General features: G+C 64.7%; 43 protein-coding genes (2 of these 43 cut by a window edge). 19 read left to right on the top strand and 24 right to left on the bottom strand.

What is annotated here, in order from left to right; genetic code table 11:
- On the bottom strand, positions 1-25 hold the 5' portion of the coding sequence (locus ACYVNQ_RS22385; protein WP_460904856.1) for a LysR family transcriptional regulator. 914 nt of this gene lie to the left of the window's left edge; 25 of the gene's 939 nt are visible here — the first part of the coding sequence; it begins with the start codon at positions 23-25; its stop codon lies off the left edge, out of view.
- 313 nt (positions 26-338) lie between these two features.
- On the opposite strand from ACYVNQ_RS22385, the gene ACYVNQ_RS22380 reads away from it, so the two are divergent.
- The 8 genes from ACYVNQ_RS22380 to ACYVNQ_RS22345 all read left to right on the top strand — a co-directional run bounded on the left by ACYVNQ_RS22380 (position 339) and on the right by ACYVNQ_RS22345 (position 9278).
- Entirely contained in the window at positions 339-1025 is a 687-nt protein-coding gene (locus tag ACYVNQ_RS22380; RefSeq protein WP_460904854.1) for a response regulator transcription factor, read from the top strand.
- A 1041-nt stretch (positions 1026-2066) separates the two neighbouring features.
- Entirely contained in the window at positions 2067-2837 is a 771-nt protein-coding gene (locus ACYVNQ_RS22375; RefSeq protein ID WP_460904852.1) for a (2Fe-2S)-binding protein, read from the top strand.
- A 13-nt stretch (positions 2838-2850) separates the two neighbouring features.
- Complete coding sequence (locus tag ACYVNQ_RS22370) at positions 2851-3855, top strand: FAD binding domain-containing protein (RefSeq protein WP_460904850.1); 1005 nt, start codon at positions 2851-2853, stop codon at positions 3853-3855.
- Positions 3852-6083, top strand: coding sequence for a xanthine dehydrogenase family protein molybdopterin-binding subunit (locus tag ACYVNQ_RS22365; RefSeq protein ID WP_460904848.1), 2232 nt, complete (start codon positions 3852-3854; stop codon positions 6081-6083). The genes ACYVNQ_RS22370 and ACYVNQ_RS22365 overlap by 4 nt, the downstream gene beginning before the upstream one ends.
- Positions 6084-6291: 208 nt before the next feature.
- Entirely contained in the window at positions 6292-6879 is a 588-nt protein-coding gene (locus tag ACYVNQ_RS22360; protein ID WP_460904846.1) for a nucleotidyltransferase family protein, read from the top strand.
- A gap of 328 nt (positions 6880-7207) precedes the next feature.
- Complete coding sequence (locus ACYVNQ_RS22355; RefSeq protein WP_460904844.1) at positions 7208-7951, top strand: PIG-L family deacetylase; 744 nt, start codon at positions 7208-7210, stop codon at positions 7949-7951.
- Between the two features lie 256 nt (positions 7952-8207).
- Positions 8208-8360 carry a hypothetical protein gene (locus tag ACYVNQ_RS22350; protein WP_460904842.1) on the top strand — a complete coding sequence of 51 codons (153 nt, stop codon included), beginning with the start codon at positions 8208-8210 and terminating at the stop codon, positions 8358-8360.
- Positions 8361-8444: 84 nt separating this feature from the next.
- On the top strand, positions 8445-9278 hold the full coding sequence (locus tag ACYVNQ_RS22345; RefSeq protein ID WP_460904840.1) for a hypothetical protein: 834 nt from the start codon (positions 8445-8447) through the stop codon (positions 9276-9278).
- Positions 9279-9412: 134 nt separating this feature from the next.
- Here ACYVNQ_RS22345 and ACYVNQ_RS22340 read toward each other — a convergent pair whose 3' ends face one another.
- On the bottom strand, positions 9413-10258 hold the full coding sequence (locus ACYVNQ_RS22340; RefSeq protein WP_460904838.1) for a MipA/OmpV family protein: 846 nt from the start codon (positions 10256-10258) through the stop codon (positions 9413-9415).
- A gap of 541 nt (positions 10259-10799) precedes the next feature.
- On the opposite strand from ACYVNQ_RS22340, the gene ACYVNQ_RS22335 reads away from it, so the two are divergent.
- On the top strand, positions 10800-11279 hold the full coding sequence (locus tag ACYVNQ_RS22335) for an outer membrane lipoprotein (protein WP_460904836.1): 480 nt from the start codon (positions 10800-10802) through the stop codon (positions 11277-11279).
- A 492-nt stretch (positions 11280-11771) separates the two neighbouring features.
- Here the strand turns inward: ACYVNQ_RS22335 and ACYVNQ_RS22330 are convergent, their stop codons facing one another.
- The 3 genes from ACYVNQ_RS22330 to ACYVNQ_RS22320 form a co-directional block, all read right to left on the bottom strand.
- Positions 11772-13316: a methyl-accepting chemotaxis protein gene (locus ACYVNQ_RS22330; RefSeq protein ID WP_460904834.1), complete on the bottom strand. Its 1545-nt coding sequence runs from the start codon at positions 13314-13316 to the stop codon at positions 11772-11774.
- A 187-nt stretch (positions 13317-13503) separates the two neighbouring features.
- Positions 13504-14835: a dicarboxylate/amino acid:cation symporter gene (locus ACYVNQ_RS22325; protein WP_460904832.1), complete on the bottom strand. Its 1332-nt coding sequence runs from the start codon at positions 14833-14835 to the stop codon at positions 13504-13506.
- 198 nt (positions 14836-15033) lie between these two features.
- Positions 15034-16200: a mandelate racemase/muconate lactonizing enzyme family protein gene (locus ACYVNQ_RS22320; protein ID WP_460904830.1), complete on the bottom strand. Its 1167-nt coding sequence runs from the start codon at positions 16198-16200 to the stop codon at positions 15034-15036.
- Between the two features lie 135 nt (positions 16201-16335).
- Between ACYVNQ_RS22320 and ACYVNQ_RS22315 the strand changes: the two genes are divergently transcribed.
- From ACYVNQ_RS22315 to msrA, 3 genes are all read left to right on the top strand, one after another.
- Entirely contained in the window at positions 16336-17256 is a 921-nt protein-coding gene (locus ACYVNQ_RS22315; RefSeq protein WP_460904828.1) for a LysR family transcriptional regulator, read from the top strand.
- A gap of 293 nt (positions 17257-17549) precedes the next feature.
- Positions 17550-19370: a cytochrome c biogenesis protein DipZ gene (locus ACYVNQ_RS22310; RefSeq protein ID WP_460904988.1), complete on the top strand. Its 1821-nt coding sequence runs from the start codon at positions 17550-17552 to the stop codon at positions 19368-19370.
- A 25-nt stretch (positions 19371-19395) separates the two neighbouring features.
- A complete protein-coding gene (gene msrA / locus ACYVNQ_RS22305; protein ID WP_460904826.1) occupies positions 19396-20130 on the top strand; it encodes a peptide-methionine (S)-S-oxide reductase MsrA in 735 nt (244 codons plus the stop codon).
- A 28-nt stretch (positions 20131-20158) separates the two neighbouring features.
- Here msrA and ACYVNQ_RS22300 read toward each other — a convergent pair whose 3' ends face one another.
- The 6 genes from ACYVNQ_RS22300 to aepX form a co-directional block, all read right to left on the bottom strand.
- Positions 20159-25363, bottom strand: a complete 5205-nt coding sequence (locus ACYVNQ_RS22300; RefSeq protein WP_460904824.1) for a trifunctional serine/threonine-protein kinase/ATP-binding protein/sensor histidine kinase — start codon at positions 25361-25363, stop codon at positions 20159-20161.
- A 263-nt stretch (positions 25364-25626) separates the two neighbouring features.
- Entirely contained in the window at positions 25627-26988 is a 1362-nt protein-coding gene (locus tag ACYVNQ_RS22295) for a HipA domain-containing protein (protein ID WP_460904822.1), read from the bottom strand.
- Positions 26988-27317, bottom strand: a complete 330-nt coding sequence (locus ACYVNQ_RS22290; protein ID WP_460904820.1) for a helix-turn-helix domain-containing protein — start codon at positions 27315-27317, stop codon at positions 26988-26990. The genes ACYVNQ_RS22295 and ACYVNQ_RS22290 overlap by 1 nt, the downstream gene beginning before the upstream one ends.
- A 278-nt stretch (positions 27318-27595) precedes the next feature.
- Positions 27596-28663 carry a 2-aminoethylphosphonate aminotransferase gene (locus ACYVNQ_RS22285; RefSeq protein ID WP_460904818.1) on the bottom strand — a complete coding sequence of 356 codons (1068 nt, stop codon included), beginning with the start codon at positions 28661-28663 and terminating at the stop codon, positions 27596-27598.
- Positions 28664-28676: 13 nt separating this feature from the next.
- Entirely contained in the window at positions 28677-29843 is a 1167-nt protein-coding gene (gene aepY / locus ACYVNQ_RS22280; protein ID WP_460904816.1) for a phosphonopyruvate decarboxylase, read from the bottom strand.
- Complete coding sequence (gene aepX, locus ACYVNQ_RS22275) at positions 29840-31540, bottom strand: phosphoenolpyruvate mutase (protein ID WP_460904814.1); 1701 nt, start codon at positions 31538-31540, stop codon at positions 29840-29842. The genes aepY and aepX overlap by 4 nt, the downstream gene beginning before the upstream one ends.
- 544 nt (positions 31541-32084) lie before the next feature.
- Between aepX and ACYVNQ_RS22270 the strand changes: the two genes are divergently transcribed.
- From ACYVNQ_RS22270 to ACYVNQ_RS22260, 3 genes are all read left to right on the top strand, one after another.
- Positions 32085-33626: a methyl-accepting chemotaxis protein gene (locus tag ACYVNQ_RS22270; protein WP_460904987.1), complete on the top strand. Its 1542-nt coding sequence runs from the start codon at positions 32085-32087 to the stop codon at positions 33624-33626.
- Between the two features lie 348 nt (positions 33627-33974).
- Positions 33975-34721 (top strand): aquaporin Z, encoded by a 747-nt coding sequence (gene aqpZ, locus ACYVNQ_RS22265; protein WP_460904812.1) that lies wholly within the window; start codon positions 33975-33977, stop codon positions 34719-34721.
- A gap of 146 nt (positions 34722-34867) precedes the next feature.
- Complete coding sequence (locus ACYVNQ_RS22260) at positions 34868-36748, top strand: peptidoglycan D,D-transpeptidase FtsI family protein (protein ID WP_460904810.1); 1881 nt, start codon at positions 34868-34870, stop codon at positions 36746-36748.
- A 142-nt stretch (positions 36749-36890) separates the two neighbouring features.
- Here the strand turns inward: ACYVNQ_RS22260 and ACYVNQ_RS22255 are convergent, their stop codons facing one another.
- Positions 36891-39245 carry a cytotoxic necrotizing factor Rho-activating domain-containing protein gene (locus ACYVNQ_RS22255; RefSeq protein ID WP_460904808.1) on the bottom strand — a complete coding sequence of 785 codons (2355 nt, stop codon included), beginning with the start codon at positions 39243-39245 and terminating at the stop codon, positions 36891-36893.
- A gap of 340 nt (positions 39246-39585) precedes the next feature.
- Between ACYVNQ_RS22255 and ACYVNQ_RS22250 the strand changes: the two genes are divergently transcribed.
- Complete coding sequence (locus tag ACYVNQ_RS22250) at positions 39586-39834, top strand: DUF2866 domain-containing protein (RefSeq protein ID WP_460904806.1); 249 nt, start codon at positions 39586-39588, stop codon at positions 39832-39834.
- 90 nt (positions 39835-39924) lie between these two features.
- Here ACYVNQ_RS22250 and ACYVNQ_RS22245 read toward each other — a convergent pair whose 3' ends face one another.
- From ACYVNQ_RS22245 to ACYVNQ_RS22235, 3 genes are all read right to left on the bottom strand, one after another.
- A complete protein-coding gene (locus ACYVNQ_RS22245; RefSeq protein ID WP_460904804.1) occupies positions 39925-41646 on the bottom strand; it encodes a cytotoxic necrotizing factor Rho-activating domain-containing protein in 1722 nt (573 codons plus the stop codon).
- A gap of 157 nt (positions 41647-41803) precedes the next feature.
- Positions 41804-42037 (bottom strand): hypothetical protein, encoded by a 234-nt coding sequence (locus ACYVNQ_RS22240; protein WP_460904802.1) that lies wholly within the window; start codon positions 42035-42037, stop codon positions 41804-41806.
- Positions 42038-42081: 44 nt separating this feature from the next.
- Entirely contained in the window at positions 42082-42615 is a 534-nt protein-coding gene (locus ACYVNQ_RS22235; protein ID WP_460904800.1) for a lecithin retinol acyltransferase family protein, read from the bottom strand.
- A gap of 466 nt (positions 42616-43081) precedes the next feature.
- Here ACYVNQ_RS22235 and ACYVNQ_RS22230 point away from each other — a divergent pair, with 466 nt between their 5' ends.
- Positions 43082-43366, top strand: a complete 285-nt coding sequence (locus ACYVNQ_RS22230; protein ID WP_460904798.1) for a hypothetical protein — start codon at positions 43082-43084, stop codon at positions 43364-43366.
- Positions 43367-43374: 8 nt separating this feature from the next.
- The gene (locus ACYVNQ_RS22225; protein WP_460904986.1) at positions 43375-44163 is read left to right on the top strand and encodes a PP2C family protein-serine/threonine phosphatase; all 789 of its coding nucleotides are present in this window, start codon (positions 43375-43377) and stop codon (positions 44161-44163) included.
- On the opposite strand, the gene ACYVNQ_RS22220 is transcribed toward ACYVNQ_RS22225, so the two are convergent.
- From ACYVNQ_RS22220 to ACYVNQ_RS22180, 9 genes are all read right to left on the bottom strand, one after another.
- Positions 44160-45572 carry a sigma-54 interaction domain-containing protein gene (locus ACYVNQ_RS22220; protein ID WP_460904796.1) on the bottom strand — a complete coding sequence of 471 codons (1413 nt, stop codon included), beginning with the start codon at positions 45570-45572 and terminating at the stop codon, positions 44160-44162. The two genes, ACYVNQ_RS22225 and ACYVNQ_RS22220, sit on opposite strands and share 4 nt — an antisense overlap.
- Entirely contained in the window at positions 45572-48628 is a 3057-nt protein-coding gene (locus ACYVNQ_RS22215; protein WP_460904794.1) for an ABC transporter transmembrane domain-containing protein, read from the bottom strand. Before ACYVNQ_RS22215 ends, ACYVNQ_RS22220 begins: the two co-directional genes overlap by 1 nt.
- Positions 48629-48662: 34 nt before the next feature.
- The gene (locus ACYVNQ_RS22210) at positions 48663-49415 is read right to left on the bottom strand and encodes a peptidylprolyl isomerase (protein WP_460904792.1); all 753 of its coding nucleotides are present in this window, start codon (positions 49413-49415) and stop codon (positions 48663-48665) included.
- 122 nt (positions 49416-49537) lie between these two features.
- A complete protein-coding gene (locus tag ACYVNQ_RS22205; RefSeq protein WP_460904790.1) occupies positions 49538-50911 on the bottom strand; it encodes an HlyD family efflux transporter periplasmic adaptor subunit in 1374 nt (457 codons plus the stop codon).
- A complete protein-coding gene (locus tag ACYVNQ_RS22200; protein ID WP_460904788.1) occupies positions 50889-53417 on the bottom strand; it encodes an FHA domain-containing protein in 2529 nt (842 codons plus the stop codon). Before ACYVNQ_RS22200 ends, ACYVNQ_RS22205 begins: the two co-directional genes overlap by 23 nt.
- A gap of 221 nt (positions 53418-53638) precedes the next feature.
- Positions 53639-55006 carry an efflux transporter outer membrane subunit gene (locus ACYVNQ_RS22195; RefSeq protein WP_460904985.1) on the bottom strand — a complete coding sequence of 456 codons (1368 nt, stop codon included), beginning with the start codon at positions 55004-55006 and terminating at the stop codon, positions 53639-53641.
- Positions 55007-55379: 373 nt separating this feature from the next.
- Positions 55380-55649, bottom strand: a complete 270-nt coding sequence (locus ACYVNQ_RS22190; RefSeq protein WP_460904786.1) for a hypothetical protein — start codon at positions 55647-55649, stop codon at positions 55380-55382.
- Between the two features lie 263 nt (positions 55650-55912).
- A complete protein-coding gene (locus tag ACYVNQ_RS22185) occupies positions 55913-56335 on the bottom strand; it encodes a DUF4399 domain-containing protein (RefSeq protein WP_460904784.1) in 423 nt (140 codons plus the stop codon).
- Positions 56336-56404: 69 nt separating this feature from the next.
- Complete coding sequence (locus tag ACYVNQ_RS22180) at positions 56405-56854, bottom strand: DUF4399 domain-containing protein (RefSeq protein ID WP_460904782.1); 450 nt, start codon at positions 56852-56854, stop codon at positions 56405-56407.
- Positions 56855-57068: 214 nt separating this feature from the next.
- On the opposite strand from ACYVNQ_RS22180, the gene ACYVNQ_RS22175 reads away from it, so the two are divergent.
- On the top strand, positions 57069-57671 hold the start of the coding sequence (locus tag ACYVNQ_RS22175) for an SUMF1/EgtB/PvdO family nonheme iron enzyme (protein WP_460904780.1). Its footprint extends 1326 nt past the window's final position; 603 of the gene's 1929 nt are visible here — the first part of the coding sequence; its start codon is at positions 57069-57071; the stop codon falls past the right edge of the window.

Below are 57671 nucleotides of genomic sequence, written 5' to 3'. Positions count from 1 at the left end.
ACGCTTCGACGGCGGACAAATCCATCTTAACCTCAATCAATCGATGAAGCCGGCGCACATTTCACAGCGCATCGGCAGTGTTAAGCCGGTCACCACGTCGACGCAAACCGGAATTCTACGGGCAATGAAAAGCCCATAACAATCCGCTTTTGATTCACGACAGAAGTGACCCGCAGTCGTTCGTTACGAGTTGCAACCACTCGCAACGAATAAATCGCTAATACGCTTTAACAGCATGCGCAAAATCTCGCTGCATGCATTGCCAAGCGGAAGTATGCTCACTGGTATAAATGCTCTCAATCCATCCGGCCATGGAGGGTCTCCCAAGGAGTTCACGCATGAACCAGCCAATCGCCAATCAACCGGCGGCCCTTACCGACAGTGCAATCATCTATGTCGTCGACGACGACGAATCGATGCGCGAAGCCGTACGCATGCTGTTGCGCTCGGTCGGCTTTGCGGTCGAAACCTTCGCGAGTGCAGAAGACTTTCTCGCCTTCGAGATGCCCGATATTCCTGCTTGCGTTGTCATGGACGTGCGCCTCAAAGGCCAAAGCGGACTCGTCGTGCAAGAGCGTCTGGGCGCTGACCGCTCGCGGCTGCCGATCATTTTCATGACTGCGCACGGCGACATTGCGATGTCGGTCAGAGCGATGAAAGCCGGCGCGGCCGACTTTCTGACCAAGCCGTTTCGCGATCAGGATCTGCTCGACGCGGTCGCTGACGCGCTCGACACCGATCGCAAGCGCCGCGCACAAGACCGCTCGTTCGACGGTTTGCGCCGCTGCTACGAATTGCTGACGCCACGCGAACGTGAAGTCACCGTGCTGGTGGTCAAGGGCCTGCGCAACAAACAGATCGCCGCTGAAATGAGCCTCAGCGAAATCACCGTGAAGATTCATCGCAACCAGGCGATGAAGAAAATGGAATCGCGCTCGCTGGCCGAATTCGTACTGAAAGCGGGGGTGCTCGGCATCGACCCGACGCTCGCCGTGCCCGCGCAAACCCGACCGGTCCGTAAATAATCGATCGCCGCGTGGCTTTGCCATGCCTCGCACACGCCTATAGCGTTGACTCGAGTAGCTCAATTGCAGCCATTTCATCACCACAACTCCTTAATGCACCGAATTGGCAAGCATTAACTCAATGCCCTGCTATTCCTTTCGCCACGTATATCCAGGCAATTTCACTGTTTTCTCTATTAGCGCTTGATCCACCCAACCAAACAGCGCGCCTTTCCTGAAAACTTACGCCCGCCTGTCACCACGCGCGTCACTGCGGCGCATCCACTACCCGACAAAACGGCGCGTCTGACCGGCTGCGGGCCGCAACGCATTGCGACCCGCGCCTTGTCATTCGTTCATGCGCTTGCTTGACCGCGCTCCTGCGCAAACCACTGGCAACAACACCCCTGACGCTGCGATAACAGCGCGATGAAGTCGCCTCACGATTGGTCTACCTTTGTGCGTGTTCCCGTCGCTGACGGCATGGACTGAACTTTAAGTTCGCGCACTCCATGCGTGAATGGCGGAGAGACTCATCAAATTGCTCAATCGGCTCACGCGCTTTCGGCGCGCCTTGCACGCGCCGTCTGGCCAGAGATTGCGGTGTTGCGCGGCGCCGCCGGTTTGTCTCGAATGCGCATGCGCGCGTGCGGTCAATCCGTGCGCCCCCCCGGTTCAGGCCTGAACCTGGGCTTTGACAGCCCGGGCTGTAACCCCCGGGTCTTAATCCAACAAGCATCGCCGCGTGAACTTTCCCTTTCAATTGCGCAAGACAATGGTGCAGGTATTTACTTTCCGCGGCGTTGCGTGCAACGTGCTGCGTTGATGCATCCTTCGTCGGCCGCTTTCCATACCCATCCTTTCGTTGTGACCGCGCCCGCGTGATGCGGTATCTGACGCGTTGCGCGCGCGGTATCGACCGATCACCGGCGCGGCGGGGTACCGAAATTGCTGTCTGAGCTTGCCGTGACTCGCTGTCGATACGGCTGCACCGCGCAGCTGCACCGCGTCGCCACCTCACGGCAACCCTGCATTGACCTTTCATGGAGCAAGCAGACCATCATGAGTCAGGATCACGTTCGTGACGAACCGGACGACGACGTCGTCACGTCCCCCGCCACCGCTTCCACATCTTCCATCGCCACACCGCCCAACACGTCGCGCCGCCGCTTTCTGCAATCGGCCGCGGCCGCCGCAACGGTCGGCGCCGCGCCGCAATTGCATGCGCAGACCCAGCCCGCCGCGCCGCAGCCCGTCAGCCCACCGGCGCCCGCAGCCGCGCCGGCGCGGCCCGTCACGCTGCAGATCAACGGCCGCGAATACGCACTGCAACTCGAGCCGCGCGTCACGCTGCTCGATGCGCTGCGCGAGTACGCCGGCCTGATGGGCACCAAGAAAGGCTGCGATCGCGGGCAATGCGGCGCATGCACGGTGCTTGCCGATGGCCGGCGCATCAACTCATGCCTGACGCTGGCCGTGATGCACGAAGGCGAAGCAATCACCACCGTCGAAGGGCTCGCGCAAAACGGCGCGCTCAGCCCGTTGCAGCGCGCGTTCATCGAACACGATGCGTTTCAGTGCGGCTACTGCACACCGGGGCAATTGTGTTCGGCCACCGCGTTGCTAGGCGAATTCGCCGCAGGTACGGTCAGCACGGTAAGCGCCGACGTGCGCCGCCACCCGCCGCAACTGGGCGACGACGAAATCCGCGAACGCATGAGCGGCAACCTGTGCCGCTGCGGCGCCTACGCGAACATCGTTGCTGCCGTGCGCGCGGTGCACGGCAGCGCCAATGCCAACGCCAGCCACGCCGGCCCTGCCGGCAACGCCTGAAGGAGCGCCGAGCATGGATGCAATTTCCTACGAACGGGCCGCAGACCTCTCCGGCGCCCTGCGCTCCGGCCAGCAGCCGGGCGCATCGTTCATCGGTGGCGGCACCAACCTGCTGGACCTGATGAAGGGCGGCGTGAGCCGGCCCGTCAAGCTGGTCGACATCACACACGTGGGCGGCGGACTCGATGCGGTCGCCACGCTGCCCGACGGCGGCTTGCGTGTCGGCGCGCTGGTACGCAACAGCGATGCGGCAAACCATGCGCTGGTGCGCGAACGCTATCCGTTGCTGTCGCAAGCCTTGCTGGCCGGCGCATCCGCGCAGTTGCGCAACATGGCCACGGTCGGCGGCAACCTGATGCAACGCACGCGCTGCTCGTACTTCTACGACACCGCATTCGCACAGTGCAACAAGCGTCAGCCGGGCAGCGGCTGTGCGGCACGCGAAGGCTTCAGCCGCACGCATGCGATTCTCGGTGCCAGCCCGCAGTGCATCGCCGTAAACCCATCGGATATGAGCGTCGCGCTCGCGGCCCTCGATGCGGTGGTGCGCGTCACCGGCCCGAACGGCGAGCGCAGCATACCGATCGGCGAGTTTCACCGGCTGCCGGGCGAGCGTCCCGATCTCGACACCACGCTGCAGTTCGGCGAACTGATCACGGCTGTCGATCTGCCGCCACCGCACTATAGCGACCACGCCCATTACGTGAAGGTGCGCGACCGCGCAAGCTACGCATTCGCGCTGGTGTCCGTGGCTGCTGCGCTGCAGATGGACGGGCACACCGTCAGGAGCGCGCGCATCGCGCTGGGCGGCGTCGCGCACAAGCCATGGCGTGCGCATGCGGCCGAGCAGATGCTGGCCGGCCATCCATTAACTGACACCAATGTCAAAAATGCAGCGGCCGCCGCGCTACGCGATGCGCAGCCGCAGCGCGACAACCGCTTCAAGATCGAACTCGCACAGCGCGCGATCGTGCGTGCCGTCAACCAGGCGGCGGGTATGCCGGGAGGTGTCGTATGACCCTGATCGGCCAACCGCTCGACCGTACCGACGGCGTGCTGAAAGTAACCGGTGAGGCGCGCTATGCAGCGGAGTTTCCGGAGGCACGCCTCGCGCACGCGGTGCTGGTGACGAGCACGATTGCACGCGGCACGATTGCGTCGATCGATGCAAGCCGCGCGCAGGCGCTGCCCGGCGTGCTGCTCGTGATGACGTATCTGAATGCGCCGAAGCTGCCGCAAGGCGGCCAGGCGGGTTTCAATCCACCTGCCGGCCGGCGCCTGTCGCTGCTGCAGGACAACCAGGTGCACTACAGCAACGAACCGGTTGCGGTAGTGGTTGCCGACACGCTCGAACATGCAACCGATGCCGCCCGCCAGTTGCGCATCGACTATCGGTCGCAGCCGGCCACGCTGGATTTCCATGCGGAAAAGGTCAACGCGCACGCACCCGACAAGCCGCAAGGCCGCCAAACCGACACGACCCGCGGCGACTATGAAGCCGGCCTGCGCGATGGCCCGGTGCGCATCGATGCGGTCTACACGACGCCGATGGAACATCACAACCCGATGGAGCCGCACGCGACGATGGCCGTCTGGGACGGTCCGCAGCTGACGCTATACGACTCGACGCAAGGCATCAGCGGCGCGAAGAGCGCGGTGGCCAGTACGCTCGGCATCCCGCCGGATCGCGTGCGCGTGATTTCGCCGTTTGTCGGCGGCGGCTTCGGCGGCAAGGGCTCGTCGTGGTCGCACGTGAGCTTGTGTGCGATGGCCGCGAAACAGACCGGCCGCCCGGTGCGGCTCGCGCTCGAGCGGCCGCAGATGTTCGGCCCGGTAGGCGGCCGGCCGTGCACCGAGCAGCACTTCGTGCTCGCTGCGAAACACGACGGCACGTTGACCGCGATGCGCCACGACAGCTTCTCGAACACGTCGACGATCGAAGACTGGACCGAGACCTGCTGCATGGTCACGCGCATGTCGTATGCGGTGCCCAATCAGATCACCACGCACCGCATCGTGCCGCTGAACGTCGGCACGCCGACCTTCATGCGCGCGCCCGGCGAAACCACCGGCTCGTTCGCGCTCGAATCCGCGATGGACGAACTCGCGGTCGAGCTGAAGATGGACCCGCTGCAACTGCGTCTGAAAAACTACGCGGAGGCCGATCCGCAGGAAAACAAGCCGTGGTCCAGCAAGGCGCTGCGCGAATGCTACCGGGTCGGAGCGGAACGCTTCGGCTGGTCGCGCCGCACGCCCGCACCGCGTTCGATGCGCGCCGGCAATACGCTGATCGGCCTCGGCATGGCCACCGCGACCTACCCGGCAAACCGCAGCGAAGCGGCGGCGCTCGCGCGAATCCTGCCGGACGGCACCGCGATGGTTGCATCCGGCACGCAGGATATCGGCACCGGCACGTACACGGTGATGACTCAGGTAGCCGCCGATGCGCTCGGCTTCGCGCCGCAGAACATCCGCTTCGCGCTGGGCGATTCGACGCTGCCGCCCGCACCGGGCTCGGGCGGTTCGCGTTCGGCGGCGAGCGTGTCGCCGGCGGTGCGCGAGGCCGCCACCCAGGTGCGCGACAAGCTGATCGCGCTGGCGCTCGCCGATCGCGCATCGCCGCTGTACGGCACCCCTGTCGCGGATGTCACCGTGCAAGACGGCTGGGTCACGAGCCGCAAGGAGCCGTCCAGACGCGACCCCGCTGCCGCCGTGCTCGCGCGTGCCGGCGGCCAGCCGATCGAAGCAGTCGCGACGGTGAAGTCCGGCGACGAGCTCAAGCGCTACTCGTTCCACTCGTTCGGTGCGGTGTTCGCCGAAGTGCATGTCGACGCGGACTTCAATACGGTTCGCGTCGCGAAGCTCACCGCGGTGTACGGCGTGGGCCGCCTGCTGAACCAGAAGACCGCGCGCAGCCAGCTGATGGGCGGGCTCGTGTGGGGCATCGGCGCGGCGCTCGAGGAAGAGAGCCAGCTCGATCCGCGCTATGGGCGCTTCACGAACATGAACCTCGCCGAGTATCACGTGCCGGTCAATGCCGACGTCAACGCGCTCGACGTGGTGGTGCTCGACGAAGTCGATCCGTACATCAGTTCGCTGGGGGTCAAGGGGATCGGCGAAATCGGCATCACGGGTGTGCCGGCGGCGATCGCCAATGCCGTGTACCACGCGACCGGCGTGCGCGTGCGCGACCTGCCGATCACGCTCGACAAGGTGATGGCGGGCACGCGGGTAAGCGTCGCGTAAGCGTTGCAGCGCGGGCTTGCGCTGCAGCAGGCGGGATGTGTGCGGCGCTGCACGCATTCGGCCTTGGCGCAGGCCCGCGTAAGCACGACACGCCGTGGCGGCGCGCGGCATCCGCCGCGCGCGTTCGCATCTGCAGATCGATTCCTGCTTGCGCCATGCATCAGTTGCACCGCACAATCGGCTTCATTCCCTTCCTTCGGGGCCGCCCATGGCTTATGCGTCGCTCGCCACCGGCGTGCTGCTCGCCGCCGGTTACGGATCGCGTTTCGATCCGGACGGCATTCACAACAAACTGCTCGCGCGTCTGCCCGACGGCACGCCCGTGGCGCACGAGGCCGCGCACCGGCTGCTGCATGTGGTGCCGCGCGTGGTCGCCGTCGTGCGGCCCGGCTCCGACCCGCTCGCGCGTGTGCTCAACGACGCCGGCTGCGACGTGGTGTTCAGCGTCGACGCAGAGCGCGGCATGGGTGCGAGCCTCGCGGCAGGCGTGGCCGCCAGCGACGATGCGGAAAGCTGGATCGTCGCACTCGCCGATATGCCGCGCATCGCCGAGGCCTCCATCGAAGCGATCGCACGCGCGCTGGAAGGCGGCGCCTCGCTGGTCGCGCCGTATTACCGTGGGCAACGCGGTCATCCGGTCGGCTTCGGCGTCGCGCATCGCGATGCTTTGCTGGCGCTCGACGGCGACACCGGTGCACGCGCACTGTTTGCGCTGCATGCGGTGACGCGGCTCGACGTCGACGATCCCGGCGTGCTCAGCGATATCGATACGCCGGAGGATCTGCGCAAGCTTTAGGCGCGTATGGACGGATGTGGGCGCGTATTTCTGTCCTCGCCACAGCCCGCGGTTGCAAGATTGGCCGACGCGCAATCCAGGCGGCATCGCGGCGGGCTCTTCCACGCCGTTTCCGTCACGCGCACATGCACGGCACGCGCACCAGTACCAGGCATATGCCTTGCGCCGCCTCCCGCACGGGCGCCAAAAAACGCGGCACGCTGCGGCGCATTTCCATCTAAGCTGAAGCTGCTAAAACGGAACGCAGCAGTGCGCGCGCCAGCTGTAAAAGCCGCGCCGGCTGCCGTCACCGGACACCGCCGGGCCCCGTCCATACCTCCATGAGTTTATGAGCGAAACCAATCCGCGCCTCTTTGTCGTATCTCCGCATTTCGACGACGCCGTATTCAGTTGCGGCGCATTGCTCGCCAGTCATCCCGATGCCGCAGTCTGCACCGTCTTCGCCGCTCCTCCCGAACACGATATGCGCACCGAATGGGATGAGCGGGCGGGCTTTTCCAGTTCACTTGCCGCGGTACACGCGCGCACGATCGAGGACAACCATGCGCTCGCGGTACTCGATGCGATTCCGCTGCGCATGCCGTTTCGCGACGGCCAGTACCTCGATTCGCCGTCGATCGGCAAGCTGGCCGCCGCGCTCGAGGAAGCCATCTACGGTTCGACGGCCAACACATTGCTGATGCCGCTCGGCCTGCATCACGCCGACCACGCACTGGTGTTCGACGCGTGTTGCGAAATCCTGCCGCGGCTGTTGCATCTGACGTGGTTCGGGTACGAAGAAGCGATCCACCGGACGCAGCCCGGTGTCGTGCAGATGCGGCTTGCCGACCTCGCGCAACGCGGCATTGTCGCGACGCCCGCGCATCCGGCCGCGCAGCACACGATCGACCCCGAGCGCCAGGCGCTGCTCAAGCGCGAAGCGGTAAGCGCGTACGCGAGCCAGTTGCACGCGTTCGGCCCGCACGGCTACGCGGACGTGTTCGGCGCCGAGCGCTACTGGCGGCTCGATGCGCTACGCGGCGCGGCGCAGCGGGCCGCGGATCGGGCGGCAGGCCGCCGTGGGCAGCGCTAGGCCACGGTTAGGACGGTTAGGACGGTTAGGACGATTAGGACGGTTGGGACGGTTGGACGGTTGGGCACGGCCAAGCACGGCTAGGCAACGGCATGCGGCGCAAGCGCCGTCGCATGCGCGTCGCGGCGATCCGAACCCAGCATGACGATCCGCAGGCACACGCGGGATCGCCTACGCTATCTGAAGCAAGCCCACGCGTCTCGGCGTGGCGCGCGCAACCTGCACGCCGCCCGCGGGCGGCCAACGAGGTAATGCCATGATCTGCCGTATCCACACCAGCCCGATTCCCGAGCCGCTCGCCGACCCCACACGCGACCCGGAAGGCGATCCGCTCACGCCGCCGTCCCCGGGCCATCACAACGACGAGCCGCAACGGCCCGAAGGGCCACCGGATAAGGATCCGGTGTAACGGAAGGGTTAGCGTCGAAGGTGGTGCGGCAGTATATGCGCCCCGCGCCGGTATACTCCGGCTTTAAATCCCGCGCGCCTCACGATGCTTGCACTCAAGCTCACGCTGGTTCCGTCGTTCCTGTTGATCGTTTCGATGGCGGGCAAATGGTGGGGGCCCGCGGTCGCCGGCTGGCTTGCCGGTCTGCCTGTAGTGGCCGGGCCGATTCTGTACTTGCTGGTGCTCGCGCATGGCCCGCAATTCGGTGCGCATGCTGCGACGCTGTCGCTCGCCGCGATTCTCGCGTCCGAGGCCTTCAATTTCGGTTATGCGTGGACCTGCCGCACGTCGCGCTGGCCCCGCGCCCTCGCCGCCGCGCTGGCGGTGTGGCTGGCTTGCGCGCTGATGCTTTCGCGGCTACCCGCCTCGCCCATCTGGGCGGCCCTATGCGCGTTGGCCGCGGTGGCGTTCGGCAATGCCTTCTTGCCGCGGAGCTTTGCGCATGCCGCCGGCGCGCCGCTCACGCGTATCGACCTGCTTGGCCGGATGCTCGCCGGCGCCGCGCTCACAGCGCTCGTCACGACCCTGTCCGGGCGGCTCGGCCCCGCGTGGAGCGGCCTTCTTGCAGTGTTTCCGCTGATGAGCCTCGTGCTATCTGTGTCGTCGCATCGCGCGCACGGCCCCGCGTTTGTCATCGCATTGCTGCGCGGCATGGTGGCTGGGCGGTTTTCGTTCGGTGCGTTCTGTCTGCTGCTATCGGTTGCGCTGCCGCGCGTCCCGCCGCTTGCCGCGTTTGCGGCGGCAAGCGCGGCTGCCGTGGTCGTGCAGGGTTTCACCAGACAGTGGGCCGTGGCCGCGCGCGGCATCGCGCCGCAAAAGGCACCGCTACCGCCGGCGCGCGCGTCGACACCAGGCGGCCCCCACGGCGCGGCGGACTAGGAAGGTAATCGCAACAGGCGCCGCGTTGCGAGCCATCGTGCGGGTCGCAGGCAATCCACCGGCAATCCAGCAAGCGCCTCCCCTGACATGGCCGCCGCCACAGCCGACAACTCTGCGCTGATGCCCCGCCCGCTTCAGAACTGATAGTTAATCGACACGTCGCACACCCCATTGGTCTTGGTCTGGATGATCGGGCTATGCGCCGCGCTGCCGAGCAGGCGCTTTAACGCGCCGTCGGCGGTCACGAACCAGTGCTTGTTGACGAACCAGATCATCGTAAGGCCGAAGCCCGCCGACTTCAGGCCGGCGCTCGCGTCGTACTGCCGGTAACCCGACGCGGCCGACTGCGCCGGGTTCACGCCGAACCAGCTGTTCATGTACGTCGAATCGGCAAACGTCACCGAAGGCCCCGCGAACCAGAAGAACGATTCCGAGCTGCCCGGCAGCGGCATATACGCGCCGACATCCGCAAGCCAGCCGTTCGAGCCGCCGATGCTGCGTGTAATCGCGGTACGAAACACCAGCGGAAATTCCTTCGACACCACGTATTCGGCCGCCAGCTTGAGTTCCGGCGCCGGATTGATGTTGCCGAGGCCGTTCAGGTGCTGCGGATCGTCGTGGCCGCGCCGTCCGAGGTCGTACACGGCCGACAGACTCGCGCGCCAGTTCTGCCCTTGCGCGAAGTTCACGCCGAGCCCTTCGCCGGTCGACAGAAACGCCAGATCCTTGTAACGGATATCGAGGCTCGGCCCGGCAAGAATGTGATAACGCGACGAGCCGTCATAACGCGGTTCGAACGTCAAACCAGTACCGATGCGGGTCTCCCAGGTCGGACGCTCGGTCGAGAACATCTTTTCGAGTGGTATGCCCGCCGAGTATTGCCATTCGCCGAGCGGCGACGGCGTTTGCGCATGGGCAGCGGGCGCGGCCAACGCGGTCAGCGCAGTCAGCGCGGCACTGGTCGCGGCGCGGCGGGCCACGCTGCCGGCCTTCGGTGTACAGCACGTTCCGGTATTGCGCCCGGTGCGTTTCGTTGACGCCACAACGCCTCCCATGTTCTGGTTGGTTGATCCGGCTGCGCGTCCGCCGGCCCCGCCGCGGCCAGTATCTGGCGGCGACTGGACGGGCGGCGCGGGCCCTGACGGGTGAGCGAGCATGTCAGCGCGCCTTGATGCGACATCGTGGCCGGGTGGTCCGTCCCGCAAAACCGGCCGCCATCCGTAGAGCAAACCGCGTACCAGCACCTTACATCGGGCGCAAGCGGCCGTGTGTTGTGCTGCGAACCCGCCGGGCACAGCGCACTGCGCGGCTTGCCGCAGGTGGCTCAAAGCAAAGGCGCAAACGATCGGAAAACCGCGTGCAAACAACGCGCACACGGATGCACGAGCCGGCCCGGCAGCGGCCCAGCCGGGAGGCGCGAGAGCGGCACGGCCGGCGACCTGGCGGCCTCATTTTCGGCTCATTCGACGCCGCTACGATGCATCCATCGATACCGCGCAAACGCGCAGCGAGGGGAAAAAAATGGAACGCTCGATGATGACTGCCGCCACCGCGGCCCTGCTTTGCTCCGTCGCCTTGTCGGCCTGCGCGACAGTACCCGCCGGCTCCGCCGACATGTACAGCTCGTTCGATACGCAGCGCGAAGCAAGCGTGCGCATGGGCACGGTCGAAAGCGTGCGCCCGGTGACGATCGACGCGAGCAACGGCCAGCCGGGCGTGTTCGGTGCGATCGGCGGCGGTCTGCTCGGCGCGGTGGCGGGCAGCGCCATCGGCCATGGCCGCGGCTCGCTGTTCAGCGGCATTCTCGGTGGCGTCGCGGGCGCGGTGGCCGGCGACCAGGTGCAAACCCATCTGGAGCGTCATCAAGGCGAAGAAATCACCGTGCGCCTCGACGACGGCGCGCTACGCGCCGTCACGCAAAGTACCGGCGAAGGCCGCTTCTATCCCGGCGAGCGGGTACAGCTCCTGTCTGAAGGCGGCGTCACGCGCGTGACCTACTGAATCGCGTCGCAAGTGCGGACGAGGCGAAAGGCATCGAGGTGGAAAAAATGTTCATGCGCAACGGCGTCAACTACGAGTTTCATCACCTGGGCATCCCGACCCGCACCATCCGCGGGAGCGAACGCTACAGTGCCGCGATGCGGATGTACACGAGCGACAGCGGCTGCGAACTCGCGCGCGTGCAGTTCCATCGCTTTGAGAAGGGGTGCCCGCTGCATCCGCTGCTGCAGAGCGTGCCGCACCTTGCATTCAAGGTCGACAAGCTGGACGAGGCGCTTGAGGGAATGACCGTGCTGCTCCGCCCGTACGAGCCGGTCGCGGGGTTTCGCGTAGCCGCGGTGGAGGACGGCGGCATGCCGGTCGAATTGATCGAGACCACGCTGACCGATGAAGAAATCTGGGGCCGTGCGAAGAGCGGCCGCGAGGCACCGCTGTATGCGGTGCACGCGCGCATCGAATCACGCGCGCCCGCCCGCGGCCTCGCGCCCTGCCTCAAGCCAGCTGAAACACCGACACCGCCCGGCGCAGCGAATGCGCCTGCTCGTCGAGCGCGGCGGCTGCGGCAGCGGCCTGCTCGACCAGCGCCGCATTCTGTTGCGACACCTGGTCCATCTGCGATACCGCGCGGTTGACCTGCTCGATGCCGTCGCGCTGTTCTTCGGAAGCCGCGGCGATCTCAGCCATGATCGACGTCACGTGCCCGATCGACTGGCGCAGCTCTTCCATCGTCTCGCCGGCCGTACCGACGAGACGCGCACCCGCACTGACGCGCTCCACCGAAGCGCCGATCAGTTCCTTGATCTCCTTGGCCGCGACGCCGGCGCGCTGCGCGAGCGAGCGCACTTCGCCCGCCACCACCGCGAAGCCGCGCCCCTGATCCCCAGCACGCGCTGCTTCGACGGCTGCATTCAGCGCGAGGATGTTGGTCTGGAACGCAATGCTTTCGATCACGCCGGTGATGTCGGCAATTTTCTGCGAGCTGTGGTCGATGCTGCCCATCGTCTCCACCACGTCGCCCACCACGCTCGCGCCGCGTCCCGCGATCAGGTTGGCCTTGCCGGCCAGCTCTTGCGCCTGACGCGCGTTGTCGGCGTTCTGTTTGACCGTGGCGGTCAGCTGTTCCATGCTCGCCGCGGTTTCCTGCAGCGATGCGGCCTGCTCTTCGGTACGCTGCGACAGGTCGCCATTGCCCGCTGCGATCTGGCGCGTCGCCGTGACGATCGATTCCGAGCTATGCGTGACCTGGCGCACCGTTTCAGTGAGACCGCCTTGCATCGTCTTCAGGCCTTCGACCAGCTTGCCCATTTCGTCTTGCGAATGGGCGTCGAAGCGGCCGGTCAGATCGCCGCTGGCGATACGCCGCAACTGCTCGAGCACCGTGACGAGCGGCCGCGAGATCGAACGGTTCAGCCCCATCGCGCAGCCGACGCATGCCGCCAGCCCGACCACGATCAGCACCAGCCCGACGATACGCAGCATCCGGAAATTGTCGTGCGCCGAATCGAACGCGCGCTTGCCGCGCTCGAGCTTCCATTGCGCGAGCGCGTCCCACGCTTTCGCGAGCGGCACCGTGTACTTGACGATGCCGCGCATCGCGATGTCGTCGGCAGTGCGCTGGTCGCCCTTTTTGATGGCGTCGATCATCGGCAGCAGCGCCTGCTGCACGATCGCCGTGCGCGCGGCGTTGGCCGCGTCCACCAGTTGCTGCTCTTCCGGCTCGTGCGGCAGCGTGCTGTACTCCTGCCATGCGCGATCCGAAATCGCCAGGTAGTCGAGCGCTTTTTGCAGCAGTTGCGGCACGTCCGGCGATTCCGGGTGCAGCATCGCGCGATCGATCGTGGTGCGCACGATCGTCAGGTTCAGGTTGGATTTGCCGAGTGCGATCGACGAAGCAAGCTGGTTCGAATACGCGTAATCGAGGTCGTCGCTGAGGTCCTGCATGCCGAACTGCGCGAGCAGCCCGAGTGCGACCATCAGAACACCCAGCAGCGCTGTCGTAGCCCACAATCGGGCTGAAATGGAGAGGCGTGAAAACATGATTGGGCAAGAAGGTTGTTGTTTGTATCGGCGGCCCTTGCGCTGACGATAAACGCAAGCGCTTGGTCTTTCACTGATATCAACGGCACCTTCTCACCCAACTTGAGCTTTTCCTGCAAAAAAACGTTTGCGCCGCGTCAAAACGCGGCGCAAACAAGCTCATCTCGTGCTGGTCATGCTGTCGTTATTACCGGCCGCTGGCGGGCTCGGCGTTCAGCGGCAGACTGTCGGGCGTATCGATCGATTCCGGGTCGAGGCGGCCGTCGAGAATCGCCTTCACGCGGACCCGATCGAGCGCACCTTCCCAACGCGCGACAGCGAGTGTCGCGACACCATTGCCGATCAGATTGGTCACTGCGCGCGCTTCGTTCAGGAAACGGTCCACGCCGAGCAGCAACACGAGGCCCGCGACCGGAATGCTGTGCATCGACGACAGCGTCGCCGCCAGCGCCACGAAACCCGCGCCCGCCACCCCCGCCGAACCCTTCGACGTGAACAGCAGCACGCCGAGCACGATCAGCTGGTCTTCGAGCGTCAACGGAATGTTCATCGCCTGCGCGACGAAAATCGCCGCCATCGTCAGATAGATCGACGTGCCGTCGGCATTGAACGTGTAGCCGGTCGGCAGCACCATGCCGACCACCGACTTGCGACAGCCAAGCTGTTCCATCTTGATCAGCATCTGCGGCAGCACCGCTTCAGTCGACGCGGTACCGAACGTGATCAGGATTTCGTCCTTGATGTAGCGCAGGTACTTCCACAGCGACAGCCCGCACATGCGCATGATCGTGCCGAGAATCACGACGATGAACACCACCGAAGTCAGGTACACGCACAGCATCAGTTCGCCGAACTGCTTCAAGGTTCCAATGCCGTACTTGCCGACCGTAAACGCAATGCCGCCGAATGCACCGATCGGCGCGACGTACATCACGATGCGCACCACGCCGAACATGCCGTGCAGGAACGTGTCGAGCATGTCGACGAACGGCTCGGCGCGCTTGCCCATCTTCGCGAGCGCGACGGCGAACAGCACCGAGAAGAAGATGATCGACAGCATATCGCCGTTGGCGAACGCCCCGACGATCGTCGACGGCACGATGTTCATGAAGAAGTCGATCGCGCCGTGTTCTTTCGCGGCATGCGTGAAGGTGGCGATCGACGCGGCATCGATATGCGCGGGATCGACGTTCATGCCGGCGCCCGGCTTCATCACGTTGACCACCACCAGACCGATCGCGAGCGCAAAGGTCGACACGATTTCGAAGTACAACAGCGCTTTCACGCCGACCCGTCCGGCTTCGTGAATGTCGTTCATGCGCGCGATGCCGACCACCACCGATGCAAAAATGATCGGTGCCAGCACCATGCGGATCAGCTTGATGAACAGATCGCCGAGCGGCTTCATCTGCGAGCCGACGTCGGGATTGAAGTGGCCAAGCAGCACGCCGATGATGATGCCGATCAGCACCTGCACATACAGCTTGGAAAGGCTCTGTCTGATACGTTGAACACTCATGCTGGGTCTCCTCTTCCGGCATGTGTGCCGTTAGACCGTACGTGGCTAACGGCACACTGACTCAAGTACTTGACGGTCGTTTTCGCGCGCACCGCTCCCACGGTTGGTTTGCGCGCGGACCGTCGTGATGCGACAAAGCCGCTTGCCCGTTGCGCTTCCCCTCGCACACGGACAGGCGGCTCGACAGAGGCGGCGCGCTTACGCCGACAGTGCCTGCATTTCCTTGAACAGATCGGCCTTGCCTTCGAAGCCGATACCCGGCAGATCCGGCATCGTGATGTAGCCGTTTTCGACCTTCACGCCATCCGGGAAGCCGCCGAACGGCTGGAACAGATCCGGATACGATTCGTTGCCGCCGAGGCCCAGACCCGCCGCGATGTTCAGCGACATCTGATGGCCGCCGTGCGGAATGCAGCGCTTACGCGACCAGCCGTGCTCGTGCAGCATGTCGAGCGTGCGCAGGTATTCGACGAGGCCATACGACAGCGCGCAGTCGAACTGCAGCCAGTCGCGGTCCGAACGCATGCCGCCGTAGCGGATCAGGTTGCGCGCGTCCTGCATCGAGAACAGGTCTTCGCCGGTTGCCATCGGCTTGTCGTAGTAGTTGCGCAGCGTGGCCTGCAGTTCGAAGTCGAGCGGATCGCCCGGCTCTTCGTACCAGAACAGGTCGTATTGCGACAGCGCCTTCGCGTATTGAATCGCGGTGTCCAGATCGAAGCGGCCGTTCGCATCCACGGCGAGCTTCTGGCCGTCCTGCAGCACCGACAGGATCGAATCGATACGGCGCAGATCTTCGTCGAGCGAGCCGCCGCCGATCTTCTTCTTGACCACCGTGTAGCCGCGGTCGATGTAGCTGCGCATCTCGTCCTTCAGCTTGGTGTGGTCCTGGCCCGGATAGTAGTAACCGCCGGCTGCGTACACGAACACCTTGCGGTCCGGCACGCCGTTGCCGTAGCGGTCGGCGAGCAGCTGGAACAGCGGCTTGCCTTCGATCTTCGCCACCGCATCCCACACGGCCATGTCGATCGTGCCGATCGCCACCGAACGCTCGCCGTGACCGCCGGGCTTTTCGTTGGTGAACATGGTCGACCAGATCTTGTGCGGATCGAGGTTCTTGCCGGTCGAATCGACCAGCGATTCCGGGTCGGCTTCCATCACGCGCGGGATGAAACGCTCGCGCATCAGCTTGCCCTGACCGTAACGGCCGTTCGAGTTGAAACCGTAGCCGACCACCGGCTTGCCATCGCGGATCACGTCGGTGATCACGGCGACGAGACTCAAGGTCATCTTGCTGAAGTCGATATACGCATTACGTATCGACGAGCTGATCGGCAGGGTTTTTTCGCGAATCTCAACGATCTTCAAGGGTGTCCTCCAGAAATCCAGGTACGGCACGTTACGGGTGCTTGCGGCGGGTCAAAACCATATTCGACAGGCGCAAGATTACGTCGAGCTACACACGTTAGAATTCAGCAAGATTTAATTGATATTTCACTTTCAGTGAAGACCGACATCAGCTCCGACCTCGAATTTTTCATCCTGCTGGCGCGCCACGAGAGCCTGTCGGCGGCGGCGCGCGCGCTCGACATCACGCCGCCGGCGGCCACCCGGCGGCTCGCGCAGATGGAGGAAAAGCTCGGCGTGCGGCTCGTCAACCGCACCACGCGCACGGTCAGCCTGACCACCGAGGGCGCGATCTATCTGCAGCACGCGTCGCGCATCCTGAGCCAGGTGCAGGAAATGGAAGACGCGGTGTCGATGAGCGGCGCCACGCCGCGCGGCTTGCTGCGCGTGAATGCTTCGCTCGGCTTCGGACGCACGACCATTGCGCCATTGGTTTCGAAATTCGCGAACGCTTACCCGGATGTCGAGGTGCAACTTGAGGTGACCGACCGGCCGATCGACCTGATCGAGCATGGCTTCGATCTCGGCATCCGCTTTGGCGAATTGCCCGATCAGCGTCTGAATGCACGGCGCATCATGTCGAACCGGCGTTTTTTGTGCGCTTCGCCGAAATATCTGGCGCGGCACGGCACGCCGGAACAGGCCGCCGATCTCGCACAGCACCGCTGCATCGTGCACCGGCAGAACGACGATGCGTACGGCATCTGGCGCTTCGTGCGCGACCAGCACAGCGTGGCCATCAAGGTGCACGGCATGCTGTCCAGCAACGACGGCGACATCGTGCTCGGCTGGGCGCTCGACGGCCACGGCATCCTGATCCGCTCCGAATGGGATCTGCAGAAGTACGTGCAAAGCGGCCGGCTGAAGATCGTGCTGCCCGAATTCGGGCTGCCGGATGCGGATCTGTTTGTTTATTACCCGAGCCGGCAGAACCAGGCGGCGCGGGTGCGCGCGTTCATCGACTTTCTGGTCGAGCAGTTCGAGCCGCCGCCGCGCAAGGCGCACGAGGCCAGCTGAGCCTGTGCGGACGCCGTTGAGGGCGTTGAGGCCGTTTTGAAGCCCGCTGAGGCACGCTACGGCCCGCCGAGGCCCGCTGAGCCCCGTTGATCCCGGCGTCACGCGCCGCCGGCATTATTACCGCCGACGCAACTGTCATTTCCGCACGCCTGCCCCGACTATCCGATATATCGGGGAATAACCAACGGCAAAGCGTGTTTGCCCGATGAAAGCCCCCTTGTGCGCAACATTGCGCCGACGGGCTCTGCGCCGTCAGCGGCGGCGCGCAACCCATCGTGGAGAATATGAAAATGATTGTCCCGTTTCTGATTGCCTGGCTCGGCGGGGTGCTGACCATCGTCAGCCCTTGCATCCTGCCGGTTTTGCCCTTTGTGTTTGCCCGCACCGGCCGGCCGTTCGTGCAGAGCAGCCTGCCGCTGCTGGTCGGCATGGCAGTGACGTTCAGCGCGGTGGCCGCGCTGGCAGCCGTCGGCGGCGGCTGGGCAGTCGCCGCGAACCAGTACGGTCGCATCGTCGCGCTGGTCGTGATGGCGCTGTTCGGGCTCACGCTGCTGTTGCCGTCGTTGTCCGACCGGCTCACACGGCCGCTGGTCGCGCTCGGCTCGCGGCTGTCCGAATCGGCGCAAAACGCGCAGCAAGACCGTTCGGTGGTGTGGTCGTCGCTGCTGCTCGGCGTCGCCACCGGCCTGCTGTGGGCACCGTGCGCGGGCCCGATTCTCGGCCTGATCCTGACCGGCGCCGCACTGCAAGGCGCAAGCGTCACCACCTCGCTGTTGCTGCTCGCCTATGCCGCGGGCGCGGCGACCTCGCTCGCCCTCGCCCTGGTGGTCGGCGGCAAGGTGTTCACGACGATGAAAAAGTCGTTGCACGTCAGCGAGTGGGTCAAGCGAGTACTCGGCGTTGCCGTGCTGGGCGGCGTGGCCGCGATCGCGCTGCATGCGGACACCGGATTTTTGACGCAACTGTCGCTGTCCGGCACCAACAACCTCGAACAGCGTGTGCTGGACCGCCTGCATCCGGGCAAGGGCCAGCAGCAAAACCTGCTGACCCATAACGCGGCAGGCGGCGCTTCAGGTGCCGCTGCAGATACGTCGGCGGTTGCGGCCGCTACAGGCAGCACCGCACAAGGCGCCGCCAATGGCCCGCTGCCGGTCGAAGGCACGCTGCCGTCGCTGGACGGCGCGACACAATGGCTGAATTCGCCGCCGCTTACGGCCGCGCAGCTGCGCGGCAAGGTCGTGCTGGTCGACTTCTGGACCTACTCGTGCATCAACTGCCTGCGCACGCTGCCGTACGTGAAGGCATGGGCCGACAAGTATCGTGACTCGGGCCTCGTGGTGATCGGTGTGCACACCCCCGAGTTCGCGTTCGAGAAGGACGTCGGCAACGTGAAGCGCGCGGTCAGCGACCTGAAGGTCGACTACCCGGTCGCGATCGACGACAACTACAAGATCTGGCGCGCGTTCAACAACGAATACTGGCCCGCGGACTATTTAGTCGACGCCAAAGGCCAGATCCGCGCGCACCACTTCGGCGAAGGCGATTACGCCGGCTCCGAACAGGATATCCGCCAGCTGCTGACCGAAGCCGGCGCAAAGGATCTGCCGCCGGGACTCGTGCAGGATAACGGCAAGGGGGCGCAAGCCGCGCCGTCGGTGGGCGATGTCCAGTCGCCGGAAACCTACGTCGGCTATGAACGCGCGCAGGGCTTCGCATCGCCCGGCGACCCGGTGATGGACAAGCCGCACCACTACACGCTCGGCAAGGACCTTGGCCAGAACGAATGGGCGCTCGACGGCAACTGGACGCTCGGCTCCGAGCACACCGACCTGAACCAGGCCGGCGGCGCGATCGCCTACCGCTTTCATGCACGCGATCTGCACCTCGTGCTCGGACCGTCGGCGGACGGCAAGCCGGTACGCTTCCAGGTGACGATCGACGGCGCCGCGCCGGGCGCGAATCACGGCAGCGACACCGACGCGAACGGCAATGGCACGGTCACCGAACAAAGGCTGTATCAGCTGATCCGCCAGAGCGGCCCGATCACCGACCATACCTTCGAGATCCGCTTTCTCGATCCGGGCGTGCGCGCGTATGCGTTCACGTTCGGTTGATCCCTACTTCATCATGGAGGCAAATATGCATAAGGAACCTACCCGCGGCGTGCGCGCCGCGCTGCGCCGCCGGCTGCCGATGCTCGCACTGGTGGCCGCTGCGGCGGCCGGCGTCGGGCTCGTACAGCGCCACGTTTCGGCCGAAGAGTCGCACACGGTGCCGGCGCCGGTGGTCGACGAAAACGCCGCCACGGCGCCGTCGAGCGAAACCGTGGTGCTCGCCGGCGGCTGTTTCTGGGGCGTGCAAGGCGTGTTTCAGCACGTGAAAGGCGTGACGAGCGCCGTGTCCGGCTATACCGGCGGCGCGCGCTCGGCGGCCGAGTACGAGACCGTCAGCACCGGCACCACCGGCCACGCGGAATCGGTGAGCGTGACCTTCGACCCGCATCAGATCAGCTACGGCCGGATCCTGCAGATCTACTTCTCGGTGGCCCACAACCCGACCGAGCTGAACCACCAGGGGCCGGACAGCGGCACGCAATACCGCTCGACGATCTTCCCGGCTACGCCCGAGCAGGCGCGCATCGCGAAGGCGTACATCGCGCAGCTCGGCGGCGCGCACGTGTTTTCCGACAAGATCGTCACGACGATCGAGCCGGACCGCACATTCTATCCGGCCGAGCAGTATCACCAGAACTATCTGACGCTGCATCCGGACTCGCCGTATATCGCGATCAACGACATGCCGAAGATCACCGATCTGAAGCGGCTGTTTCCGACGCAGTATCGCGACACGCCGGTGCTGGTGAAGACGTCGTAACGCGCAGTTGAGCGGCGTGCGGGTGTAGTCAGGTCGAAACAGGTTCCTCCTGCGGCGCGGGCAGCGTAAAGCTGAACACCGCGCCGCGTCTATCCGTGCGTTGCGCTGCGGACAGTTCGCCGTCGTGCGCGGCAACGATGGCGCGGCAGATCGACAGCCCCATGCCGAGGCCACCGTCCTTGGTCGTCACGAACGGCTCGAACAGGCGCGCCGCCAGCGCCGGCTCGACACCGGTACCGCTGTCTTCGACCACCACACGCACCGCGCCGCCGGCCATCGCGTGCGAGCCGACGCTCAGCACACGCGGCCCGTAGTGCACTTCCGCCATCGCCTCGATCGCGTTCAGCACGAGGTTCAGCACCACCTGCTGCAACTGCACGCGGTCGCCGTACACGAAGCACGCGCCGGCCACCGCGCGCTCGTCGAGCGTGACGTCGTGCTCGCGACGCTGGCCGCGCGTCAGCGCGAGCACTTCGCGTATTGCCGCATTCAGGTCGAACTGCGCGAACGCCGGCGGTGCTTTCTTCACCAGCGCGCGCAGGCCGCGCACCACTTCGCGGGCGCGCAACGTGTCGTCGACGATGCCGGTCAGCATCTCGCAGGCTTCGGCCACCTCCGGCACATCTCGCTCGAGCCAGCGCAGCGCCGCGCCCGCCGAGGTGCCCACCGCCGTCAGCGGCTGACTCACTTCGTGCACGATCGACGCCACCAGCTCGCCCATCGTCGTCAGCCGGCTCACGCGCATCAGTTCGTTCTGCACGTCGCGCAGCGCATCGACCGCCTGTTCGCGCTGCTGGGTCTGCTCGACCAGATCCGCATACAGGCGAGCGTTTTCCAGCGAGATCGCCGCCTGCGACGCGAGCACCGCGAGCAATTCGGTGCGCTCGCGGGTGAACGCGCCGCGAATCAGGTTGTTCTCCAGGTACAGCAGGCCGGTGAGCCGCGATTGGCGCGCGAGCGGCATGCATAGCACCGAGCGCGTGCCGCGCCGGCTCAGGTACGGGTCTCGCGCGAACGCGCTGTCGTTGGCCGCATCGTCGAGGACGACGTGTACCGAGGTGCGCAACACGGTCTGCAGCAGCGCGACCGGCAGTTCGTCGGCGAGGGCGCCGTCCGGCTGCAGCGTCACCTGCACATCGTCGCCTTGCACGCTCGCCTGTGCCGCGATGCGCAGATCGTCGCCATGCAGCAGCACCAGCACGCCGCGCTCGGCGCCGGCCAGCTCGAGCGCGGTGCCCATCAGCACGTCGATCAACCGGCTCAACACGATTTCACTCGACAGCGCATGCGACGCCCGCAGCACCGCCTCGACGTCCAGCGGCGCCGCGCTCGCACGCGGCGCCTGCGCCAGCTTCGCCGAGCGCGCCACCTCGCGCAGCAACGGGCACTTCTGGTCCAGTTGCTCGACCTTCGCGAGCGCACCCCAGTGCAAATACGCGTCGCGCGCCTCCCGCCAATGCGCACGCGCGGCGGCTTTCAGGCCGAGCTGCTGACAAAGGCATGCGGCAAGTTCGTTGGCAAGCGCTTCGATCTGCAGGAAGCCGTGCTGCTGCGCCTGCTGCAACGCGCGCTCGTACAGTTGCAGCGCGTCGAGCAGCCGGCCGTCGATGCGGGCGGTCTCCGCTTCGACCAGCGTCAGGCGCGCCGCAAAATTTTCCGGACAACTGGCTGCCACGACGCGCAACCGCGCGGTGTGCTCGGCCAGCGTCGCACGATGCGGGCGGCTGCCTTCGGGCAACCCGGCGCCGGCCGCTGCCGCGTGCGCGAGCGCGCCGAAGAACCAGAACTCCGCAGACTCGATAAACGCGCTCGACGACCAGCTCAGCGCTGCGGCGTGCTGTTCCGCTGCCAGTGCGGCGGGCAGGTCGCAGAGCATCAGGTTCGCCTGCAGCGCATGGGTCCACGCGGAAAACGCGGCGATCGGACGCGACGAACTGCCGCCGCGCGCAAACACCTCGATCCAGTCGCGCTCGTAACCCGCATCGCGCAGCGCGGCCGCGTCGAGCGGCAAGCCGCGCAGTTGCCGGAACATCACGATCTGCGCGAGATGGGAGTCGACTACGAGGCTGAACTCCCGTTCCATCGCAGACGCAAGACCGGCTTCGGCCTCGCGCAGCAACTCGTCGAGCGGCGCGCCGGCGAAAATCAGATGGCTGACGAGATTGCGGCGCGCATAGACGTAAAAGGTCGGATCGCTGCTTTCGGCAGCGGTACGCATCGCGCGGCGCATGAAGGCCTCGCCGGCCAGCGCCGGCTTCACCCACGGCATCACGATGCTGCCGAACACCATCTCGACGCGCGCCTTGTAGCGCGTGAGGCCGCGCACGTCGCACAGATGCATTGCCAGCTCGCCGAAGCGAAAGCCGAGCGCATAGTCGCCGTGCCGCGCACCGACGATGCGCACCAGACCCACGATGCCGTAGCACGACGCATCGCTGTAGCCGTGTTCGAGACTCAGGTTCGCAATGCGCAAGCGGATCAGGTCGTGCAGGTTCAGGTCGGTAAACAGCGCGGCGGGAATCAGGTCGCCGTAGACGGCGAGCGTGCCGCGGCGCACCGGATCGGTGGTCAGCGGCAGGTCGCGCAATGCCTCGATCGGGCGCGTGCCGATCAGCCGGAGCAGACGCTGCAATTCCGCCTCGACCTGAGCGTCGGTGGGGCGCAGCGGCAAATCCTCGCCGACCGCGCGCAGATAGTCGACGCTGACGTCGAACGCGCGATCGGGCTGGTCGAATGTCGTATACAGCGCGGCGCGCAGTCGCGTCAGATCGGCGCGCAGCGGCAGGTCGATCGCGCAGCCGGCCAGTTCGGTGAGCCGTGTCTCGGCCGCCGCCGACGCACCGCTCAAAAATTCGCATTCGGCGCGATGCAGTGCCACCGCATGCCGATGCGCGGCACTCGCGGCATCGCCCGGGAGTTGGGCGGCCACGTCCAGATACGCGAGGGCCGACGTGTAGGCGGTTGCCGCTTTCGCGCGCTGGCCGGCGATCAGATTGAGGTGACCGAAATAGATGCGCTCGTCGCGCGACGTGAGCCCGCCGCTGCCGCGATTAACCTGATTGACCGTCGCAAACAGCAGTTCGGTCGACGGCTCCTCCGGCGCAGCTTCGACCCGGGCGGCCAGGCGCCGGCCGATCTGCAGATGCAGCGCCGCCTGTTCGCTTGCGCTGCTCGCGGCATACACGGCTTCGCTCACGCGGTCGTGCCAGAAGCACCACGCGTCGTCGCGCGGATAGACGAGATCGGCGCGCTGCGCGTCGGCCAGCGCGCTGCGCACTTCGTCTTCGGGCATTGCCGCGGCGCTCGCCAGCAAGCTGGTCGCCGCGTGATTGCCAAGGCAGGCGAGATAGCCGAGCAGGTTGCGGGTGGCCGGCGACAAGGTGCCGAGCTTCGCCAGCAGCAGGTTCGCGACGTTGCCCGCGTCGCCCTGTGCGCGAATCAGCGGCAGCTGCCAGTGCCAGCGCCCGGCTGCGTGGTCGAAGCCGATCAGGCCCTGCTCGGCGAGCGCGGCAATGAACTGGATCGCGAACAGCGGTTCGCCGTGCGTCCTTTGTTCGACCAGTTCGGCAAGCGGCTCTGCTTCGTCGACATCGCAACCCAGCGTATCAGCGATGAAACGCGCGAGGTCGGCGGCGGCCAGCGGCGCCAGCGCGAGATCGAGCGCACGCATCCGCGTGACGCGCGCACTGCCATGCAGCGGATGCTCGGCGCCGACTTCGTCGTCGCGCAGCGCGCCGATCAGCAGCAGATGGCGGATGCCGGCCTCGTTGAGCAGATAGTCGAGTACCGCCTGGGTGCCGGCGTCCATCCATTGCAGGTCGTCGAGAAACAGCACGAGCGGCCGCTGCGGCTGCGCAAATACGCCGACCAGCCGCGCCGCGGCGCGCAGAAAACGCTCCCGTTCCGCTTGCGGCGGCAACTGCGCGAGCGCGGGCGGTTCACCCAGTACCAGCGCAAGCTCGGGAACCAGGCCGGTCAGCAGCCCGGCGCTCAGGCCGAGTGCCTCGGCAAGCCGCGCGCGCGACGCGCGAAACGCTTCCTCCGGTTCGCCGAGAATCGGCCGGACCAGCGCGACGAGCGCCTGCGCGAGACCCGAATACGGAATCGCCTGGGTCACCTGATCGCACTTGCCGGAGGCAAAGCGCTGTGCGCGCTCCCCGAGACGCTCTGCGAAGCCCGCCACCAGCGACGACTTGCCGGACCCCGAACGGCCGGCGAGCCGCACGAACTCGGAGACCCCGCTCGCCGCGACCCGCCCGAACGCAGCGTCAAGGGCGTCGAGTTCCGGCGCGCGGCCGTAGAGCCGCTGCGACGCCTTCACGTAGTAGGCGATATTGTGCAGATCGAGCGGAAACTGCGCGACGGCTTGCCACTCGCGCCATGCGGCCGCACAGTGCCCGAGATCGACGGCAAGGCCCGCGGCCGACTGGTAGCGCTCCTCCGGTGCCTTCGCGAGCAGCTTCATCACGATCGCCGAAACCTGCGCGGGGATGCCGGCCACGTGCGCCGCCGGCAGTACCGGCTGGCGCGCGGCGTGCGAATGCGCCAGCGTCATCGCGTCGGCGGCGACCAGCGGCAACACGCCTGTCAGCATCTCGTAGTAGATGCAGCCGAGCGCGTACAGGTCGGCGCGCTGGTCCACCGTGCGATTGACGAGACCGCTTTGCTCCGGCGCCATGTACGCAAAGCCGCCTGATGCGGAGCTTGTCGCTGCGGACGCTGAACTGCTCGCCGCTGTGGCCGATGCGCCGACCGATGCCGCGGCCGTCGCGCCGCTTTCGGCCGCACGGCCCGCCGCGTGGCCGAAGCCTGTCAGCCAGACTTGTGCGGAAGCTCGTTCGGCGAGGATGTTGCCCGGGTTCAGGTCGCCATGCATCAGCTCGCGCGCGTGCAATTCGCGTATGGCCCGCGCCAGCGCGGCGGCAAACGGCAGGAATTCGTCGATTTTCCACGGCGCGCGGCACAGATCGCTCAGCAACACGCCGCCCGGGTCGGATAGCTGCAGCGCCATGCGGTTGTCGTAGCGGGTCATCATCAGCGGCACGGCGGCCCAGCTGGCGTCCAGCTTCTCGCGCAGCGCGTATTCAGCCTGCAGACAGGTGAGACTCTGCGGCGACGGCTCGGCGGCCGCGGGCACCAGCATCAGGCTGGTACCGCCCCGGCAGGTACGGCGGTAAAGCTGCAGATCGCCGCCGCGCAGCAACGACATCCGGTACTCGGTGGGAACGCTCATCTGGATCGACTTCAAGCTCGGCGGCCCGGGCCGCGTTGATGCGAAAGCGCCGCGCGGGCACGCGGCGCGCCGGGCTGTGCCGTAGCGTGCACAGCGTGTGCGGCGTGGCCCGATGCGATAACCGTGCTGATTCTATAGCGCTTCAGGAACGTGCTTCTGCACAGCTCTGCACCACTGCGACGACGGTTCGCCAGACGGGTTGTATGTGCGTGTGTAGATGCGCGGCGCGCCGCGTGCGTCTCGCAGCTGGACGGATCGCGAACTTACAGCAAGTCGGGGTCGACCTGCGCGATCATTGGCGCGAGGGTGGTGAGGCGCCCGGCCTGTTTCGTGATGAAAGCGGCGATCTGCCGTACCAGTGCGCGCTCGTCGCCGACGTACACATCCGATGCAGCGAGCGTATCGACCGCTGCGGCGGCTGCGCGCGCCATCCGAAGCATCTCGCGCGCGACAAGCTTCGGCCTCGTGCCGGTACGATGCGCGAAGTCGGCCAGTGCGAATGCACTAATCTCTTCAAGGCGAAATACATCGCCGTAGCCCATCGCCATGTCCTGCACGAACGCCGCGCCATACGCGTTGACGCATACCAGGTCGTAAAGCGGTGCCGGCGTCAGGCCGGCGTGACTGACGAAAAAGGACAGGTTCTTGCCGTGCGCATCGCTGTTGCCGATCAGCAATTGCAGGATCGCCCATTGGACCAGCGAGGTTCTGGCACGCGCCGGTTGCACGCAATGCGTGGTCAGCGAGAACAGCTTTTCGTAGCTGACGCCGTCGCGAATATTCTGTACGTCGGGCGCGTCGCCGAGATAGCGCTCGTATTTGAATGCCGACGGCAAATCGAGCGCCTGACAGCCGTCGATGATGTGCTTGCGTCGCACTGAGACGACCTGAGTGGAATCGTGGGGCGCATACGACACGTCGCGATCGAAGCGCTCGATCAGCAGGATCGGCGCGGGGATGCGGCGGATCGAAACCGGCGCGACCGGCAGCCCGATCCGCGCGGCGAGCGTCATGCAGAAGTGTTCGTTGGCGACCATGAACGGCGTGCGTGCGTTCAGCGCTTCAGGCTTCAGGATATGAGTCGAGCTGAGCGCGCCATCCACCAGCGACAGATGTTCGCCTTCGACGAGCACCTGCAGCTTGTCCTGTTGCCCCGCAACCGAGAGCCGCACCTGCCCATCCCAGACCGCAAACGGAACCGCATTGCGCTGCTCGATGCGCTCGGCCAGCTCTTCGGGGCTGATCGCGCGGCGTACCGGCTCCAGAACCTCGGGAGGCTGCGCAGGCGGCGCGCCCGAATCGTCGTCAGCAAAGAAACTGAGCGCGCCCGCCGGTTCCTTGCCAAGCATCCGGATCAGGCCGTACGTGTTGTTTCTGGAGACGTGAAAGAAGCTGGTTGCCACGTCGAGCGCTCGCCCTTCTGGCAACAGGTTCTCGACGAAGCGATGCACCGTGCCCGGTGCGGCAACGGGGCTGTCGACGGGAATATGCGGCGACAGCGGGAAGGCCTGTGTGCGCGCGCGCCATGCTGCGTCGTAGTCGAAGCTGTACAGATCGGCTTCAGCATCGAATGTGACGTGGCCGACGATCGCGCCGTTGGTCGAAACGCCCAGAACATGCGCCATCAGTCACGCTCCAGAGCCGACGCGCCATCTGACGAGTGTGCTGCCGCGCTGTCCAGCACCGCTTTACGCGCGACGGACGTGTGCCACTTCGGCACGATCAGCAGATTCAGGCCGAAGCCGTCGAGAATCAGGAACAGCTTGTCCAGCCCGATCGGGCGGCCGTTTTCGAGCCTCGACAGGACGTCTTTGGAGACGCCCAGCAGATCAGCGGCATCGTTGATCGGCATGCCGTTCTCGGCGCGGTAGTTGCGCACCATCGCGCCGACTGCGGAGATATCCCGCGCGAGCGGATCGGGGTTCGGAACCGGGCGAGGCAGTGGTCGAGTCATCGTGAACGCCTGCGGCGGAGTTGTTCCGCGATACCGGAATTATCTCACAATCAGACGCTGAAAGACCATTAATTCCGGGATGTCGGAAATACAACGCACACCCATATTTCCGATATTCCGGAATTATGGGTGTTTTGTGGCCAAATAATGGGTTAATTCCGGGATGTCGGAAATATGCTTCATGGCGGTAATCGTCCGGATGCGCGACATCGCTCATGCGCAACCCGTACGCCGGCCATGCCGCCGCCTTTCCAGGCCGGCAGCACGCCCCATCGCCGCTACTTCGACAACGCGTCAAAGCTCTGCAGCAAGCGTTCGACGTCCGGCGCATGGATGTCGCCCATCGTCGAGATCCGGAACAGCTCGGCCGACAAACCACCCTGCCCCGCGTAGATCACGAAGCCGCGCGCCTTCAGCGCGTCGTGCAGCCGCGCATAGGTGACGCCGGCCGGCAAGCGGTACGCGCGCAGCACCACCGACGACTCCTGCGCCGGCAACGCACTGCCGATGCCGCGCGCCGCCAGCCCTGCGCGCGCCTGTTCGGCCAGTGCCGCATAACGCGCGTGACGCGCGCTCCAGCCGCCTTCGTCGGTCAGTTCGCGCAAGGCCTCGACCAGCGCGTAGTACGCATGCACCGACGGCGTGAACGGCGTATTGCGCTGCTCCTGCAGACGCGCAAGGCGCCCGAGATCCAGGTAGTACGTGCGGCTCGCCGCCACCGCCAGCGCGTCGCGCCGCACGATCACGAAGGCCGCGCCCGGTACGCCATGCAGGCACTTGTTCGCGGTCGCGGCCACCGCCGCGATGGTCGGATCGGCGAAATCGATCGCTTCGGCGCCGAAGCTGCTGACGCCGTCCACCAGCAGCCGCACGTTGCGCGCGCGGCACAGCGCGGCCAGCGTCTGCAGATCGTTCAGGCGGCCGGTGGTGGTCTCGTGATGAATCACCGCGACGTGCGTGATCGCACGGTCCGCGTCGAGCGCGGCGGAAATCCGCGCCACGTCGGGCGCTTCCATCCACTCGTGCTTCACGACCGTATGCGGGATCCGGTACTGCGTCGCGATCTGCGCGATGCGCTCGCCGTACACGCCGTTTTCGATCACCAGCAGCCGGCCGTTGTCCGGCACCAGCGCCGCCACCATGCTTTCGACGGCGGCCGTGCCCGAGCCGGTCATCAGCACCGCGCTCCACTGCGCCGGATCGAGATCGTAAATTTGCAGAAGACGCGCGCGCGCCTCGTCCTGCAGGTCGAAAAATTCGCTTTCGCGGTGGCACAGGTCGGTTTGCAGCAGGCTGTTGCGCACGCGCGCAGTCAGCGTCACCGGACCCGGATTCAGCAACAGCATCGGAATCTCCTCGTCAGGCTAGCGCGCCGATGTGGCGCATCAGGCGCGTCTTCACATCGGGCGGCGTGATGGTCGGGCGCGGCAGGCCGTCCGGCGTGCCGCGGCGAATCGCAAGCCGCACGAAGCGCGGGCCGGCGAGGCGCGGCGCGGCCAGTTCGGCGTCGAGCACCGCAAGGTCGTCGGTTTCGATCGACGACGCGTAGCCGCAAGCCGCCGCGACGCCCGCGAACGACACCTGCGGCGACACCGTCGCCTGGCCGCCGGTCGAATCGTGCGCGCCGTTGTCGAGCAGCACGTGCGTCAGGTTGCCCGGGCCGTACGCGCCGAGCGTCGCGAACACGCCCATGCGCATCAGCGCGGCACCGTCGCCGTCGAGCGCGACCACCTGCAGGTCCGGACGCGCGAGCGCGAGGCCCAGCGCGAACGGCGTCAGACAACCCATCGAGCCGACCATGTACAGCTGGTTCGGCCGGTCGTCGAGTGCGTACAGTTCGCGGCCGCAGAAGCCGGTCGACGCGAGCACTACCGTGCCTTCGAGCGGCGTGTGCGCGATCACCCGTTGCAGCGCCGCGTTGCGCGTCGCCCGTTCGCCAGGCGCGGTGCCGCGCAGCTGCGACACTGCGGCGGGCGCGGCACGGCGCGCAGCTGCGTCGCCCGCCTTCAGCTCGTATGGCGCAACGCTGCCCTTTTGCATCACCAGCGCGTACGGCCGGCCGGTCTCGTCCATGTACTTGACGGCACGGTCGAGCGCCGGGCCGATCGCGTCGGCTTCCGTCGGAAAGGTCTCCCACGGAATTTCCATCGTATCCAGCATGGCCGGCGTGATCGGGCCCATCAGCGCGTGCTGCGGCTCGTCGGACACGCCCGGCTGGCCACGCCACGTGACGATCAGCAACTGCGGCAGACGGAACGTCCACGTCAGCGAAGTGAGCGGGCTCACCGCGTTGCCGAGCCCGGAGTTCTGCATCATCGTCACGCCGCGCCGGCCGTTGCGCGCGCCGAGCGTGACGCCCGCGATCAGCGCGACCGCATCGCCTTCGTTCGCCGCCGACAGATAGTGCAGCGATGCATCCTGCAGCACGTAATTGATAAACGGCGTCAGATACGAGCACGGCACACCCGCATACCAGTCGAAGCCGCGCTCGCGCGCCGCTTCGACGAATTGTGCGGCTTCGATCATCGTGCACCCTCGTCGACCGAACCGGCCTGCGCGAGCGGCGTTTGCGCATGCGCGAAGTCGCCGGCACGACGGAAGTCTTCCAGATCGTTCACACCGCGCCAGTGGCCGTGCACGAATTGCACTTCGACTTCTTCGCCGGCTTCGATCAGCGCGTTCAGCAGCGCCGGCATATCGAGCGTCGCGAAGTCTGCGCGCGCCTGCAGTTGCGCCATCACCGACTGCAAACGGGCAAGGCCTGCGCCGCGCACGTTCAGCAGACCGACCCAGCGGCCGTGCGGCGCATCGCTGCCGCTGTTGTCCGCCGAGACGCGGCGCAACAGCACCTTGTTGCCGAACAGGCCGCGATCGTCGCCGGCCGAACACCATGCGAAATCGCGCACGCTCTGGTTCGCCGCGTGGGTATCCGATGCATCCGACGAATCCACCACCACGCTGAACGCCGCTTCGCTTTCGACGAGGTCGCGCACGATGTAGCTGCGGAACAGCAGGTCGCCGTACGAAATCACCGTGTCGCCCTGCAGCTTCGGCAGTGCGCACGCGAGCGACGCGAGTTCGCCGGTCTGGTCGTGTTTGTCGTTGACGACCAGCTTGATGCCGGCCGTGTCGATCACGTCGGCACGATAGCCGCCGACCACCGTGATGTCGTTGACGCCCTGCTTCTTGAACGCATCGACCAGCCAGCGCAGCAGCGGCTTGCCGGCGATCGGCAGCATCACCTTCGGACGGTCGGCGGTGACTGCTTCGAGGCCCTTGCCGCGGCTGGCCGCCAGCACGACTGCTGCACCCGCGTTACGCGAGCCGGACAGATAGCGATCTTCGGCTTCCGAATATTCGTCGGCGTCCTGCAGACGGAAAATCTCGTTGACCGTCGCGATGCGGTCTTCGACATTGACCAGCGTCTGGTTTTCGTAGATGTCCTTCACCACCGCCTGCATCGCCGAGGTCGCCGCGCGGATCTGGTGATTCGCCCAGATCACCGTGCTGATGCCCGCCTTGCGGAACACTTCGGTCGGCGTGCTGTAGTACTTGGTCGGCACGATCACCAGCGGACCGCGGCCGGCCCATTCGCGCGCGAAGGTCAGGATTTCGTCGGGCTTCGACAGCTTGCTGTGGATCAGGATCGCATCGGCGCCCGCGAGGCGGTACGCTTCGGCGCGGCGCAGCGCTTCTTCCATGCCCCAGCCGGCGATCAGCGCCTCGACGCGCGCCACGATCGAGAAGTTCTCGTCGAGTTGCGAATCTTTGCCGGCCTTGATCTTGCCGCAGAACTCGTCGACGTCCGCGAGCGGCTGCGCTTCGCCCTTGATGAAGCTATTGGTTTTCGGAAACTGCTTGTCTTCGATACACACGCCGGCGATGCCGCGTTGCTCGAGCTTGCGCACGAGGCGCCGTACGTTGTTGAAGTTGCCGTAGCCGGTGTCGCCGTCGAGCAGGATCGGCAGATCGCTCGCGTCGGCCATGAACTCGAGGTTGTCGACCACCTGGGTCCAGCTCGCTTCGTTGTTGTCGCGCACGCCGAATTGCGCCGAGATCGACAGACCCGACGCCCAGACGCCCTTGAAGCCGGCTTCGCGTACGATCCGCGCCGACAGGCCGTTGTGCGCTTCCATCAGGAATTCGAGTTCGTTGCTCGTCAGCATTTCACGCAGACGGGCGCTGCGTGACGAGACGGAAAAAGAAGGTTCGCGTGCGTTCATTGTGTGGCTCCTGCTCGCCGCTTCAGTTGCGGCAAAACGTCTTTCGTTGCTCGCGCAACGTCGTTTGGAAAATCGATATCAATCCACGGACGCGTGGTTTCGACGTAGTGATTGCCGCTGTGGATTCCAGGGAAATATCGAATTGATTTAATCAGCGGTTATTCGCCTCGGACCGTGTATTACCCGGCCTCCGATGTCTCCGTTTGTCGTGCCGTTCCGGATCGCCAAAGATGGCGACTATATCGGAAATAAAAGCAGAATGCCGCCTACCCTGCGGCGAGTTGGCAATTGATGGAATTAGTTTGAAAAATGTGTAATTTGCGCGCCGTGTCGCGCGATTTAATCCGGCACTCGCGGCGGTTTTCCCCGCGATGTTTATGGAGCGGCGCAACCGCTTGATTAATCAGATGAAACCATTACGCCCATGCGGGTTTCCCCCGCCTGCGCCGCACGCTGCTGCGCGCCGTAAACGCGCTAAAGGCGCCGCATTGCGATACACGCTTGCGGTACACGCATCACCACCCGATATCCGGACATGCAGACGATGACCCTGAACAAGAAACTCGGCTCGATGATCGCCGTGCTGTGGATCGGTTTGATCCTGATCGGCGGCTTCGGCGCGTGGCAAAGCCGCGCATCGATGATCGCGGAGCGTCGCGCGCAACTGACCACGCTAGGCCAGGAAGCCGGCGCCATCGTCAATTATTACTACGCGCTTTCACAGCAACACACGCTCTCCGAAGCGGACGCGAAGAAACAGGCGCTCGCCGCGATCGGCGCGATCCGTTATGCCGCCGACGGCTACTTCTCGATCAACGACTCGAAGCCGACCATGCTGATGCATCCGATGAAGCCGGAACTGGTCGGCAAGGATCTCGAGTCGTTCAAGGATCCGAACGGCACGCGGCTGTTCGTCGAAATCGTCAAGGCCGGCAATCATGCGGGTGGCGACTTTGTCGATTACCTGTGGTCGAAGCCCGGCCACGATACGCCGGTGCCGAAAACCAGCTTCTCGCTGCGCTTCGCGCCATGGGACTGGTATCTCGTGACCGGCATGTACATGGACGACGTGCAGGCGGAATTCGTCGCGAACCTGATGCGCTGGCTCGCGATCACGGTGGCGCTCGGCGCGCTGGCGACGCTCGCGATGGTGCTGGTGCTGCGCAGCGTGCGGCGCACCCTCGGCGGCGATCTGGAAGTGGCGGTGGCCGCCGCGCAGCGCATGGCACGCGGCGATCTTGCGTCGCCGGTGCCGCTGGCCGGCAACGACCATGGCAGCCTGCTGTTCGCGCTCAACACGATGCAGCAGGGCCTCGTCGAAACCGTCACGCGCGTGCGCAGCGGCACCGAGAACATCGACGTCGGCGCGGCCGAGATCGCCGCCGGCAACACCGACCTGTCGCAGCGTACCGAAGAGCAGGCCGCCGCACTGGTACAGACCGCGTCGAGCATGGACGAGATGACCAGCAACGTGAAGCACAACGCAGACAGCGCGGCGCAGGCCGCGCAACTTGCCAACGAAGCAGCCGATGTGGCGAGCCGCGGCAGCCGCGTGGTCGACGACGTGGTGCGCACGATGGGCGACATCACCAGCCGCTCGCGGCAGATCGGCGACATCATCGGCGTGATCGACGGCATCGCGTTCCAGACCAATATCCTCGCGCTCAATGCGGCGGTCGAAGCGGCGCGCGCCGGCGAACAGGGGCGCGGTTTCGCGGTGGTGGCGGCGGAAGTGCGCAGTCTTGCACAACGCTCGGCGGCCGCGGCCAAGGAAATCAAGACGCTGATCGAGGCGTCGACCGGCAGCGTCGACCAAGGCGCATCGCTGGTGGCGAACGCCGGCAAGACGATGGGCGAAATCGTGCTGTCGGTGCGCCGCGTGAACGAGATTCTCGAAGAGATCAGCCGGGCGTCGCGCGAGCAGAGCGCCGGCATCGAGCAGGTGAACCGCGCGGTCGGCGAGATGGATCAGGTGACCCAGCAGAACGCCGCGCTGGTCGAACAGGCAGCCGCGGCCGCGCATTCGCTGAAGGACCAGGTGGGCGTGCTGCGCGAATCGATCGCGGCGTTCGCGCTGCCCGCGTAAGCGGGGTTTGCGTGCGGTGTGTGCCGCACGCGGTGCGGGTTTGGGTCGCGTCTTCGTTTGCTTCGTTTGCTTCGTTTGCTTCGTTTGCTTCGTTTGCTTCGTTTGCTTCGTTTGCTTCGTTTGCTTCGGGCGCGATTGCCGCGGTCCTGCGTTGGGCGCTTGCCCGTGCCCGCAACCGCGCTGCCCATGGTTTGCCGCAGCTCGCTCCGAGGCCCTGCGCGGCCATGACAAATCTTGACAGTCAATTTTCCTGGCGTGCCTAAACTTTCGCGCTCGGGCGTGCAGCCGCTGCTTCGCTGCAGCGGCATCGCCACGCCTGCCGTTTGTCGAAATTTCAGGAGCACACCCATGCCTTTAACAAGACGTCTTGCCGCCGAACTGTTCGGCACCTTCTGGCTCGTGCTCGGAGGGTGCGGCAGCGCCGTCCTCGCAGCGAGCTTCGCCGGTTCCGAGCAAGGGCTCGGCATCGGCTTCGTCGGCGTTTCGCTGGCGTTCGGCCTGACCGTGCTGACCATGGCCTATGCGATCGGCCATATCTCCGGTTGCCATCTGAATCCGGCGGTCAGCGTCGGCCTCGTCGCAGCGGGCCGCTTTCCGGCGCGCGAGCTGATTCCGTATGTGGCCGCGCAGGTGGCCGGCGCGCTGCTCGGCGCCTTCGTGCTGTCGCTGATCGCTACCGGCAAGCCGGGCTTCGATCTGGTCGCGAGCGGCTTCGCCACCAACGGTTATGACGAGCGCTCGCCCGGCCATTATTCGATGGCGGCCGCGTTCATCTGCGAAGCGGTGCTGACGGGCTTCTTCCTGTTCGTGATCCTCGGCGCTACCGACAAGCGTGCGCCCGCAGGCTTCGCGCCGATCGCGATCGGCCTGTGTCTGACGCTGATTCATCTGGTGTCGATTCCGGTCACCAATACGTCGGTCAATCCGGCGCGTTCGACTGGCCCGGCGCTGTTCGTCGGCGGCGCGGCAGTCGACCAGTTGTGGCTGTTCTGGGCCGCGCCGCTGGTCGGCGCGATCGTGGCCGGCCTCGTGTACCCGCTGCTGGCCGGCGCGCCGCAACGGGTGGATACGCCCGCGCAGCGCGTAAGCGTCTAGTTCCGGATGGAGCGTTGCGGGCTGGGCAGTGTGTGGGCAGCCGTCCACACACTGCCGCACAACGCTCGCATTAACATTACGTTTTAATTACAATCGGTGCGGCGCCGGCGAACGGCTGCGTCAGGTGTCCACTCACGTCCGCACCCATGCCCAACAGAAAAGCGCAGTCTCACGCACCGTACGCAAGCGTGGCAAAGAACCCGGTTCTCGCCGCGCGCCTGCCGCCGTGGCGTTCGAAGCTCATCGTGATTGTCGCGTTCGCCGGCTTCGCAGCGCTGCTCGGGCGCGCGTTCTGGGTGCAGATCGTCAATCAGGACTTCTATGTCGAGCAGGGGCAAAAGCGCTATCAGCGCACGCTCGAGCTCGATGCCACGCGCGGGCGCATCGTCGACCGTCATGGCGCGCTGCTGGCCGTCAGCCTCGCCACCTATGAAATCTGGGCGTCGCCAAAGCTGCTCGACGGCGAATCGCTCGCGCCGCTCGCGAAGCTGCTCGCGCTGCCGCTTGCCGAACTGTCGCGGCGCGTTGCCGGCGACAAGACCTTCGTGCTGCTCAAGCGCCAGGTGGACGCCGACACGGCGGCGCGCATCGGCAAACTGGGCATGGCCGGCATCACGCAGATCGCGGATTCGAAACGCTTCTATCCTGAAGGCGAATCGGCCGCGCACGTCGTCGGTTTCACCGATATCGAAGACAACGGCCAGGAAGGCATCGAGCTGGCTGCCGACGAACGGTTGAGCGGCGTGCCCGGCCGGCGCGAAGTGATCCGCGACCGGCTCGGGCGCGTGGTATCCGAAACCCGGCCGCTGTTGCCCGCGCGCAATGGCGCGACCGTGCATCTGACGATCGACCGCCGCATCCAGCAGCTCGCGTACGGACAACTGAAGGCGGCCATCGCGAAACATCGTGCAGAGGCCGGCAGCGTGGTCGTGCTCGATGCGCGCAACGGCGAGATTCTCGCGCTCGCCAATTATCCGAGCTTCGATCCAAACGACCGTGCGCGGCTGACCGGCCGGCAACTGCGCAATCGCGCGGTGGTCGATACCTTCGAGCCGGGCTCGACGATCAAGCCGGTGGTGGTCGCGCTGTCGCTCGATGCGGGCAAGGTGCGGCCGAATACGCTGATCGATACCGCACCCGGTTCGTACAGGATCGGCGCGAACGTGATTCACGACACCTCGGACCATGGCCGCATGACGGTCGCCGAAGCGTTGCAGAAGTCGAGCAATATCGCGCTCGCGAAGCTCGCGCTGAACCTGCCGGCGCAAAAGATCTGGACCACCTATCGCCAATACGGGCTCGGACAGGCTCCTGAGCTCACGTTCCCCGGCGTTGCGGCGGGCAGGCTGCGGCCTTACCACGGCTGGCGGCCGATCGAACAGGCGACCATGGCGTATGGCTATGGTCTGTCGGCGTCGCTGCTGCAGCTCGCGCAGGTTTATACGGTCTATGCCGGCGACGGTACGTTGCGCGAAGCGCATCTGCTGCGCGCACAGCCGACTGTGGCAGGCGAAGCGCCGGCGCAGCCAGCCGTTGCGGGTGCAGCCAGCGACGATGCGGCAGACGGCGCCGCAAGCAGCGTTGCAGGCGGCACGCACGATCGCAGCGGCATACAGCCGGTCAGCACATCGCCCACGCGTGAACCCGCCGCGCAGCCACTCCCGCAGGGCGATGCGCACGCCGACGCGCGGCGCGTCACGACACCCGCCACCGCTGCCGCGATCCGCACGATGCTCGAAATGGCCACCGGCCCGGGCGGCACCGGGCAGGCGGCATCGATCGAGGGCTACCGGGTCGGCGGCAAAACCGGGACCGCGCGCAAGCAGGTCGGCGCGAGCTATGCGAAGAACCGCTATCGCGCGCTGTTCGTCGGCATGGCGCCGATGAGCAACCCGCGGCTGATCGTCGCCGTGATGATCGACGATCCGGGCGGTCGGGCGTTCTATGGCGGCACTGTCGCAGGCCCGGTATTCTCAGGCGTGGCGGGTGGCGCGCTGCAACTGCTCGGTGTACCGCCGGATACGTGAGCGCGGCGTTTAATGGCGGGGGCCGTTGTGCTGTGGCGTTGTGCTGTGCCGTTGTGCTGTGCCGTTGTGCTGTGCCGTTGTGCTGTGGCGTCCCGATGCGCCGTCACATTGCGTCGCCGCATTTCACCGGCACGCTTCGCCGTCACTTCGGCACGAAGTAAGTCGCCGACTCGCTGTCCGTCGTCTTGTATCGATAGGCAATCGGGCCGCCGCGCTCGCCGATCGACGAACCGCGGTCCAGCTTGCCCTTCTCCGCCAGCACGCGCACCGTGACGGCGCCGTTCAGATCCCTCGTGATCACCGCCTCCGCGGTGCCGACCGTGCGTAACGTGCGGTCGTGCTCCGCGTAGTTGAACGTCATCATGTGCCAACGCGCGCCGTGCCGCGGGCCGTACGCATGCCGCGGCACATGCAGGTGCGCGTTCGGCACCGGTTCCGCAGCGCCCGCCACGGCGCCCAGCAGCGCCGACGCGCCAACCAGCGCTTCCGTATTGCCGAGGAAGCGGCCACTGTAGATCAGCGCCGAAAACGGATACTGCCGGCCCATCACGACGAGGTCGCTATTGGTGCCGTGCCATTTGTACTCTCGCTGGGTCGCCGGGCCGATTTTCTGGTGCGCCTTGACGATGCTTTGCGCGCCCTGCTGCGACGTGAACCAGCCCGGCGACACATCCGCCGAACCGGCATGGTATGCATAGAGCGCGCGGCCATCGGAAGCGAACAGCATCGTGCAGCCATTCATCGCGCCGCCGCTCACCACAATGGTCGCACCGGGGCGCAGGTTCGCGAACGGCAGCTTGATCGCGCCGACGCCCTGCCTGCCGTTGCCGAGTTCGAGCACTTCGGCGCCTTGCAGTTGTCCTGCCGGCCCACTGCCCCAGAACTTGCCGGCATTGACCTTCGAATTGGCGACATAGGAGGTCACATGCTCGCCGCCCGCCACCTGCAGCACATCGCGCCGGTCGTCGTAGTCGGTCTTGCGCGCGGGGCGCGGCTGCGTCATCTGAACGTCCTTGTCGTTGCGGTAGAAGAAAAACGGCGCGCCGAACGCCATCACTCGCAGACTGTCGTCGAGCGGCGTCGCTGCCGGGTCGATGCTGATCGGTCCTTTGCCGGCGATACGCTTGAGTTCGGTCGAGGTGACGCTCGGCATCCGGGCGGGCTGCGACGCACTGCGCGGCGGCACCGCAGCCGCGGAACCCGGCGTCTTGCCGCCGCGCTGCCGCGCGCGTGCGCTGCCTGCGCGGTCGCGGCTCGGCCCGGCAACCGGCGGGTTCGCCGGGTTATCCGGCAGATGCGGCGGACGGGTCGGACTCAGCACATAGCCGGTACGGCCGTCCGGCAGCCGCTGCGGCGGATTGAAGCCCGGCTCCGGCTTGCGTACGACCTCGGGAGTTGCCGGGCTATCCGCTTTGAACGGAAAGGGAATCGAGAACTGCGGAAAATCGAACAGGGGCTGCCGGGACGCACCGCGCGGCCCGGTGGTCTTCGCACCGGCGGTCTTCGCACCGGTGGTCTTCGCACCGGTGGTCTTCGCACCGGCGGTCTTCGCACCGGCGGTCTTCGCACCGGCGGTCTTCGCACCGGCAATCTGTGCATCGGCAGTCTGCGCAGGCGCCGAAGCTGCGGTCACGGTAACGCTGCCCCGCCCGCGCGGAGCTTGTTTCCCTCGCTGCGGCGTAATCGCCGGCTGCGGACTGACCACGCCACGGGTGGCCATCACCGGCGCCGCGAGCGTGTCCGGATCCGCGTCCGCATCGCCGGTCAGCGTCTTCACGCCAATCAGCACATCGCCCACCCCCTGCATCGCTCCGCCGACCCTTGTCAGCGACGTGAACGCATCGACGAGGCTCGCATACCGGTAGATATCCTGTTCTTCCTGTGCAGTAAGCGCCTTCCCTTGCACAGCCTTGCTGATCAGATCCCGCGCGCTCGCGACGAACGATGCAAACGGTGCCTTCGCCGCGTTCGCCGTGATGCCCAGCACGTCTCGCAGCGAGTAGTCGGTCCTGATCTTCACGCCGCCGACGTAGCGCACCGCGGACGGCCCGTGATCCGGCGCCGGCGTGGTGTCCTTCGGCACACCGTCGGGTTGCTTGTCCGCCACGCGCGCCGCCGTGTCGGGCGCGCCGGGTTTGCCCAGAAACGCCAGCCGCGCCTGCAGCACGTCGTGCAGATCCAGCGCCGCGCGTTCTTCCGTCGACAGATCGCCGCCGGCGGCTTCGATCTCGCGGATTTCGAGAACGCGTTCGTCGAACGCCAGAAAACGCGCCGTCATTTGCGAGCCGTTCGGATAGCGACGCATCGCCTCGTCTGTGCGAGTGCGGGCAACCACAGCAGGAGCCACGCCGCCAGTCGAGGATATGGCGGCATCGGTAGCGGCAGATGGCTCTGCCACCGGCACGATCGCCGCCGACAAAGACATGCCGCCGCCCGGACCGTGAGATTCCGGTTGCGTCGGCGTCGCTGCGTGCTGAGGTCTGTCGCTGATCTGCATGGTGCGCTCCTCGCTGAAACTGCATTGACGTGTGCAGATTCACCACAGCGTACGGTGCGCAACCAGCGCGTGTGTGGTGATCAGGCATTGCAACGCACCCGGCCGCTCAGATGGGCCGAACCACGCGCGTCACACAACGAAATCTGAACGCAGCCGCGCGATCGGTCGTGAGACGGTCCGGCGAGTGTCTTAAGGCTGGTTTAATTTTCGGCTGTAACGATGACGTCATCCCCTGTTGAGCCGCCGAAGTTCAGGCGGCACTTTTTTATCTGCAGGGGTTCTGCGCTGTCGAGCACGGGGACACAACGAAACACTCGGCGAAACGCAAAGGAGATACTCGATGCTGGAAGAAGAGGTTCTCAGCTACGTCCACGCGCAAAAGAGCGCCGCAGCGGTACAGATCCGCGCGTGCCGCATCTCCGCTGCAATACAGCACACGTGGGGCGCCCCTTACCGCCTCGTCGAATGGACTATCGGCGACCGCGCAATTGCATTCCGGCGCGCGGTGCCTGCGCAAAGCACACCACGCGAAATTGCCAATGCACTGCTGTCTCACGTACCGGGCAGGCTGTTCTGCGAAGCCAGCTAACGGGAGCAGACCGCCGGCACACAGTGCGCATGTGGACAAACGGTCGATCACACCAGGTCGCCGTACACGCGCACTGCGTGCACCGCGCGTTCAGTGCATGACCTTCGCGGCGGGCACTTCGTACGACGACGTCACCCCGTCGAGCAAGCGATAACGAAATCCGACCGACCCGCCATGCAGGTCGAGTGTCTTCATGCTATCGAGCCGCCCTTTCTCGCCGAGCACCGAAACCGTGACGTTGCCATTCAGATCTTTAGTGATGACCGCTTCCGCCGTCCCGACTGTGCGCACATTCGAATCTGGCTGGAAATAGCTGAAAGTCGTCATTTGCCACGGCTGTCCCGCCTTGTTAGTGCCCTGCGCGTGCACCGGCTCGTCAATGCGCGTATCAAGCCTTGCACCGCCCGGCGTGCTCCCATATTCGCCGTTGTAGATCAATGCCGAAAACGGATACTCCTTCGCTGCCGCTACGATATCTTCGCGAACGCCACCCCGCGCGGGGCGTATTTCCGACGCCGGTAACGGATGCATCTGCTCGTGCGCATTCTGGATGGTACGCGCGCCATCTTGCGACACTTTCCACTTCGGATTCAGCGACGATGCATCGGCATGGTACGCATAGAAGCCCTGTTGGTCCGCCGCGAACAACATCGTACTGCCGCGCATCGGACCACCTGTGACAATCGTCGTCGAACCGGGCGCCAGATCGTCGAAGCGCAGCTTGATCGCCGCGGTACCATCCTTGCCGCCGCCGAGCTTCACGATATCGGTGCCGGCAAGCTCCGATCGCCCTTGCCCCGGAACCCATGCCCTGCCGAGATATGCCTTCCCCTCCGGTACATACGAAGTAGCCTGTTCGCCCTTACCGAGCGTCAGGACTCCGCGTCGTTGCTCGAAGGAAGTCGCGTCCGCGTTTGCGGGTTCCGGCATGTCGGCGACATCGACGTCGTTGCGAAAGAAGGTGAAGTCCCGACCGAAGCCCTTAAGACGCGCTGCGTCCTCGTTCGCGGTGAGGGACGGCTCGAGATTGACCGGCCCTTCGCCCTTCAGTCTGCTGAGCGTGGCCGTGCCCTGGCGAACCCCTACCGGCTGATTTGCGCCAGACGCTACGCTCGACTGCTGCGTATCGCCACTCTGCGCGACACCATCCCCACTGCCGTGTGTATCGCCGGACGAAGACAAGCCTTGAAACGAATCGGGATCCAGCTTTTCCTTGCCGCCCGGTGCGTCATCGCGAAGACGCGAGCCGCGCGACCCCGTCGAAACGCCTTTTGCGCTTGTGACAGTCGCGGTCTGGTGAAAGTCGGCCAACATTTCACCCTCAGACTGAGACTCCCCCGTCACCAGCTTCGTCACTGCCTTGATCGCCGTACCGGTAAGTTGCTGCACGCCGCCGATCTGCGTATAGCCGGCCACCTTGTCGATATGTCCGGTAACCAACGCGATAGAGTTGTGCCCATCTTTGGACAATGGCTTGCCCTCAACCAGCATTGAAGCGGTGCCCGCGAACGATTGCACAAAGGACGTAACCGGATTTTTCAATGCATTGGAAGTCGTCAGCAAGACCTCCGTGGTCGTGTAGTGAGACTTGACGAGCACCTTACCGCCGATGTAAACGCTCGTCGGTCCGTCGCTCCCGGGCTTGTGCTCAGGAGGTGGCGGCGGATCCGGCTCGCGCGAACCCACCGCAGGAGGTGCCGCAACGGCCTTCCTTGAAGCCGGCATGGCGCGCGGCTGAGCTTGCTCGGGCGTTACTGGTTCGCCCGGCACGACCTGTTGCAATGAACGAAGCGACGAATCGACTGGTTTCATTTCACATAGCCTCACTAAAAAGCCCATTGCGTTTATGCAAAACGCATGAAAGTGAGTCTAGATTCGAGTGAAACCGTTACGGTAATAACCGCCCTGCACAGTTGTTGACCATCCGCGTTAACACATCGCCTATGCAACGCGTGCGGACTACCACGGATCAGGCGCGTGCCACACGCCAGCCATTCATCGCCGGATGCTCGGCGACCGGCGGAAACACGTTCCACGAACCGTCGGCATGGCGAAAAAACAGGATCGACAACACCCCGCCCGGCCGCGAGGTTTCGACCCGTACGCAGCGATGCCGATATCCGGTGACGCGCGCAGGAATCGCGGCGGTCGGCGCGAGCCACTTGTCGACGGCCCAGTGCAGCGTTTTTCCGGTGGTGTTCATGATGGTCCCCTTCGGTGATGTACAGAGGTCGCGCGTATCTGCCGTTACACGGCAGCCCGTACGGCGACGTATCCGTTCCTGCGTCCGCCGGCCACGAATGCCGTGGCCAGACACACCAGAGCGCGCAGGCCGGCGAGCGGCTGCGTGAGACATGCATGGACCTGTTCGCTGCGGCTTTCGCCGAACAGGCACCATGCGCAGAAGTGTTCGCAGTTGTTGGTCAGCAGGCGGTAATGGTTTTCGCCCAGACGCGAGTGCGCGCGTTGCACGGCCGCCTGGCCGGCGTATTTCGGCAGCGGATGCGGCCGCACCGCGACTGAGTGGCCGGCAGCGAACTGGGCGAGCGTCACTTCGCATACCGGAGCGCGTTGCGTCGAAGTGGCGAAGCCGGCGTAGTGGACCACCTTGCCGTTGCCGGCGTAGATGCCGTGATGTTCGTAGCCGCGCCGTTGCGTCACCAGATGGGCACCGATTGCCGGTTCGTCGTCGAGGCCGACCGCTACGGCATTCGCCACCGCAGATGCGACCCGTTGAGCCGGTTGCCTGTCGATGTCTGCTTGCTGGTGGATGGTGTTCATGGCGCGCCCCGCGGTCCGATTCAGAAGTCCAACACTGTTGCCGAGTCATTTGCATCAACCGGACCAGCATTCGCAAGCCTATGTTTTTAAAAGAAAATCGCACTCAACACCGGCATCGCGGGATGACTTGTGTAGGCAGACAGCCAACACTGCGGACGCAGTTGTGTTGGCAACGGACGATCGCTGGAACCACAGGGCGTGGGGTTTTACTCAGGTCGCACGCGCGCGTGCGTGTTGGCGGTGTTGGGTGTCCCATCGCTTTGGCAGCAGCGGTGTTGGGGGCAGTCAAACCAAACCGGCATGTGACCGCCTCAGACACGCATGGGTATTGCGAGAAGAGGCCGAGAAATCAAGGCGTTACGGCACGATGCGGTGCGCCGCCGCAAACTGGCACACCTGTTGCACTAATGAAGCATCCTATTGGCACCACCGCCGCTGTACGGCGGCTTTTCCGGAGCAAACCATCATGGCCACGATCATCATCGACGACCTCTCGCACAGCCTCGCCCTCGACCGCAAGGCCATGACGGCTATCCGTGGCGGCGGCGGCGCGCCCTGGGTGTTCGGCTGGATCCAGCCGTACGTGCGCAGCACGCCGAGCATGGGGCCGGTGGTCAACCTGTACGAAATCCAGAACAACTTCTATGCTGACCAGATGATCAACCAGTTCCAGACCGTCGACGTGCGCAACAGCGGCGACAACACGCACATTGCCGTCACGCCGGACGCCCGCAGCACCAACCTTGCGTGACCGATGCCGTGACCTGTGCGAGCCACTTCAGGTGGGAATCCGCGGCGCGAACCGACGCCGGGCGGGTGCGCGACATCAATGAGGACGCGTGCCTCGACCTGCCGCTCGACGGCCGCTGGGCGGTCGCCGACGGCATGGGTGGCCACGCGGTCGGCGATCTCGCGAGCCGGCTGGTGATCGACCGGCTGGGCGAGCTAAAACAGTTGCCGGCCGGCACCGGCATGACGCGCAGCCTCGCGTTCGCGCACGCGCAACTGCAACAGGCGAACCGGCAGCTGCGCGACGAAGCCGCGCGCCGTCAAGTCACACGCATCGGCAGCACGGTAGTCGTGCTGATCGCGTGTGACCGTTTCTGCGGCTACCTGTGGGCCGGCGACAGCCGCATCTATCTGTGCCGGCAAGGTCAATTGCGGCAACTGACGCGCGATCACAGCCAGGTCGAGGTGCTGCGTCAGCTCGGCCATCTGACCGAAGACGAAGCGCGCCATCATCCGGCGCATCACATCATCACGCGCGCGGTCGGCGCGACCGATACGCTCGATCTCGACGAAGACATCCTCGAAGTGGTCGACGGCGATGTATTTCTGCTGTGCAGCGACGGTCTGTCGAACGAACTGACCGACGACGAAATCCGCGCCACGTTGACGCAAGCGTCGCCACTCGACTGCCGTCGCGCGACGCAAGCGCTGGTCGACATGGCGCTCGCACGCGGCGGGCGCGACAACGTCACGGTGGTGATTGCGCAGGCTGAAGATCCGCTGGCATCGGACAAGACGCTGTTGAATCCGTCGTGCTAGCGGCTGCTTTCCTGGCGCACATCCGCGTCGCTTTCTTCGTTGTCGTCGACGTTGTTGTTGCCGCTGTCGTTCCGGTAAGCGGCATTGCCGCGCGACGGCGATGGCGGCGGCTGCGCATGACGAAAGTCCTTCGAATGCAGCCCGTGTTTCTTCAACAGCATCTGCAGATGCGAGCGGTTCATGTCGACGCGCCGCGCGAGCTCGGCGACCGTGCCGCCCACTTCGCGCAAACCGCGCTGCAAAAACGCCTTCTCCGCTTCGTCGCTCGCAGCGCGCTTGGCATCGCTTAGCGACAGCAGATTGGTGATGCTGGCGTCGCCGTTCGTTGCTGCCGCCACCGACGCCGCAGCCGATGCCGCGACCGCCGACGGCCCGCTTGCAGCGGGTCGCAAATCGACCGGCAGGTGTTCCACATCGGCGATATCGCCGGCGAGACACGACACCCGGTACAGGATGTTGCGCAACTCGCGGATGTTGCCGGGATAGGCATAGGTCAGCAGAAAATCGCGTAGCCGCGGCGTCATGCGCACCGGCCGGCGCTTGAGCGCGCCGGCGGCCTCGTCGCCGAAATACGAGAACAGCAACGGAATTTCGTCGCGCCGCTCGCGCAGCGGCGGCAGCGTCACGTGAATCACGCTGAGCCGGTAAAACAGGTCTTCGCGAAACGCACCCTGTTCGCTGAGCTTGCGCAGATTGCGATTGGTCGCGGCGACGATGCGCGTATCCACCGCGATCGGTTCGTCCGAACCGACACGCTGGATTTCGTGCGCTTCGAGCACGCGCAGCAGTTTCACCTGGCCCTGCAACGGTAGTTCGCCGATTTCGTCGAGAAAGATCGTGCCGGTATGCGCGCTTTCGAACTTGCCTTTTCGGTCTCCCGAGGCGCCGGTGAACGCACCCTTGCGATGGCCGAACAATTCCGACTCGAGCAGATTGTCTGGAATCGCACCGCAGTTCACTGAGATAAACGGCTTGTCGGCGCGCGCGCCGTTCGCGTGTATCACCTTCGCCATCAGTTCCTTGCCGGTACCGCTTTCGCCGTCGATCAGCACCGGCAGATCGGTCGGCGCAGCCTTCTCAGCCACTTCCAGCGCTTCAAGCAGCTTCGGATTGTCGCCGAACGTGCCTTCGAAAATAAAGCTGCGTGCGAGCAGCGCCTCGCGCCGTGCGCCGCGCGATTGCTCGGCGCGTGTCGGCTCTGCGGCGGCGGCCTGCACAAAGCGCTCCTTGTGCGACAACTGCATCACTTCGTCGCGCAGCACGCTGGCCTGACGCAACAGCTTTTCGATTTCCGCGCGCTCGAGCCGCGACGACCAGCGCAATGTCGAGCGCAGGATTTCGATTTTCTCGATGAGGCCCGCGTAGGAAATGGCCGGGCTGCTGTCTTCGGGCTGGTCGAGTATTTTCATTACGCGCTCAACTGTTTCTGGACGAGCTGGTAATACATGCCCTTCCGGTTGACGAGTTCCTCGTGCCGCCCCTGCTCGACAATCGCGCCTTCATACAACACCAGAATCTTGTCCGCGCGCATGATCGTGCTCAGGCGGTGCGCGATGATCACCGCGGTGCGGCCTTTGAGGATGTCGTGCATGTTGCCGAGAATATTGCTTTCCGACTGCGTATCGAGCGCGGAGGTCGCTTCGTCGAATACCAGCAGCCGTGGGTCGTGATACAGCGCGCGTGCAATGCATAGCCGCTGGATCTGGCCGCCCGACAAGCCGATACCGCGCTCGCCGACCACCTGTTCGTAACCGAGCGGCATCCTGGCAATAAACGCATGTGCGTCGGCCATCTTCGCGACTTCCTCGATACGGCGCCGGTCGGGCGTCTCGTCGCCGCTTGCGATGTTCTCCGCAATCGTGCCGGAGAACAGCAGGTTGGTCTGCATCACGTAGCCGATCTGCGCGCGATAGTAATTCTTGTCGATCACGTTCAGATCGTAGCCGTCGACCGTCATCTTGCCGTCGGTAGGCGCGTAGAAACCGACCAGCAGCTTCGCCAGCGTCGTCTTGCCGGACCCGCTGCGCCCGACGATGGCGACCAGTTCGCCGGGCTTGATATCGAAGCTGATGTTTTCGAGCACGTATGGTGCATCGCCGTCGCCATAGCGGAAATAGACGCCATTCAGGCTGATTTCGCCCTGCAGGTCCGGCAGCATCACGCGCGACTGCAACTGCTCGGGCTTCTGTTCGGGTTCGATGTCGAGCACATCGCCAAGGCGCTCCATTGCCACGCCCGCGTCGTTCAGCATGCTCCACAAGCCAACTAACCCCATCAACGGGCCCAGCACACTGCCCATAAACGCATTGAATGCAATCAGCTGGCCGATGGTCATTTCGCGCGCGAGCACGAGATTCGCGCCGACCCAGAGAATCGCGATCGTCGTCGCCGCGTTCAGCACCTGGCTGCCGAAGCCGACCAGAATATTGAACGCATGCGCGCGGTACTGCACTTCAAGGGCTTTTGCGTATTTCTTCTCCCAGCGCAGCCGCACCGGCCGCTCGATTCCCATGCCCTTGATCGTCTCGATGCCGGACAACGCTTCCATCAGGAAGGCCTTGGAATCGGTGGAAGCCGCGAACACCTCGCGTGCGTAACCCTTGATCTTCGGTGTGGCAATCACGGTCAACGCGATAATCGGAATCACGAATGCGATCAGCGTCAACGTCATCTTCACGTTGTAGAAAAACATGATCGCGAAGTAGATGAACACCATCAGCAGATTCAGCGCGGTGGTGACGGTAGATTCGGTCAGAAACGCGCGAATCGTCTGGTTCTCCTGGAAGCGCGCGAAGATATCGCCAGTCTTGCGCTTCGCAAAGAATGAGAACGGCAGCGACATCGTGTGCCGGAAAAACTGCGACATCATCGCGAAGTCCATGTTGCGCACCATGAAATTCGACAGATACGCGCGGACCGTCGACATCAGCTGCGAAAACACGTTTGAGATGATCAGCCCCATGATTAGCAGATGCAGCAAGCCGACGTTCTGGTGCACGATTACGCCGTCCAGAATGTTCTGGATGATCAACGGCGGAATCACGCCGAGCACCTGGATCACAAAGGTTGCGAGGAACAGATAGCCGAGTATCTTGCGGTATGGCGTCAGATAACCGACAAAGCGCAGCCACGGCGAGCGCGCCGCGGCCATCTGCACCATGTTCGCGCCGGCGGAAAACAGCAGGCAGGTGCCGCTCCAGCCGCGCTCGAAGTCCTCGACGCTGAGCTTTCTGAAACCGAGCGCCGGGTCCGCGAGCCACACGTAGCCGCGCGACACGCCGTACACCACCACATAGTGGTAGCCCTCCCAGTGGATGATGAACGGCAGCTCGAAGCCGCGCAGCGCGTCGAAGGTGCATTGCACGCCGTGCGTCGTGAAGCCGAGCGATTCGCCGGCGCGCGCGAGGCTATCGAGCGTCGCGCCTAGCGTCGTCACGTTGGCGAGTTCGCGCAGCTTGCCGAGCGTCATCGGAATGCCGTAGTGCTTGCAGATCATCGCGAGGCACGCGGCGCCGCAATCCATTTCCTCGGCCTGCTCGACCAGCCCAAAGCGGCGGATCACCCGCTCGCCGAGTTCGGGCTTCGTATGCAGGTCCAGCAGCAGCGGCAGCTTGCGCCGCTGTTCAAGGCGCTTTTGCCGTTCGAGCTCGCGGTCCGAATAGCGGATCCGCTCTTCCAGAACCTCGCGCAATTTCGGGTTGCGCTCGAGAATGAAATGCACGGTGCGCTCGGGGATCACCAGCAAACGCGTGTCGGTGCCCGCGATGACCGACGCGCTTTGCTCCTGGCGCATCAGGCAGGCCTTTTCGCCGAAAATTTCGCCATCGCGTAACGTAGCGATCGTGTAGTCGCGGCCTTCTTCGTGCCGCACGATCCTGACTTCACCCTGACGCACCACATACAGCCTGCGGTCGTCGCGCGCTTCCTGCTTGAGGATTTCCTTGCCGGCGGCCACGCGTTTGACGCCCACGCTGCGCACATACTCTTCGAGCTCTGCCTTGTTCAGCTTGCCGCGCAAATCGAACAGCTGCGCCACGAAGCCGCCCGCCGAACTGATCGCCACATAGCTCGCGACAAACGCATGCGCGGCCTGGTTGGCGATAATCACCGGCTCGATTACCGTGCGCGGTATAAACAGCAGCTCGGTCTTCGCTGAAGAGCGCACCGACGATTCGTGTGCATACGCGCGCAGCATCGCGATCTCACCGAAGATCTCGCCCTGCTTGCGTACGCCCATGCTGATTTCCTTGCCGTGCTCTTCGGTGAAGATTCGCACCGAGCCGGTCTTGATCACGAACAGGCCGTCGGCTGGATCGCCCGCGTTGCACACGGTTTCGCCGAAGCCATAGAAGCGCGATTGCGCGTGCTCGGCAAGACGCTCGAGTTCGTCGCGTGAAAACGGCGAAAGAATCTCGACCGACGCAAGGAAATCGGCGATCAGCGGCGAGGTCTGCGGAGCATCCATGGGCGAGCAATCCGGATAAGCGTGGGGGATGCGCTCAACGCGCTTCGATGATGTGTTCTTGCGCACGGGCCATCAGCCACTCTTCGCGCAACAGACGCTTGATCTCCGACGCCACATCTTCATCGAGCGACGCTGGGTGCTTATCCGTCACGGCGAAAATCTCGAAGCACGAGCGGTCGATCGACGGAAACGGCCCAAGCAGATCGCCGACCGACGCATTGAAAATCTTCGCTTCGATGTCCGCTTTCAGCGAGCCGCGCAACACCTTGCCGATCACCCCGCCGGCGCCGCGCGTATCGGCGATCGAATGCTCGCGCGCCATCTCGGCAAAGCTGTCCGGATCGTCGTGCAGATACGAGATCATCTCTTTCGCCTTGCCCTCGCTGTCCAGCACGATATGGCTGACCTCGATCGCGTCGAACTTCGGCGAATTCAGCGAGAAATATTCCTGCACTGCGCCGTCGTTCGCCACCTGGTCGAGCATCTTCTCCTGATACAGCCCGTCGATGATGAACGCCTCGAACTGGTCGAGCGTGACACCGAGCGTATCGAGGTACTGGTTCGTATCGGCCGCGCGATGCAGGCCGCGCACGCGGCGGAACTGGTCGGCGCGCTGCTGGATTTCCTCGGCGCTGACTTCCACCGCATGCTTGCGCGCCGCATGCACAGTCAGCTTGTCGCGCACCAATTGTTCGATCAGGCTTTCGAACTGGCCGGTGAGTTTCAACAAACGGATGAACTCGGCATCGTCGACGACTTCATCGTCGATTCGTACAATCGCGGTCATCTTGTCCGCTCCTAAGGTTTTGGCTCGCCTGCATCACGCGAGCTTGCGGTTTGTGCCATCGACTACGGCTTGCACTGCTTTGCTTGTGTTGCATGTTCATTCGCGCCAAAGCGGCGGCGACGCTAGCCGGCCAGCTGCCTGAACGGGTCGAGCCCCAGGTCGATCAGGCGGCGCTCGCGCACCACGATCTCCGCGCTAGCAGTCATGCCGTAGCGCAGCGGATAGCGGGTCTCGGCAATCTGGTAATAGTCCTTGTCGAGCGACACGCGACCCTCGTAGACCGGCTGCTTGTCGGCGCCGGACGGCTTGGTCGCGGGCGAGATATAGGTCAACGTACCCTTGACGATCCCATAGCGCTGGTACGGAAATGCATTGAACTTCAGCTTGACCGCCATGCCTTCGTGCAGGAACGCGCGGTCGCGTTCGGCGATTTCGATTTTCAGCACCGGGCGTGCGTCTTTCGGCGCAATGCCGCCAAGCGGCGCATTGGCCTGGATCTTGTCGCCGGTTTGCGTCGACGTGACATCGGTAATCACGCCGGACACTGGCGCCATAATCAGCAGAAAGTTGTCCTTGTCGATGTTCTCGAAGCGGATCCGCGCGGCGGCATCGGACACGAGGCGTGCGGTTTGCAGTTGCAGGCGCAACTTGTCTTCGGTGCTCGTGATTTCACGTACCGCGGCGTCGTACTGCAGCTTCAGATTGGTGGTCTGCTGGCCACTCGTTTCAAGCTGCGCATTCGCTTCGGAAAATTCGTGGCTCAGCCGAAAGTCGAGCTCGGTCAGTTTCGATTGCGCGACACGGTACGCATTTTCGGCTTCGAGGTACGCGTTGCGCTTCGCGTCGACCTGCAGCCCGGCAATACCGCCGCCACCCGGCTGCGAAAACAGGCGCGAAAATTTGTCGTATTCGCTGCGTGTGGTGTCGCGCGTGCGACGTGCATTGTCGAGTGCGCTGCGCGCTTCATCGAGTTGCGCTTTCTGCCCCTCGGCAAGCTTCGACGTGCCCTCGGAAATGCGGTTTTCGTGTAGCCGCTCTTCCACCTCGAGTTGCTCTTTCAGCGCGACCGCCTTGCGCTCCATCAACTGCTTTTTCTCGGGAAACTGTTTCCATTCGCGCTCGGCGTCGTCGAGTTTGAGTCGCGCCTGTAGCGCGTTGGTCGCAGCTTCGATCGCACCGCGTGCGTTGAGCCGCGCGAGCACGTCGCCCTTCGATACCGGCTGGCCTTCGGCGATGTAGAGATCCGCCAGTTCGCCATCGATCGGCGCGTAGATGCGCCGCACGTCCGATTCCGGCGCAAGCGTGCCCTGTGCGGTGACGATCACATCGGCGCGGCCGAAAAACGACCACATCAGGCCTGCTACGACCAGCGCCACCATTACCAGCACCAGTGCCTGCGCAATCCGCACCGGCTCGGCTGTCAGGATCGCAATGCCTTCCGCGCTATGGTCTTCGAGCGCTTCGTAAAGCAGCTTAGGGTGATGGTCGCGCTTCACCGCGGTCTCCTCCGAGTAGCGCGAGCTTGGCCTTCAGCGAGCCCGGCTCGAGCACCATGCGCAGTTCCTGCAGCGAGCGGCGCTGCAGATCGCTTTCGGCGTCGATGTCTTCCTGCAACTGGTCCCACTGCTGCGGATGGTCCGCCTTGAGTTGTGTGTACACCTTCATGCCCTGGTGCGCGGACGCCTGCGCATCGTTGAGCAGGCGCGCCTGGCTGCGAAAGCGCTCCGAAACGCCCGCTTCGAGCCGCTGCGTGCCGCCGATCGAGCCGTTCGCGCGGTACTGGCGCCACAGCGTCTGCGCGCGTTCCAGCTGGTCGTGTGCGCGCGCTAGCGCGCTGTCGCGCAACGCATTGACGTCCGGCGCGACTGCGCGCGCGAACCAGATGTCTTCGGCCGGATCGAGGCTCGCGTAGAAGCTCAGCAAGCGCGCCTCATAATCCTTGCTGCCGCGGGTCTTCTGCAGGTTCGCGAACTGGTCGGCCAAGGTTTTCTTGTGCGCGATATCGGCTGAGATCACGTCTGCCCATGCACCGCCGTCGATCGCCTGCAGGCCGGCAAGTGCCTGCTGGCGGTCGCCGCGCTGCCAGGCAGCGAGCGCTGCGTCGTACTGTTTGACGACTTCGGCAGAAGGCAGACGGCTCGCTTCCAGCTGCCGGTATTGCGCGATAAACGGCGGCGTCGTGAAGCGCACCTTGCCCATCAACGCGACGAGCTGCGTGAGCTTGCGCGCGAGCAGCGCATCGAGCAGCTGCGTGTACTGCTGCAGGTCGTGGCGCACGGCGTCGAGACCGCCCAGACGCGGATAGCGCTGCGCATAATCATCCAGCACCACGGGCAGATCGCCGGGCTTGTCGTGGCCAAGCGCTGTGCCGATCGTCGCATTGAGCCGGTCGAGCGCCGCGACATACACTGAGTCGTCGCTTTGCAGCCTGCGCAGATGGCTCAACGCCAGCGCATAAGGCTCCGTAAACTGCGGTACATACGACGCGATGCGATCGAGCGTGCGCTGATGGCTTTTAGGGTCGTCGTCCCAGTGCTTCAGCAAATCGTTGATACGCGCTTCGTCCACGTAGATGCGGATCGGCGCATCCATGCCACCGCGCCCTGTGACAAAGCGCTCGAGTTCGCCCACCCACTGCAGTTCGTCGATCAGCGGCGCTGCATCCGCATTGCCCGCAGCAGTTGCGCGCATGCCGCCGATCAGCGCCGCCGCGCGATCGAATTGCTGGTGTTGTAATGCGTCGAGCCAGCCGGGCACGCGCGCCTTCATCAATGCTTCGGTTGCAAAGCCTTTGACCGAGTCGGCTAACGGATGTCGCGCCACATAGTCATTCGCCGCTACGACGGCCTGCTCGTTATCGCCGCGTGCCAACAACTGCTTGAGTTCGCGCTCTGCCGCGCCGCGCATGTACAGCATCAGCCCAAATCCAGCCACCACCGCAACCACGATTAGCGCACCAATACCGATGTGCTGCGCGGTCTTGCGCCCGCCGCCGGTAAATGTGCGCGCCAGTTCCGACGCCAGCACCGTCCAGCGGTGACGCGGACGGCGCGTGCGCGCGTCGTCCGCCGGTTGGCCTGCGGCGGCGTGGTGAGGTTGGGCGGCCTCGTTGACCTCGTCTTCGCGCTGCACCGCGCGGTCGACATAGAAGATGTCGAGAAACGAATGTGCTGCGCCGACGAAAGTGGTCTTGTCCATATCGATTTCGGGTTCCGCAGGTGCGGCCGGTAGTAGCTGCACGGCCGCCGTCATTTGCGTGACGGTCGGCTCGATCTCCGGCGCTTTATGCACCTTCACTCCGTAAACGAAATGGTCGCTGCCGAATCCAAGCAGATCGCCGTCTTTAAGCGCGATAGCGGATTCGTCGAGCCGCTTTCCTCCGACGAACGTGCCGTTGGTGCTGCCGAGGTCTTCGATATACGGCTTGCCGCCGCGCAGAAACAGGTGCGCGTGGCGACGCGAAATGTAATTGACCTGATGCGGGTAGCGGTCTTTGTAGCGCGCAAACAGCGCGTCGGTCTTGCTGACGAGAAACGGAAACGCGTGGACGTCGATCGGTTCGAGCGCAAGGTCCGCGCGCTCGGGTATCAGCATCACGCTGATCTGGTGCGCCGCGCGGGCGGCAGCCGGATCGAACGCGCGCGGCTCGATGGCGACCCGATACGTGAGCTCGTTGCCGAAGCACAATTCGTCGCCGGCTCTCACGCGGCTCGGCGACTCGTGCACGCTGACACCGTTGACGCTGGTGCCGTTCTTGCTGTCGAGGTCGGCCACATAGACCGCGCCGTGTTCAGAGAAAATCCGCGCATGGCGGCGCGACAGGCGCGTGGTGACTTCGCGTGGATAGCCCGCGAACGGCGCTTCGCTGCGGCCGATCGCAAACAGGCTGTCGGCAATGCGGATCGCACCGAGCGCCGGATGTGAGACGGGCACCAGCACGACGTCGAACTCCTGGTTCAACGTCGCCCGCATCTCTGCCATCGAAGCTTCGCCGGGGTTCATCTGTCTGCATCACTAAGCGTATACCCGTGCGGGCAGGCGCGAAACCGAAGCGTCAGAGGAATGCCGTCAGAAAGCGCGGCGGAGGGCGCGCAGGCGGCCCGATTTCCTGGGCGGCTGGCACACAGCGATTGTAAGTCACGCATGACAGTAGTCAATTTTCTGCTTCGAGTGGCGTCGGGCTGTTGCGCCTGACGGGTTTTCCCTGCTTGTGCGTTGCATGGCTACTTGTCGGTCACTTGCGTCTGGATGTCGACCGGTGGCCAGCCACCGCCTAGCGCCTTGTATAGCAACACCGTGTCCGACAGGATCTGCTGGTGGTTGGTCAGCAGCTCGAGCTTGGCCTCCAGAAAAGAGCGCTCGGTTTCGAATACGTCGAGCTGGGAAATCACCCCTTCCTTCAGCTGCGAATCGACCTGGTCGGCGACGATCTTCAGCCGGTCGACCTGCTGCTGCAGCTCGACGCGTTGCTGCCGGTGCGCGTTCAGATTGACCAGCGCGGTCTCCACTTCCTCGAATGCGCCCATCACAGTGCGCCGGTATTCCTGCTCCGCCACGGCGGTTTGCGCCTCGGTTGTCTTGACGTGCGCACGCACGCCCGGATCGAGAATCGGAATGTTGAGGCTCGGCATGATGCCAAACGTGAACGACTTCAACAGGTCGGACAGCGCGAAGCTGGCCGTGCCGCCGCGGGCGGTCAGGCTGATGGTGGGCAGCTGCGCGAGCTTCGCCTCGCCGACCAGGTCGTACGCTTCGAGCACACGCAGTTCCGACGCAACGATGTCAGGCCGCCGCGCCAGCAACTGCGACGGCAAGCCGGCAGGCACCGGCGGCAATTGCACGCGTTGCTGCAAATGGCCTGGCGGCACCTTGAATTCGCCGGCCGGCACGCCAATCAGTGTGCAGAGCGCGTTGTTCGACACGTCGCGGGCGCGGCGCAGATCGATCAGATCCTTGGTCAGGCGATTGATTTCCGCCTGCTGGCGCAATACCTGGGTGTGCGGAATCAAACCGCTCTTGTCCATGCCTTCGAAGATCGTCAGGATCTGGCGGTTGGCTTCGACGGTCTTTTGCTGCGTTTCGATCTGGTCGTCGAACTGCAGGATCTGGAAGTACGCGCTGGACACATTCGAAACCAGTTCCAGGTAGCCGGCGCGCCAGTCGGCCTCGGTGGCGTGGAATTCGGCCTTCTGCGCCTGCACGCCCTTTTCGACCTTGCCCCAGATGTCGATGTCCCAGTTCACCTGGGTGCCGACGTTATAAGTGCGCGAGAACGGCTGCCCAGTGGTCTTTTCGAAACTGGCGCCAGCGCCCAGATCCATCGTCGGTAACGCGCCGGCATGCGCCTCGGCAATCTGCGCGCCGGCCACATTGATGCGCGCAGCGAGAATCTTGATGTCGAAGTTGCCGTCGATCGACCGGCTGATCAGCGAGTTCAGGTACGGGTCCTGAAACGCCTTCCACCAGTCCGGCTCGATCGTGTCGGCAGCTGAAATCGTCGTACCGGTGCGATCGGTCCACGATGTCTTGGCAGGCGTATCCGGGCGTTTGTACTCGGGCACGTGTGCGTCGATGCAACCGCCGAGCAGCAGCGCGGCAACTACGCTTACGCAGACAACACGCAGCGTACGGAATCGTGCAGCACGCGACAGATTGCGCGGCGCGGCGCGTGACCCGCGGCAACGCAAACAGGGAAGCAATGAATCAGCCGACGCGAACACGGTTTTCTCCGGGTCGATTGCGCAACTGCCGCGTAGCGCTCCATGCCATTCAAGTAAAGCACGTCCCGCGCGGCATCTCTATCGAGGTGTGCGCGAAATCTGCGAAGTGCAAAGGGGCGGCGGTGGGAATCGTGTGGAAAGGACGATTGGGCAAGGTGCTTTTTGATGCAGAACCACTGAAGCGGCAGCGTTTCCTGCTGCGGCCCGCGGAGACCCGGTCCAGTCTCCGCGGAACCGTCGTGCCTTAATGAACGTTGACGTTGTTCGTCGCAGTCATCGTCGGCGTGACCGTGGTGTGGAAGTTCTGCGCGAACGCGTTGTTGTTGCCGGCCACGACGTTGACGCCGAGTTGCTGGTCGACGAGCTGTTGCGCGCTGACGGTCTTGCTGTCGTCCAGCTTGAACGACAGGCTCGGAAACAGCGGATAGGCGATATAGCCGCCGCGGACGGCCTTCATGGCCTTGCTATCGAGTTGTTCGGTAACGGACAGGTCTTTGATCATCAGCGTGTTCATCACAGTTCTCCTAAGAGGGTGGACGCAGGTATGCGTTTGAAGCTTTCGAGCATTGTTTGTCTGCTCGAGGCTTACTAACGCATAGGCTGTGCCAGTGATGCACGCGATCTTGCTTCGTTACCCGCAAAGCCTTGAAAACAGGGGGCGTCGGCGTTTTCTCGAGAGGGATGGCGCGGATTTTCCGGATCTGCGGCCGCGCTTTGTGCAGGCCTCGAACCAACAGCCCACGCTACTGTGTTGGCTGGCTGACGACAGGCGCCCGCCTACTTCGCGATCACCGTGATCTTCTTCGAGTAGACCGGCGGATCGGTGGGCACATGTTTATCGTCGCCCATCAGCATCTGCAGCGTGTGCTTGCCGGGCGGCAGTTCGATCATGGTTTCGGTTTCACCCGCGCCGAAGTGCAGATGCTGACGGTCGGATGGGATCTCCTGGTCCATCGGCGGCAGATCGGTATCGATCAACAGGTGATGATGGCCGGTGTTCGGATATTTGACGCCCTTGGGCGCCACGCCCATGTAGCGCAATCCGAACCAGACGCGAAACGGCTTGTTCGCCGGCACCACCTGGCCGTCGTTCGGGTAGCCGATGTAGGCGATGGCGTCGCGCGGCGCCGGCGTGGTGCCGGCCCATGCGAGGCCGCTAAGCGCGGCGGCAAGCAATGCCGGGGCAAGAATCCTGTTCATGAGTCGGTTCTCCGTCGTCGCTGACGGCCGCGTCGTGCAGCCGCTTGAGCCGTGCAGGCTTCGCGCGCGCTATTTGACGATGATGGTGATCTTCTTCGAATACACCGGCGGCGAATGCGGCACATGGTTGTAGTCGCCTAGCAGCAGTTGCAGCGTGTGCTTGCCGGGCGGCAGTTCGATGCGCGCATCGGTTTCGCCCGCACCGAAATGCAGGTGCTGACGATCGGACGGAATTTCCTGATCGAGCGGCGGCAGGTCCGTATCGATCAGCAGATGATGATGGCCCGTGTTAGGCACGTTGGCGCCTTTCGGACACACACCCATATTGCGCAGGCCCATGCGCACCCACAGTTTTCCGCCGTAAATCACGGTGCCGTCGGACGGCCAGATGATGTATTCCTGTGCGCCCGGCGGAGAAGGCGTCAGTGCAGCGGCCGCGTGAGCCGTGGGTAAAGCAACCGATGTGACCGACGCAACGAACAGCGTGGCCAGAACGCCCGACATTCTTGTTATTCGCATTGCGCATTCTCCCGAAGGATAGTCAGTGCTTCGCGGTGCTGTTTTAGCTTAGATGCCGGAAACGGAACTTGCCAAAAAGATGCACCACACTCGTTAACGTTCTGACAACGTTCTGACGTTCTGAGGTTCGGACTGCATGCTATCGTTGTTGAAAGAAAGGCCAGAAGCGACGTCTGTCTGGCTGAAGACGGCCTATCACTAACAGGATTTGAATATGTGGCGAACACTCCTGCTGGTTGGCATGATCGGGATCGCGGCAGCGCAGGCGCGCGGCGCCGTTGCTGCTCCCGAACCTCTCTCCGGTCGCGCGACTGCCGCGACTGTGCAGCAACAGTTGCAGTCGCAAGCGCCGGCGGCAGCGCACCGCATCGCGCTGGTGATCGGCAATGGCGACTATCCACGCCATCCGCTGCACAACGCGTGGCGCGATGGCGAGGCCGTCAGTGCAACGCTGCGCTCGCTCGGCTTCGACGTGATCGACGTGCGCGATGCGCACCCGCAGCAGATGAACGAGGCAATTGCCGAATTTGGGCGGCGGCTCGAGGCAGGTGGCGTCGGGTTTTTCTATTTCGCAGGGCACGGTTATCAAACTTCGCGTGCAACGCTGCTTGCACCCGCTGGCGGCGACCCACGTACGCCGGCTGCGCTAGTGCGCGACAGCGTGGACCTCGCCGCGGTACTGCGCGTGATGTCCGTGCCGCGGCCGCAACAGGTGAATGTCGTCGTACTCGATGCGTGTCTCGAGCAGCCGTTCGAATCGTCTGCCGAATCGGGCGAAGCACTGCCTGAGTTGCCGGACCGGACTCTGGTTGCGTAT

Source organism: Paraburkholderia jirisanensis, from assembly GCF_054782355.1.
Note: the sequence above shows the minus strand (reverse complement) of the source record. Positions and strands in the feature narration are given on the sequence as shown.

What these genes read in the sequence shown, in the direction of transcription:
- ACYVNQ_RS22380 (WP_460904854.1), top strand. Translation starts at nt 339, where the DNA reads ATGAACCAGCCAATCGCCAATCAACCGGCGGCCCTTACCGACAGTGCA.
- ACYVNQ_RS22375 (WP_460904852.1), top strand. Translation starts at nt 2,067, where the DNA reads ATGAGTCAGGATCACGTTCGTGACGAACCGGACGACGACGTCGTCACG.
- ACYVNQ_RS22370 (WP_460904850.1), top strand. Translation starts at nt 2,851, where the DNA reads ATGGATGCAATTTCCTACGAACGGGCCGCAGACCTCTCCGGCGCCCTG.
- ACYVNQ_RS22365 (WP_460904848.1), top strand. Translation starts at nt 3,852, where the DNA reads ATGACCCTGATCGGCCAACCGCTCGACCGTACCGACGGCGTGCTGAAA.
- ACYVNQ_RS22360 (WP_460904846.1), top strand. Translation starts at nt 6,292, where the DNA reads ATGGCTTATGCGTCGCTCGCCACCGGCGTGCTGCTCGCCGCCGGTTAC.
- ACYVNQ_RS22355 (WP_460904844.1), top strand. Translation starts at nt 7,208, where the DNA reads ATGAGCGAAACCAATCCGCGCCTCTTTGTCGTATCTCCGCATTTCGAC.
- ACYVNQ_RS22350 (WP_460904842.1), top strand. Translation starts at nt 8,208, where the DNA reads ATGATCTGCCGTATCCACACCAGCCCGATTCCCGAGCCGCTCGCCGAC.
- ACYVNQ_RS22345 (WP_460904840.1), top strand. Translation starts at nt 8,445, where the DNA reads ATGCTTGCACTCAAGCTCACGCTGGTTCCGTCGTTCCTGTTGATCGTT.
- ACYVNQ_RS22335 (WP_460904836.1), top strand. Translation starts at nt 10,800, where the DNA reads ATGGAACGCTCGATGATGACTGCCGCCACCGCGGCCCTGCTTTGCTCC.
- ACYVNQ_RS22330 (WP_460904834.1), bottom strand. Translation starts at nt 13,316, where the DNA reads ATGTTTTCACGCCTCTCCATTTCAGCCCGATTGTGGGCTACGACAGCG.
- ACYVNQ_RS22325 (WP_460904832.1), bottom strand. Translation starts at nt 14,835, where the DNA reads ATGAGTGTTCAACGTATCAGACAGAGCCTTTCCAAGCTGTATGTGCAG.
- msrA (WP_460904826.1), top strand. Translation starts at nt 19,396, where the DNA reads ATGCATAAGGAACCTACCCGCGGCGTGCGCGCCGCGCTGCGCCGCCGG.
- ACYVNQ_RS22300 (WP_460904824.1), bottom strand. Translation starts at nt 25,363, where the DNA reads ATGAGCGTTCCCACCGAGTACCGGATGTCGTTGCTGCGCGGCGGCGAT.
- ACYVNQ_RS22295 (WP_460904822.1), bottom strand. Translation starts at nt 26,988, where the DNA reads ATGGCGCATGTTCTGGGCGTTTCGACCAACGGCGCGATCGTCGGCCAC.
- ACYVNQ_RS22290 (WP_460904820.1), bottom strand. Translation starts at nt 27,317, where the DNA reads ATGACTCGACCACTGCCTCGCCCGGTTCCGAACCCCGATCCGCTCGCG.
- ACYVNQ_RS22285 (WP_460904818.1), bottom strand. Translation starts at nt 28,663, where the DNA reads ATGCTGTTGCTGAATCCGGGTCCGGTGACGCTGACTGCGCGCGTGCGC.
- aepY (WP_460904816.1), bottom strand. Translation starts at nt 29,843, where the DNA reads ATGATCGAAGCCGCACAATTCGTCGAAGCGGCGCGCGAGCGCGGCTTC.
- aepX (WP_460904814.1), bottom strand. Translation starts at nt 31,540, where the DNA reads ATGAACGCACGCGAACCTTCTTTTTCCGTCTCGTCACGCAGCGCCCGT.
- ACYVNQ_RS22270 (WP_460904987.1), top strand. Translation starts at nt 32,085, where the DNA reads ATGACCCTGAACAAGAAACTCGGCTCGATGATCGCCGTGCTGTGGATC.
- aqpZ (WP_460904812.1), top strand. Translation starts at nt 33,975, where the DNA reads ATGCCTTTAACAAGACGTCTTGCCGCCGAACTGTTCGGCACCTTCTGG.
- ACYVNQ_RS22260 (WP_460904810.1), top strand. Translation starts at nt 34,868, where the DNA reads ATGCCCAACAGAAAAGCGCAGTCTCACGCACCGTACGCAAGCGTGGCA.
- ACYVNQ_RS22255 (WP_460904808.1), bottom strand. Translation starts at nt 39,245, where the DNA reads ATGCAGATCAGCGACAGACCTCAGCACGCAGCGACGCCGACGCAACCG.
- ACYVNQ_RS22250 (WP_460904806.1), top strand. Translation starts at nt 39,586, where the DNA reads ATGCTGGAAGAAGAGGTTCTCAGCTACGTCCACGCGCAAAAGAGCGCC.
- ACYVNQ_RS22245 (WP_460904804.1), bottom strand. Translation starts at nt 41,646, where the DNA reads ATGAAACCAGTCGATTCGTCGCTTCGTTCATTGCAACAGGTCGTGCCG.
- ACYVNQ_RS22240 (WP_460904802.1), bottom strand. Translation starts at nt 42,037, where the DNA reads ATGAACACCACCGGAAAAACGCTGCACTGGGCCGTCGACAAGTGGCTC.
- ACYVNQ_RS22235 (WP_460904800.1), bottom strand. Translation starts at nt 42,615, where the DNA reads ATGAACACCATCCACCAGCAAGCAGACATCGACAGGCAACCGGCTCAA.
- ACYVNQ_RS22230 (WP_460904798.1), top strand. Translation starts at nt 43,082, where the DNA reads ATGGCCACGATCATCATCGACGACCTCTCGCACAGCCTCGCCCTCGAC.
- ACYVNQ_RS22220 (WP_460904796.1), bottom strand. Translation starts at nt 45,572, where the DNA reads ATGAAAATACTCGACCAGCCCGAAGACAGCAGCCCGGCCATTTCCTAC.
- ACYVNQ_RS22215 (WP_460904794.1), bottom strand. Translation starts at nt 48,628, where the DNA reads ATGGATGCTCCGCAGACCTCGCCGCTGATCGCCGATTTCCTTGCGTCG.
- ACYVNQ_RS22210 (WP_460904792.1), bottom strand. Translation starts at nt 49,415, where the DNA reads ATGACCGCGATTGTACGAATCGACGATGAAGTCGTCGACGATGCCGAG.
- ACYVNQ_RS22200 (WP_460904788.1), bottom strand. Translation starts at nt 53,417, where the DNA reads ATGAACCCCGGCGAAGCTTCGATGGCAGAGATGCGGGCGACGTTGAAC.
- ACYVNQ_RS22190 (WP_460904786.1), bottom strand. Translation starts at nt 55,649, where the DNA reads ATGAACACGCTGATGATCAAAGACCTGTCCGTTACCGAACAACTCGAT.
- ACYVNQ_RS22185 (WP_460904784.1), bottom strand. Translation starts at nt 56,335, where the DNA reads ATGAACAGGATTCTTGCCCCGGCATTGCTTGCCGCCGCGCTTAGCGGC.
- ACYVNQ_RS22180 (WP_460904782.1), bottom strand. Translation starts at nt 56,854, where the DNA reads ATGCGAATAACAAGAATGTCGGGCGTTCTGGCCACGCTGTTCGTTGCG.